Here is a 48159-nt window from a genome sequence, read left to right as displayed (position 1 = left end):
GCTGGACGGACGGCTATGCTCTCCTGCCCCTGGACCAGCATGTTCTGCAAAAGGGCCGGAAGATCCTTACCGTAAAGGTCATCGCCGCTGGACCGTATATCTCACAAAACCAGTTGGATCATAAAAATCAGTTGAGAAACTGAACAGCATACTTCAGATTATTACAGGATCAGGTTATCTAATACGTTTCAATACTGTATTTCATAACCTGATCTTACTATAAAATTTACCAGACATCTTTCTAGAATAATTCTTATCCTCGATTTCATCGAAAAATTCTCATTATCTGCATTTATCAACATTTCAATTAAAATTTTATATACAAATGGTTATTGTTCCAATGATATTGATTGATAAATACCTCATATACCGAACATCAATTTGATATTCTGGATGGCCGCCCCTGATGCTCCTTTACCAAGATTATCCAAACTTGCAGTCAATATTACCTGATCATTTCTATTATTCGAATGAACCCTTAGCTCCATACGATCGGTAAAGGCCAGCTGGTTTGCGGGAAGACGCGTTAAACCATCCTCAACAAAAACAATATTTTTTCGTTGAAAGTAATGTTCCTTCAAACATGTTTTAAGCTGTTTGACCGTACCATTTAACAACTTAACATGCAAAGGTATTGAAACAATCATTCCCTGTGCAAAATTTCCTACGGATGGGACAAATACAGGTTCCTGCACCAGATCGCAATAATGACAAATTTCCGGTAAATGCTTATGATTCAAATCTAAAGCATATAATTCGAAAGGAGGTGCGTTCTTTTCCTGTTCATAAAATGCAATCAGCTTTTTCCCTCCTCCACTATATCCACTTACAGCATTAATGGTTAATGGATAGTCCACGGGAATTATACCCTCCTTTACCAAAGGATGAAGCAAAGCAATTACTCCACTGGAATAACATCCAGGATTGGCAACCTTATCGGCTTTTGCAATTTTTCGTTCTTGCCCCGGATCCAATTCAGCAAATCCATAAACCCATTCCGGATCTGTTCGAAATGCTGTACTGGCATCCAAAATACGCGGTCTTTTACTTTCCATCATCTCAACAAGAGCAACAGCCTCACGTGAAGCCTCATCCGGAAGACATAAAACCACCAAATCAACTGCCGCCATCATTTGAAGACGTTTATCAATATCATGACGATGCTCAATAGGGACAGAACATAATTCAACTGGAAAATCCGCCAAACGTTGTCGTATACCCAACCCCGTAGTTCCATATTCCCCATCAATAAAAATTTTAGGCATTTCTGTCATGACTGTCATTCCAAATAAATCGGTTTTTAATAATTAAACATATGCTTAAATAAAAAAGGCGAAGAAAAGCATAATGCCTTTCCTCGCCTCTGATTTCATAAAGCTGTAAGGCTTAACGTTTACTGAACTGGAAGGAACGGCGGGCTTTTGCCTTACCATACTTCTTACGTTCAACAACACGCGCATCACGTGTCAAGAAGCCTGCCGCTTTTAATGCGGCACGTAATTCAGGTTCATAGTTGCATAAAGCACGACTTAATCCATGACGAACCGCGCCAGCCTGTCCTGACAAACCTCCCCCTGTTACAGTGCAGTAAACATCAAATTCACCTTCACGATTGGTTACCTGAAAAGGTTGATTCAACAACATCTGCAAAACTGGACGAGCGAAATAACTTGTTACCGGACGTCCGTTAACAATAATCTCGCCCTTACCGGGTTTTACCCATACACGTGCAATGGCATCCTTACGACGACCGGTTGCGTAGGCACGACCAAACTGGTCACGCTTTGGTTCACGAACGATAACTTCCTGTTGTGCCAAAACAGTATCAACAACTGCCTCTTTCAGATCAGCCAAGCTGCCTGTGCGTTCTTGAGTCTCTGACATATTCCTCAGGCTCCAACTTTTGTAGTTTTATTAACACTATTTTTTCGGTTCAACGCAGCTATATCGAGCTTAACCGGTTGTTGCGCTTCATGTGGATGAGCATCACTGGCGTAAACATATAAATGTTTCATCTGTTTACGCTGCAATGGACCACGGCTAATCATCCGTTCAACTGCCTTAATGACAAGATGTTCCGGATTTTTACCCGTCAAACGTTGTCTGATCGTACGTTCTTTGATCCCACCGGGATAACCTGTATGATAATAGAACATCTTCTGTTCTACTTTTTTACCTGTTAAGGCGACTTTATCAGCATTGATAACAATAATATTGTCACCACAATCGACATGGGGTGTATATTGTGGTTTATGCTTGCCACGAAGGCGATTAGCAACGATAGCAGCCAAACGTCCCAAAACGATGTCTTTCGCATCGATCAGAACCCAATTCTTGGTTACTTCCGCTGGTTTAAGCGAAATGGTTGTTTTCATTAACTCTAGATTCCGTTAATTGAGCAAAACTGTAATTTGACTTTTGTTTATTAACTCAAGTATGATTTTCGTCAAGTTTTTTTTTAATATTTACTAATTTTTATTTGTTTTTCAACGGCTTTAAATATGTGGTATTATAATACCACATTATTTTCTCTTCTCTTTAGACAAAAAACCAAATAAATTCTTATTGCTTACTACAATACTACAATGATCCAGCATTAATTAGACAAGCAATACAATAATGGAAAATTATTTCCGCTAAATTTTTCTGTATCTTAATCTTCTTGTTATAATGAATATTAATCAAAGTATTATAATAATTGGTACAACCAGTCCTAATTGATTTAATTGCCTGCAAATAAAAGGGATTAAATGCCAAATTTAAACCATGTTTTACGGAAAAATTTTATTGTCACAATAAATTGTCGGATGGGGCGAATGACGGGGATCGAACCCGCGACAACCGGTACCACAAACCGGCGCTCTACCAACTGAGCTACATCCGCCATTGTGTGATGAAATGTCTTTACTATAATTCCGTGTAATTCGTCAATTCATTTTCAAAAATTTTATTTAATTTTCTTTTATGCATAATAAATCAGGCTCTTACAAAAATATAAAGACCTGAATACTATGCAGAAATTCAAAATTTTAAAAGAATCAAATCAGAAATCTATACGTGCAGTCACCTTGAAATAACGTCCCGGTTGAGAGAAATATGCCTTCTGTAGACTGCGGGAGGATTGTCCAACCGGCAAAGAAGATGCATTATAATATTTTTTGTCAAACATATTATACATACCAAATTGAAACCGCAAGGGACGATAAAAAGAAGGTCTGTACCATCCGGTCAAATCAAAAACAACATAACCTGGCGTATTCCACTGTTTGGAAAGAACACCCGTGTTATTCAAAAATTTGGCATTGTCCCTGGCTATTGCAAAAGTACTTGATAAATCCGTTCCCCAATTATCTGTTTTATATCCAAACCCAATGATTCCCCGGAAAGGCGCTATTGAACTTAAAGCATAATTTATATCTGTATTACGTCCATGGGCATATGCAAAAGAGGCCCACGTATGCCAGTTGGGATCGAATTCCCAGTTCATACTGGCCTCTGTTCCATAAATACGAACACGAGACAGGTTATCATAGCCAAAACACATTTGTGTTCCGGTGCAAGGATTGATACCGATCATATCAATATAATTGCGATAGTAATTATCATAAAAGGCCATATTGAAGCCCCGTCTTGAATTGCCATATTTAAGTCCAACTTCCCAACCACGACCTGTTTCAGCCTTTAAATCGGGATTACCAGTGACCTGATACATGGGAGGCGTTCCATAACTTAAATACTCTTCATTTGCACTGGGTGCACGATAGGATTGTGAATATTGTGCATAAGCAACCAATTGATGAATAATCCGGGCTTCGACCAAAATCTTTGGAGAGTAACGAGAGCCACTGGCCCCTTTGGGTAATCCATTGTAAATTGGATTGTTTTGATATTTCGAAGTGTTATGCGGATCCCGTTTAAAATAATCAAACCTTACACCTGATGTGATATGCAGCCACTCATTTTTTCCAATGCCAATACGATCTTGTAAAATGGCCCCCAAATCAGTCCCGTGCACATTTGGCATATCCGAAAAATTATTATGCAGGAATGGATTCTTGGTGGCATTCCATCCTGATTGATACTGACTTGTATCTGTTAGATAAGCTTCACCCCCATATGTAATTGCATGATGTATCGAGCCTGTAAACACGTTCATTGTTGCATGTCCAACCACTCCATAAGATTGAACATCCATGTCCAGTTTCTGCCACGAATCACGCTTCGGCATTAAATCATAACGATCTGAGATATTCGTTATAACATTATTATCCTGCCAATAGGCAATAAACTGCCCTTCGCCAAATAAATCCTTGGCTGGGTTCTTTGCCTTGTAATCATAATGGACAGAAAAACGGGAGCGTTGATTTTCACTTTGTGTACGATAAAATTCCTCTTTTACCCGTTGGGAAGTCAATGTATGTTCATCAACATTGCGATCGACCCATTCTCCTGTAATTCCTAGCCGATGACCGCCTGAAAAATAATGGATGACCTTTCCAACAAAACTTCCCTGATCGTAAGAGGCAGGATTATGTTTTGTACGTGTATTTCCATACCCACCAGTATGTCCCATATTTCCAGTTTCACTACCATTGGAATAGCCTCCTTCCAGTAAAAATAGTGTATTTTTGTAACGTGCGGCAAAAATCTGGTTTAACAAAGCGCTTGCACTGACGCCATCATAGGTAGTTTTTGTAATCCCGCCAAATTTTTGTCCTGATTTTAGAATATCCTCTGGATTAAAAGTTCGTAAGGCAACCACTCCACCCAAAGAACCTGTTCCAAAAAAGCTGGAATCTGCACTTTTAATAACATCCATTCCACCCAAAGAATTAAAATCAAAGGTTGATAAACCACCCTGTTGAGTCGTAAATGCACTTGCAAATGCACCATCATTTGCCCACATCATACGAATACCATCAATCGTTGTTAATAAACGACTTTGATCAAGACCCCGCATATTAATACTATAATTATTTGAATTATAGTTAATTGCCGCATCCACACGACGCGAATAATCCTCCAAACTATCGATCTGTTTATCCCTGAAAGTTTTAAAGATTGTTGTTGTCGTCAAAACTCTTGATTTTCCTTGGGAGCTATAATCTTTATCGGGATCAATTTTTGTATAAGACAATATCGGGTCTGATTTTCCCTTGATTTGGATCGGAGAAAGCTTTAGCGAAGTTCCTTTAATATTGTTTTTCTGGTTAAATTTATCCGATCTTTTTTGTTCATCTCTCTGTTGCGTTTTGAGGTCCGGCAATAAATCCTGATTAATGGGATTAGAAGATTGCCCCCAGGCTGATATATTAGTCAAACCTAAAAAACCGGACATTACAAACCATGGAAATTTATATGAAAATGGAAAAAAAAAATGTTTTTTTTGAATAGTCTGCATGGAATTCATCAATCGTTATTGTGAATGGTTATTAATAACTTTTTGATGACACAACTGAATTTTAATGTCAATGAATTAATAATGATTCTTAATATCAATTGATATTGATAATTACTATTAATTGGTATATGTCTAAAAATTATGGTGCTAATAAATTTAGCCAACTTAACTGATTAATTTTCATGCAATAATGGAAACACAACCATGACAGACTCAGGAACCCTTACTTTAACAGAAGCTTTACGTCAACAAACACGGGAAACTCACGAAAAATTGGATCATTATCTTACCAATCTTGGATTATTCAACAACATTGAACTCTACAAGAAATTTCTCTCACTTCAATATTATATTCATCGTGATGCCAACAGTTATTATCATGACCAAACGTTAACAGCCATTATCCCCGATCTCATCAATCGCAACCGCTTTGAAAAAGTGAAAGAGGATTTGAAAGATTTAAAAATTGATATCCCTTCCACTACCTTTACTTCACCAAACACAACGAATGCTTCTGAGGCGGTAGGTTTTCTTTATGTTGTCGAAGGATCTAAACTTGGGGCAAATACGCTTTTGAAACGCGTGGAAAAAATTGGTTTATCTGAAAATTATGGGGCACGACATATGGCACCAGATCAAGATGGAAGAGGCGCATCCTGGAAAATATTTCAAAATTCAATTAACCAGGCAAAATTGGATATTCATACCACCATTAAAAGTGCCACCACCGCATTTAGCCAAATCCTTGCCTATGCTAAATTTGTAACGACATAACTTTAATTACATAAAACCGGTTATTTATTAAATAACCAGTTTTAAATACAAATATCCTTATTGCCATCTTTACATAAAAATTTTCTATTTTTTACGATACAGAAAAATATTTAATCTTAGGCTTTCCCATCCAGTTTAATACCAGTCCCATAATTTGATAATGATAATTAATATCACTTAATATTGATAATTAATATCACTTAATATAAGATAAAATTTATTAAGTTGAATTGCCTGTTAAAAATTTATTAAATATACAAGATCTTATTGGATTAACGCATGTCAGATACATTTATAGGATCATATCTTATCTCTCGTCGTCTATATGGAGATAACTAATGACCACTTTATCTTTTTCACCCTGGCAACTATTTGAAAATGCAAATCCTGTTGTGCAGTTTGTCATGATCATGCTTTTACTTGCCTGCTTAATCAGCTGGACAATTTTTATAGCGAAATATATAGAGATTTTCCGCCTCAACCATAACCTTTTGATTGATAAGTTCCGTTTACAAAATGCCAAAGAATTGATGCCTGACATTGATCTTTCCAAAAAAGGGATTGGTAGGACAATGTTAATGGCTATCACGGATGAATATCAGTGTTCCAATGTTTTGACACATGATTCGGAAGGGCTAAAGGAAAGGATTGTATTGTTATTAGAAAGAATTGAAAGCAATGAAGGTCATTATTTAAATAAAGGGACCGGTTTTTTGGCAACCATTGGTGCGATTTCACCGTTTATAGGCCTATTTGGAACAGTATGGGGGATCATGACATCGTTCACAGGGATCGTTTCCACCCAAACAACAAGTCTAACGGCTGTTGCCCCGGGAATTGCAGAAGCCTTACTTGCCACGGCTGTTGGTCTGGTTACCGCTATTCCTGCCGTAATATTCTATAATATGATTCTTCGTTCAAACGCGAATTGCAGATCAAAAATTGCAGACTTAAGTACCATTTTCATGCGTCTGGTTTCTCGTGACATAAGCAAGTTGCAAATAAAAGACAAGAATACACAGATCATACCCTTTCAACCAAAAATGATGGGGGAAAAAATATCATGATCCGTATGCGTCATGCTGATAACGATTCAAAAGAAATATGCGATATCAATGTCACACCATTTATTGACGTGGTTTTGGTTCTCTTAATCATCTTTATGATTACCGCACCTTTGACAACAGTAAAAATTCCGGTCACTTTGCCTTACTCTTCCTCAAAAAACATGAAACAACCCAACCACCCTGTTTATCTAACACTAAAAACAGACCATACCCTAACCTTAAATGATAAAACTATTTCATTAAAGGATATCAATTCCACTATTAACATTGCAACAAACAGCAATAAGGAAGAACATATCTTTCTTTATGCGGATACCAAAATTGATTACGGCTCTTTCATTATGGTAATGGATCAACTCCGTGCCGCGGGTTATCATAAAATTTCTTTGGTAAATTTACAAAACAAACAATAATGGCATGAAAACCTCCACGATTACTGACAAAATTTCCTTTACAGAATGGCAAGCCAACCGAAATGATCTCAGATCTAAAGAAAACCATTATATAATAATTGTTTCCTTTATCGTCTCTTTATTAATTCTTATTTTTCCTTTTTTTCTTTTTTACAATAATTCTTCAGTGCCCAACAAACCCGTTGTTACTGAAAGCAGTGCTCTTGTACTTGACTTATCCCCCAATCGAACAGAAACTCCGACTTCACCATTATTGAATAAACCTACAACACTTGCCAAAACAGAACCTTTGACACCCATTCAAAAATTATTGCCAAAATTTCCTGTATCAAATATTCTACCTGATATACCAAGAATAGAAAAATTCTCTAAACTCAAAATAAAGCAACCTTCCCAACATATTATTCCACAACATACTTCTCAATCTGGATCAAATTCAACATCCACATCAAAAAATAATAATACCGATCATCCATCAGAAAAGGATCAAAACGCACAAGTCATACACACTTCTTCAACATCCGCTAATTGGCAGGGAATGGTTTTAAATAAATTCGAACGTTTCAAACATTACCCGCCTGAAGCCCAAGCTGATGACCTAGAGGGAACCGCCATTTTGCACATTACCATAAATCGCCAGGGAATCATCCTAACAAGCAGTCTTGCAAAAAGTTCCGGATATTTGATCCTAGATCGAGAAGTCCTTACTTTATCCCACCGAGTTAAAAAACTTCCTCCTCCACCCGATGATATCCAAGGTTTACTAATTAATTTGGATATTCCTATAGAATTTCATATAAAACAATAAAAAGAAATTTGTTAAACAATATCTAAATGTTGATCTGTTCAACAAATTCTTGTCTTACTACACATCAATCATTATGCAGCATTTCCCTGATAAACTGTCACAGATGAACTGTTTCCAGATGGATTTTGATATGCACTTAATGAAAACTCCTCAATCACCGCATAGGCATGTTCAAAAATTTCCGATTGAATGGCTTCATAATCCTTCCAGACAACTGTATTGCTAAATCCATAAATCTCCAACGGTAACAATCCTGTTGCATCGGGGGCCATCTGTCGCACCATATAGGTCATCTGATTAAGAATACGAGGATGATTTTTCAAATATAAATCCAAATAGATACGGTAAAGACCCAGATTTGTGATTGACTGGCCTTTGGATAAATATTTGCCTAAATCCATAATAAATTCTTTATGATCAACCCTGTCCTTATTTTTTTCTGAATTTACAAAGGGTTGAAGCAACTTGCTTTCTAATATTTTTTCCTTTTCCTCAGGTGTTATATAATGAACGGTTGTAACATCAATATACACAGAACGTTTGATCCGTCTACCGCCAGATTCCTGCATTCCACGCCAATTGGTAAAAGAATCGGAAACAAGCGCATAGGTAGGAATCATCGTAATTGTATTATCAAAATTGCGAACCTTAACAGTTGTCAAACCAATATCCATTACAATTCCATCCGCACCATATTTGGGCATTTGTATCCAGTCATTTACACGCATCATATTATTTGCAGATAACTGAACTCCCGCTGATAAGCCCAGAATGGAATCCTTAAAAACCAACATGATGACAGCTGCCATGGCTCCCAGTCCACTGATCAGGATAAGTGGCGATTTGTCAATTAGTACGGAAAGAATAAAAATACCAAAAAGCAGTGCGGCCAATAATTTAAATCCTTGAAATATACCTCCAAGCGGAAGCCGCGCCGCTATATCCAGCTTACTTGCAAATTTTAAAACAATATCCAGAAATGAAAATATTGACAGAAGTGCACAGACCAATACCCAAACTTTTGCGGCAATCATAAGAAAAACTAGCGTTTTCACACCCTGATGCACCCAAAAAGTGGTCTGTAGTATGACAATCAACCCCTGCACAGTAAAAGCCATACGGCTAAATAACTGATTCTCTGTAACGACCTTGCTCCATAGTCGCGTGCTTTTTTGTGCAAATTGAACCAATCGGACCAACACAATCCGATGTAAAATCACATGAACAATGGCCGCCGTAAGGATGATAATAGATACAGCTGTTAAAAACAAAGTAAACTGATTAAATTTAAAACCATGTTGCTGTAAAAAATCTATAATATGTTGTTGCATATTAACCTCTTGATTAATTGTGCGATAAAATAATTTTTCATAAAAAATCTCATAAAAAAATCTGGTTATTTTAACCCAAATATATCTTCGATATCTTAATATCTTATCTGTAGTACTCTAACTGTTTAACGAATTTTTCCAGATCACTTTACGCCATTTACGAACACTGTTTATAAAAGCGATCTGACTTCCTACCTGTATATCCTGTTTATAAATCACCTGTTCTGTCGCCATGCCCTGATCCAACAGATATTGACACATCGTTCCTCTCAAGAGGCCAGAAGAGACAGGTGGCGTAACCCATTTCCCCCCTTTACACAAAAGAATATTTCCATTGACAAATTCTGTAACTTCATCTTTCTCATTAAAAAGTAATTGTTCACAATCCAATGTAACAGGAGGATAAAAATCCCTTCTTGTCGTTTTGTGGTATAGAAACATATTATCTGACAAAACAGGTTCTTTCGCCCATCTTGCGATCAAATCGTGATGTAAAGACTGAATAGCATTAATTTCTATCTGGATTAACCCTTTTTGATCTAACAATATTCTTACCTTCCAGCATCCTCGTTCATATTGACAGGAGAGATGTTGCAGGCTTTTTAACAATTCTGCCTGGTTAAAGGAAAAATCAAAATATTCAGCCGATTTTTTCAGCCGGTCCAGATGTAAAGATAAAAGAAAATAACATCCATTCTCTAGCAAGACTGATTCAAGTAAATGATCGGGTATCGGGCGATCATACAAAACCTGTATTTTATGAATAACTTCACGATATTCATCCTTGGAAGTGGAATCCCAAGTTATTCCTCCTCCAACACCATATACAGCTTTTTTATTTTGGACAACCAACGTTCGAATAGGAACGGAAAATATCGCTTCTTGATCAGGGGTTACTATCCCAATAGCACCACAATAAACTTCACGCGGCTGTTTTTCAAGCTTTCGAATAATTTTCATTGTATTTGCTTTCGGTGCACCAGTTATAGAACCACATGGAAATAACGCCCTAAAAATATCCGATAATGTTGTTTTTTCCTTTAATCGTGCAGTTATTTCTGAAGTGAGTTGCCAAACTGTAGGATATTTTTCTTTATCGAACAAAGATGAAACCTTCACACTTCCCTGCTCTGCAATTTGTCCCAAATCGTTACGCAGCAAGTCAACAATCATCAAATTTTCAGCACGATTTTTTTCATTATTCAATATTTTCCTGTTTTCAAGGTCTTCCGTTAAGATTAATCCCCTTGGGGCTGTTCCTTTCATCGGTTTAGCAGTAATTTTCCTTTCTTTTACCTGAAAAAACAATTCCGGAGATGCCGAAAGAATTTGAAACAATCCAATATCCAGATATGCACTATAACTTGATTGTTGAGCCTGCAACATATGCAGATAGAACTCATACGGGTCTTCCTGGAAATCCGTTCCCATTCTCAATGTATAATTCACCTGATAGGTATCACCGTCAGCGATATGATTTTTAACAGCTGCAATAGCTTGTTGATATTCATGCCATGAACAATCAGGTTGCCAATTCATTAATCCAAAATCAATTTTTTTAGATTGTGGTTTGAATTTTCTTTTTATCGGTTTTTCAAAAATACCAAACCATAACAATGGCATTTTTTCAGGAGGATGCGTTATCAAATAAGAACGAAAGGCAGACGCGGCTTCATACGTTATAAATCCTGCTGCATAATATCCTTTTCCTACCCATTCCTCTATTTCCTGTATACAGGATAAAACCCTATCCAACTGACGTGTTTGTATAATCCTCAAAACATTTTCGAAATTGTAAGGATAGTTTAAAAAATCAAACTGTAATTTCATAAAAACCGTAAACGAAAAAAGATAATCACTGTAAAATTATCAATTTTTTAATCTAATTCTATAATAATACAGCGATATATATTTATTTTATAATCATTGATAGAAAATGATTCATTTAATTGTATAAAAACCAAATCATGAAAATAAATCTTTTAAAACCGATATTTGGTTTTAAAAGGTTAAGACAAAAAACGATTGTTTTAAACGGTAATATTAAAAATAGCATCCTTATACTATCGACAACGTATCAATATATGATTTTTACGACCTGATGACAGCTTAATAACCCCATCACATAACGCATCATCAGTAATAATTTGTCCCTCATCACTAATTTTTTCATCATTAATTCTTGCCCCACCCCCTCGAATTAATCTTCTGGCTTCCGCATTACTATTCACTAACTTTCCAAGAACAAATAAACGAAAAACAGGAACACCCTGTTGTAGCATTTCGGTGGGCAAGACTATTTCGGGTAATCCGTCTTGAGCCAGTTTACCCTGCTCAAATATGTCTCTAGCCGCCTTCTGTGCAGCTTCTGCTTCACTACGACCATGACAAATTGCGGTCACTTCTGTTGCCAGCATTTTTTTCGCCTCGTTTATTTCCGCTCCTTGCAAAGCGGCTAAACGTTCACATTCCTGAATGGAAAGATCTGTGAAAAGTTTAAGAAAACGACCAACATCCTGATCTTCCGTATTACGCCAAAATTGCCAGAAATCAAAAACCGAACATTTCTCCTTGTTAAGCCAAATGGCTCCTTTGGCTGTTTTTCCCATCTTGGCCCCTGAACTTGTTGTCAATAAGGGGGCTGTTAATCCAAATACCTGTTTTCCCTCCATTCGACGTACAAGTTCTACACCAGATACAATATTTCCCCATTGATCTGAACCACCCATCTGTAAAACAGTTCCATAACGACGATTTAATTCGCGAAAATCATATGATTGCAAAATGGAATAATTAAATTCAAGAAATGATAACCCTTGTTCTCTTTCCAAACGTGTTTTAACACTGTCAAAGGATAACATACGGTTAACTGAAAAATGAATGCCAACATCCCTTAGCAAGTCAATGTAGGAAAGCTTTTTCAGCCATTCTGCATTATCAACCGTAATTGTTTTGTTTTCGCCTGATCCAAATTGTAAAATTTGATGAATATTCTGGACAATCCCATCTAAATTCCGATCAATTGTACCCTGATTCATCAAGCTGCGTGCTTCTTCCCGGAAAGAGGGGTCTCCGATTTGGGCTGTTCCACCACCAACTAAAGCAACGGGCTGATGTCCATGTTTTTGCAATAAACGCAACAGCATCAGCTGTACCAAAGACCCGACATGCAAACTGTCAGCTGTTGGATCAAATCCGATATATCCAGAAATAGAACCTTTTGCCATACGCTCATCCAGACTTTCCAGATCAGTCGCCTGAAAAATAAATCCTCGTGCCTGTGCTTCCTGTATAAACGAACTTTTTGGGGTCATAATATTATCTCAGAATCAGATTTGGTCAAAAATTTAATCAACGTTGACTTGAACTCGGCAAATCAGATTTTTCTATGTATCATGAATTAGTTTAAAATCAAAGAACACGCTTTAAATGTTCCTCAAAACTAAAGAGACTCTTTTTATGAAGGGGGTAATGAAATGGGCGGTGCATACCCATTTGACGGGTCAGTGATCCTGACCTTTTGCTGAGACTGGCGTGAATGTTTTAACCCTAACAAAATAGACGGGGGTGAAACATAATGATTAGGTGTTCCACTTGTATATTCACGCATAGTCGATTGATCATCTGTCAAGGCAGGATGTTCAGAATTGGTATAGACACCCCCCTCCTCGATATAGGGATCTGGATGAGTATGCCAACCTTTTTTACGTAGCGGATTATGCATCTGATGTTTGGAAGGGTATAAACCTCTTTTTTTATGATAGGATGGAAAAATGCCAGTATCAGTATTATACTTATTCTCCGATTGATGGATATTCCATTCTTCATTCGGGGTTTCCTTAGTTGTCACAGAAGGCTTGGCATAAATTGAATGACTTGATGAATCATATAGACTTATCCCAATCATGAATAAGAAAAGTTGGTATTTTTTCATAATTCGTTCATATCCCTTAATAATCGCCTAGATTATAATATTTTTTTAGACAAATGGTGAATGTTTTTTGATTATCTTTTTATGGTTTGCATCCGAGTGATCGGACAAAAAACTTTTCTTGAACAATTATATTCAAATAACAATTAATAACATTTAATATTTTATTTAAGCCTAAAAAATTTTGGAAATCCAACATTCATTTATAAATTAGCTAAATTTTTATTTCAGTAATTTTTTTAAACCATTTGTCTTTTTCCTATGCCAATGCAGATGACAGCTAGGTTTACGATAATGATTATAACACGATAGGTGGCTTTAATCCTGATTTCGATAAGGTATATGATAAGTATTGTCAATTTATTGGGTAAGGTTGATCATAATTCCGGTAAGATATATAATTAAGAATGATCATTTTATTAGGTAAGATTGACCCAAAACATCACAACCGGGATTAATATTATTAAAAGATAAACTTATATCAAAATGGGTATGGTAATTATGAGGATTATAAAAAAAAGACTTTTACTGTCCTATAGCGCTTTTCTGGGATTACTTTTATCCTGTCCATCCTTGGCTGAAACTACCCAAGTCACAGACGAATCAAAAACGACCATTAATCATTCCCCAACGGGAGATAATATGATGCATCAAAAATTTGATTTTCTAAAATCCTACGCTCATGAAAAAAACCAAGATTTCGATAAAGATCTAGATACGCTGGAAAAGCAAATCCAAGACAAAAACAGCAATCTACACAAAAATCTGGAACAACTTAAAACATATACACATGATAAAAAGAAAGATTTAAATGAAGAAATTGAATATCTTAAAACACAAGTTAATGATAAGAACAGTGACCTTTATAAAAAACTCAATGAATTAGAAACAAAGGCCAAAGACAAAAATAGCGATATATATCGGGAACTGAAACATATAAAAGATATAATCGAAAGTCAGCCTGATCAACCCAATAAACCGGCATCTTTAAGCAAATAAAGATAACAATTAATAACTGGAGAAACTCTCTTTTCTTCAGTTATCTTTTTTCATTAAAATTCATAGAATAACTATATCTCGTAGCATTTCATTATTTTCTATATAATTAAGTAATAAATTAAAATATATTGAATTTAAAATATTTAAAATATAGAATAGAAATTGTAATGAGTTACATAATATAAAATAATTTTGCCAATAATAATTAATAAACTTATCCAAGTAATAAAATTTAATTATTAATTTATTATTTTATATTTCTCAAATTTCTTTAGGTGATAAATATGTCTGAAAAAGAAAAGTCTGAGAATAATGCGAATCCTTCCGTATTTCATACCAACTCTCGTCGCCAAGTCCTTACCGGTGTTGCTGTTGGAGCTGCCGCTTTAGCGACAAACAGGAGTATTCATGCCATGCCTGAACATGTTGAAAATAAATCTATCCCTCCTCTAAAAAACCCAATGTCCCTATACCCAACGCCTCCCTTTTCTAAACAGCCACAACCTTGGCCTGGTTTACAGTCCAAGATGCAACCTGTTCCTGATTGCGGAGAAAAAACATATCAGGGAAGCGGACGTTTAAAAGGACGACACGCACTAGTTACAGGAGGTGATTCCGGTATTGGACGCGCTGCCGCTATAGCCTTTGCACGTGAAGGAGCGGATGTTGCCATCAATTATCTACCACAAGAAGAACCTGATGCAAAAGAGGTCATTGATCTTATTCAAAAAGCCGGACGTAAGGCTGTTGCATTACCCGGTGATATCCGGAATGAGGAATTCTGTAAAAAACTTGTTGCAGATGCTGTAGCCAAATTGGGTCAAATAGATATTCTTGCCCATGTGGCTGGAAGACAAAAATATTCTGAACAACTGACTGATATAACAACAGAAGAATTTGATTGGACAATGAAAACCAATCTTTATGCACTTTTCTGGATCACCAAAGCTGCCATTCCACATTTGCCACCTGGCAGTTCCATCATCACCACCTCTTCACTCGTATCATATATGCCTCCAGAAATTCTGGTGGATTATGGCATGTCCAAAGCAGGTATCAGCAACTTTACCAAATCAATGGCCAAACAGCTTCTTCCCAAAGGAATACGTGTCAACTGTGTTGATCCAGGACCTTTCTGGACCCCCCTACAAATTTGCGGGGCTCAGCCCCAATCAGCTATTCCAAACTTTGGTGGTGAAAGTCCGTTTAAACGACCTGGGCAACCTGCAGAAATCGCTCCCTTGTATGTTACACTTGCCTCTACTGAATCATCTTATGTAACAGGGCAAAGCTGGGGAATTGTGGGAGGAACAGGACAACCTGGATAATCTTATTATTTTCTGCTTTATAATCTCTAATATCCATTATTTTCAAGGTTCATTAATTTTATAATGAACCTTTTTTATAAAAAATCATCTTTCTAAGTCTCGTTTATTTTCAATTTAACCCAATAATTTGCCTTTATAACGGACAACTTGTCTCCAATTCCACGTTTCCGGGACAAATGATCCCATTGTTCAAACCTGTGTAGATCCCGTTTGGCCAAAATAACAGGTAAAATAACGGATCTGTATTGACGCTCTAACAAACAAGCCTTCTCGCTTCTTCGCATATAAAAATATGCCTTTTCTATTAAAATATCACGGATTGCATTAAGTTCTGATGATGTTACGCTAATTCCGTTTTCTGACCGCTGTAACGAGAAATCATGAATTATCTCTGCTGGCAAAGGACAACGCCCTTTTCTAAATATATTCGGTAAATTTTTTGAAATATGAACGGTTTCACTGGCAATACCCGCTGCAATCACCGCTTCAACCAACGGTAATTCTCTTATTTTAAAAAGATTTGCAAGAATCCGCTGAATTTGTCCAACAGACCGCACCATTATCGAACCCCAATGATTCCAATTTTTTATACCCTCCAATTCTTCTTCGCGAGCGGAAATGATTTTTAAAAGATCTTCAGCAGAAAACAAATTTCGATCCAGAGAATCCTTGATATAAGGCGCAATTTCATGATCCCGGTCGGATTTGTTTGCCAACAAGTCCCGCCACCATTGCAAACGGATATAACCCGCCATTGGCCCTGCCACATCCCATGAAGAGGATAGGGTCACGGCCCGAGTAATCTCGGTATAAAATGCCAATAAACGAAAATATTGTTCTCGTAAATCAGAAGGCATAAAAAGCGCGCAAAAGAAGTGATCTGGATCAGACTTCCTTATATATTGGCCGCAAAAAGAAAGGGGTTTAGATTTTTCTTTAATCATTTCCAAAAGATATATATAATTTATGAAGGAGATGTGCCTAAAAAATTTATCAATTAATCTCTGTAAAATTCCGCATAATCTCTATATAAGAGAATTAAGAACCAAAAAGGTCTTATATAATTTTTTAAAATTATTGCAATATATCGAGGAACCAAATGTCTTTTGAATTACCACAACTTCCCTTTCCCTATAATGCTCTGGCTCGTTCAGGAATGAGCGAAGAAACCATGCAATTTCACCATGACAAGCATCATCAAGCATATGTTAATACCCTGAATGATCTTATCAAAGCAAACCCTGCACTTGAAGGGAAATCATTAGAAGAATTAATTGTAACGGCAGCAAAGGATGAATCCTTAACACCTGTTTTGAATAATGCAGGTCAACATTACAACCATTCTTTATTCTGGAATTCCCTAAGTCCTGATGGTGGTTCAATGTCTCCTGCATTTGAAGAGTTAATCCGTAAAAATTTTGGTTCAGTTGAAAATTTCAAAGCTGAATTCAAAAAGGCCGCTACCACGCAATTTGGCTCGGGATGGGCTTGGCTGGTTTTGACTTCTGACAATAAATTAATCGTTACCAAAACACCAAATGGTAAAAACCCGATTTCCGAGGGCCAGGGAAAGCCTCTATTAACCATTGATGTATGGGAACATGCATATTATATTGATTTCCGTAATCGCCGCCCTGATTTTGTGGATAATTTCCTTAATAATCTCGCAAATTATGATTTTGCAGAAGCCCAAATAAACGCAAAATAAACTGTATCAAGGAAACCGGCATTCCGCCGGTTTTTTATTCCGCTTTTACCGTTTCATCAGCTTTATCCAATGTAACAGCCTTATTTTCTTTGGCTTCTTTTTTACCTTGGTTTTTTATCTTGGATTGGGTATTTTCTGTTTGGGCCTTACTTTCCAAAATAGTCGTAACAGTACTACGAACAACCATTACTCGAACATTTGACGCAATTTCCACTTCCATTTGATCTGAATCTTCCTGGTTACGTACAATTTTACCAACAATACCACCCGCGGTTACAATTTTATCACCCCGTCGCAATGCTTTCATTTTTTCACGAACTTGCTTGGCTTTTTTTTGCTGCGGCATAATAACAATAAAATAAAATACCAGAAATATTCCAATAAAAGGCAGTAAACTCATGATTGTGGCAGTACCACCTCCACCACCACCTGCACTTTGTGCATAGGCAGGAGTAATAAATAAATCCATAAAATTGATCATCAAACTGCTTTCCTATCTTATTCACATTACGTATATTGATCATCTATCATTATAGGCACCTTCATACACTATATAAAGTATCTCGCATACTACAAGATCATGAAAACCGGAAAAAAGATGACTCAATCCCTTATCCCCTTACTGGAACGTATCGCGATTTCCCTAGAGAGACTTGCCCCTCCTCAGCCAAAAATTGAAAATATTGATAAACATAACTGTTTTATCTGGTCCGCCCAGAATAATGAATTGACACCCATTCAGAACATGTCTTTTATCGACTTTCATCTGTTACAAGGTATCGAAAACCAAAAAGAAACACTTTTTCTGAATACATATCATTTTGCCAAAAATCTTCCCGCCAATAACGTTCTTTTATGGGGGGCAAGGGGAACGGGAAAATCTTCATTGATCAAATCGGTTTATCATGAAGTAAACAGCAAACTATCAACCATTTGCCCTCTTTTGAAAATTATTGAAATTCCCAGGGATGATATCTACTCCCTGCCCATTCTTTTACGGTTATTGAAACCTCTGTCTTACAAATTCATCATTTTTTCAGATGACCTTTCCTTTGAATCAGAAGACCGTGATTATAAAGCGCTCAAATCCGTATTAGATGGTGGAATTGCCGGACGCCCAGAAAATGTGTTATTTTACGCCACAAGCAATCGTAGACATCTAATGCCAAGAAATATGATTGAAAACGAATCCTCTTCCGCCATTAATCCTTCTGAAGCCATTGAGGAAAAAGTATCTCTTTCTGATCGTTTTGGATTATGGATCGGATTTCATAATTGTTCCAAAGATTTATTTGATCAGATTGTAACAGAATATGCAAAAGCAAGAAAATTACCCATTTCAAAAGAGGATCTCATAGCACAGGCCAACGAATGGTCAGTTACTCGTGGTGCCAGAAATGGCCGTGTTGCCTGGCAATTTATAGAGGATTTAACGGCCAAATTATCCAGTGGATAACACTTTTTTCTTTTTACAATTTGACAGTCCAAAAACAAAAGGGGGTGAATTTTATCCCCTTTTGTTATATTTCATTATCCGATTTTTTCAATACCACCCATATAAGATCGAAGCACTTCAGGAATAGATATTGAACCATCCTCATTTTGATAGTTTTCCATAACAGCAACCAAAGCCCGTCCAACTGCAACACCAGATCCATTTAAAGTATGCAGAAATACCGGAGGCGTTTTTCTACCCTCTTCAGGTTGTGGGCGATAGCGAGCATTCATGCGACGCGCCTGAAAATCACGTGTATTGGAACAAGATGAAATTTCGCGCCAGGCTTGTTGGCCTGGCAGCCAAACTTCCAGATCCCAGGTTTTTGCTGCCCCAAATCCAGTATCACCAGAACATAACAAGACACGACGATAGGGTAATTCCAATTTTTCAAGAACCATTTCGGCACAACGGGTCATCCGCTCATGCTCTTTTTCACTTTCTTCAGGTGCGGTCACACTGACCATTTCAACCTTATAAAATTGGTGCTGTCGAATTAATCCCCTTGTATCACGACCAGCAGCTCCTGCTTCACTTCGGAAGCAGGCAGTTAAAGCAGTTCTGCGAACAGGTAATTGATCATAATTGATTATTTCACCTGCCTGTATTCCTGTCAGAGGGACCTCTGCTGTTGGAATTAGCCAACGCTCATCTTTTGTACAAAAAGACTGATCCCCGAATTTAGGCAATTTATCCGTGTTAAACATGGTCTGTTCATTAACTAGTAATGGAACGACATATTCCTCGTAATCATGTTCAGTTGTATGAAAATCCAGCATAAATTGTCCCAGGGCACGATCAAGTCTTGCCAACGCTCCACGTAAAATGCTGAACCGTGCGCCCGCTAACTTGGTAGCTGCATTAAAATCCATCAACCCTGATTTTTCGCCCAACTCGAAATGCTGCAATGGAGTAAAACCAAATTCACGTATTTTTCCCCAATAATGTACAACAACATTTTCAGTTTCATCTTTTCCCGTCGGAACCTCCACAGCCAAACGATTAGGCAAACTTGCCAGAACCTCAAAAATTTGTTGATCCAGTTTATCCGCACGCGTCTGCAATGAATCTATTTCCTGACGCAACCTTATGGCTTGCGCTTCCAAAACGGAACTGTTTTCTTTATTCCGTTTTAACTGACCAATTTGTTTTGAAATATTATTTCGATCAGCTTGTTTTTGATGCAGCTCATTCAAATATGAGCGCCGTTCCTCATCATACGATAATAATGTCTGACTAACTGCGGATAATCCACGACGGGCCAAATCGTTATCAAAAGCCACAGGATCAGAACGCAGAGCACGAAAATCATGCATTATAATAATTCCTTTTCTGGTTTGGGTTCCACCATTCGGGCAGATAAAATTGAAATCTCATATAAAATAATTAAAGGGATAGCCAAGGAAGTTTGTGTAATTACATCGGGAGGTGTAAGAACTGCAGCAATTACAAAAGCAATAACATATGCATATCTTCTGAATTTCTTTAACTTTAATGAAGTCACAAAACCTATTTTTGCCATCAATGTCAACATGACAGGAAGCTCAAATGCAATACCAAAAGCCATGATTAACCGCATAACTAACGAAAGATATTCGGAAACCTTGGCTTGCAATTCAATATGCATATTATGATCCCCCCCAACCTGAAATGATAAAAAGAATTTCCATGCAAAAGGAAAGACAAAGAAATAAGCGAGCGCTGCACCCAGTAAAAACAAAATCGGTGTTGCAACCAAAAAAGGCGCAAAAATCCTTTTTTCATTTCGATATAATCCCGGGGCGATATATATCCATGCTTGAATGGCAAACATAGGAAATGAACAAAAAATTGCACCGAAAAATGCCAACTTGATATAAGTGAAAAATGCCTCATATAAGGCCGTATAAATAAGATGGGGTTGTTCTCCCTGTTGTCGCATGGCTTGCGCCAAGGGGTGGGCCAAGAACATATAGATTTGTTCCGAATAGTAATAACAAAACCCAAAAGCAATCAAAAAAGTTGCCAGACAGACAATCATTCGACGACGTAACTCAATAAAATGTTCCATCAGAGACATTGATTTATCATTGATCAACTCTTCTTCGGGAATATTCATGGCCATCTCTGTTCCCTGTAATTGACAATTTGTGGTGGAATCATCGCTGGAACAGGTGGAGCCGATCTTTTAACCTGTAAACGCTGCGCAATTGCAGGAGGAAAAAAAATTGGAGCTGGATCTTTTTTTGCCAAAGCTTCCAGATCAGGTTCCTTATGATCGGTTGACGCTGAATATTCGGGAATAATCTCAGGCTCTTTATTTGAAAAAGGAATTTCATAAGGTTTCGGAGATTGAATAGATGTTTGATTTAGGGGGGAATTCAAATTCTCCTGAAGTGTTCTATCTCGATCGATTACATCCAATATTGCACTTTTAATATTCATACGACGTAATTTCATCAACTGATCTTTGGCTTCCTTAAGGTCTGGATCCTTAACCATCTCATCCACCTGACTATGGAATTCACGTGCCATGCCCCTGCATTTTTTCACTACGTCACTAAACCAATGGACAATTTTTGGAAAATCTTTTGGTCCTATAAATATCATGCTGACAATCCCAATCAATATCAGTTCTGCCCAAGAAAAATCAAACATGCTTTATATTGCCCCCTCTATTTCCATAATATGCATCATGATTTGGTTTTATATGATTTGTTTAGCAAAGATATTACCACTTATTTATTCATCATTTAAAGAATGGTACGGAATATCTCCAAATAACTCCTCTTTTTTTGGCAAATCATTTAAATCATTTAACCCCAAATAAGTTAAAAATTCTTTGGATGTTTTCCATAAAGTTGGTCGTCCTGGTACAGATTTATGTCCACAAGGTTTGATAAGACCATATTCCAATAAAGTTTCCAAAACAGTTTGGCTTAAACCGACCCCTCGAATTTTTTCGATATCTGTCCGAGTGCAAGGCTGATGATAAGCAACGACGGCCAAAGTTTCCATTGTTGCACGAGATAAACGCTTTGGCCTGGCAATGATTTTTACCAGATATGCCGTCCATTCCTGAGCTGTCCGAAATTGCCATCCACCGGCAACTTTACATAAACGAATGCCACGATACGCATAATCCTCTTGAAGTGAATGAATAATGTCAAGGATGCTAACAGTTGCCTTTCCTTCAGGATTTAAATTTATTGAATTTTTTTCCAGCAAAGATTCAATTGATTGTTCTGAAACAGGTTCCGTTTGCGAAAATATATATGCTTCGATCAACCCTTTTAAATCTTCCAAGTCCGTTTTCATTCCGCTTCCAAATTTTTATGATAGGATTGGCCGTCATTTCGTGATTGCAATCGAATTTGACCAAACTGCTCTTGCTGATCAAGCTTTATTTCACCAAGCTTTGCCAGTTCCAATCCGGCCAGCAACATTCCGCACCAGGCAGCTTTCCATTGTTGCTGTTGTTGGACAGGTGATTGATCCTTTTTATTAACCGCCTCCCAACAGGGTAGAAAAGCATCCAACGCATGCCATCCAGGTACATGATGAGATTTGAGTAAACGTTTCAAACGATTTAGAGCATCTTTGACCGTCCAAAAATGAAACGATCGAATTCGCCACTCCCTTTTTTTATTTTTACGATGGAATATCCGAATATATGCGTCAATAAAACGTGCACTATCCAATATCAATCCAGAGGAATCCACTGAAGTAAGATCTTCATAATATCCCCTGGCAAAAACCTCGCTCCCCAATAAAGGTCGCTCCTGCATCCACAATGCCGCTTTATTGATTTGTTCCAGCCCTTGCAAACGTTCTTGAAGTAAATCAACCGCCTGTTCAGTATCGCCAAAATGATCAGTTTTTTGCGGCAATAACAGACATGATTTCAACCATGCCAACCAACTCGCCATAACCAACCAGTCGGCTGCCAACTCCAATCTTATTTTTTTTGCAGATTCAATAATTTGTAGATATTGCTCAACCAGTGGCAAAATTGATATCTGAGTTAAATCAACTTTTTGGGTTTTAGCCAATTGCAACAACATATCCAACGGCCCTTCAAATCCATCAAGCCGAACAATGAAAGTCTCATCATTCCATGAAGAAGAATGATTTTCCATTTCCGTCTCATGAACAAGATCCGATTGCCGCATTATTATACCAGATTTATGAAAACCAGATTAAAAATTGGCCAACGTGCAAGAAAGACTTTTCGTTTTCAATTGGCTACAAAAACTATTTGCCTGAGTCTTGGAGGTAAAACCCTTAATTCTTATTCGATAAATCGTATTACCCTTAACATTAGCCTTTTGAATGGTGGGAGAATATTGCCCCAATAACTCTGGAGCTTTTTTGCGCATGACCTGCCATTGTTTTTGTGCTGCAGCATTTGACCCTAATGCAGCCAACTGCACAATAAAATGACCATTTCCTACGCGTTTTTCTTCCAATTTTACAGAAGGGACTTTTTTACCGTTATCTTGACGATGATGCCGAATAGGTTTTTTTGAAGGAACAGGCGCAACAGATTTTTCTGCCTCATCCGATTGTTCATCAGAGACATTACCCTCATCTTCCTTTGATTGTGCCTGCTTTTTGTTTTTATTCTCTGGCAAGTCATTACCCATTGATGACGTTGCCGTCGATGGAGCTGCAACCAAAGGTACATTATTGGGAGACGATACTCCATTATCCATAACATTGCCATTCATATTGGTCATTGCGGGAGTCTGATTATTAGAGGCTGTTGAATTGCCTGTTCCATATTGTGCAGCTAATGCCGATGGGTCAGCCTGTTCAGGTCCAGGCGCAAGAACAGGTTTTCCATTCGCTTTCATTTGACCTTCAGCCTTATCCATACCAATAGTTTCTGTGTTGTTTTCCGGTAAAGGTTTTTCCTTGGCAGCAATTTGAGGCGGTTCAAAAACGGGAATACCCTGATGTCCCGTATGAGACATCATCCACCCTCCAATGAAAAGCAATAAAATACCGCCAATTCCCGCTGCGGCATAGGCTAATCGACGTGTCGAGGAATCTCCATGAAATAAATTCTGCATAAATGCGAAACGTGGCTGTCCGCGACGATCATAATCCTCATCATATTCGTCTTCTTCATCGTCTTCTTCATGATAACGTGATGCCATTCTTTCCCTGCCATTTGGATCAGGACGATTTTGACGTGGAGACAATCGTCCATCATCTTCACGGGCAGGATTCATACGCGGGTCTTGTCCACGTATCATATTCTCTCTGCCCTGACCTGAACGAGAGGCTTCCATGGAATCATCATCAAAAAATGATCTTTTTCTAGGGGGTTCAGGTGAATTTTGATCCATCATCTCATTTCCTCAACTGGTTCTATTCCCAAGACCTGCATAGCAGAACGAATTACACTTGCAATAGCTTCAATCAACGCCATTCTGGCCAACGTGCCATGAACATCACCTTTTTGGATAAAGCGTAAAGTCGCATCATCCCGTCCGGCATTCCACAATGCATGAAAATCTGATGCAAGCTCCATCAAATAATAGGCAATACGATGTGGTTCACGCATCAAGGCGGCACTTTCAACTGTACGGGGCCATTGTGCAAGTCGCCGCATAACCGCTAATTCCTCTTCATTTCTGATATTCGACAGATCCGCTTTTGCCAGATCGGAGGCCGTTAATCGCTCTTGACCAAAAATCTCTTCAGCAGAACGCAAAACGGAACGGCATCTTGCATGCGCATATTGAACATAAAAAACAGGATTGTCACGGGTTTGAGCAACAACCTGTTCAAGATCGAAATTCATTTGCGCATCAGATTTACGTGTTAACATGGTAAACCGCACCGCGTCTTTTCCAACTTCATCGATCAGATCGCGTAATGTTACAAAAGTGCCTGCCCGTTTGGACATCCTTACAACCTCACCATTACGAACAACTCGAACGATCTGACATAAAATAACTTCAAAATCAGTTGACACATCCACTGGACTTAGAGCTTTTACTGCCGCATTCATACGGGAAACATATCCACCGTGATCTGCACCCCATACATCCAATAGAATCTGATAACCTCTTTTTATTTTATCATAATGATAACCTATATCATTAGCAAAATATGTTGCACTGCCATCAGATTTCCGTAAGGGACGATCCACGTCGTCACCATAAGCCGTTGATTTAAAAAGTGTTTGTGGACGAGCCTCCCAATCATCTGGCAATTTCCCTTTGGGAGGCTCCAGTATACCTGTATACACCAGTCCCTTTTTTTCCAATATCCGAATTGCCTGATCGGCTATACCAGATTCAAGAATTGCACGTTCTGAGATGAATTCTTCCTGCAAAACACCTAAAGCTTTCAGATCTTGACGGATATCATGCATCATGTGAGTCAAAACGCACTGTTTAACTTTTTCAAACCATGCTGGAAACGGTTTTTGTTCTATGCCCTTCAATAATGTCTTACCATATTGCTGAGCAAGATCCTGTCCAACTGGAATAAGATAATCTCCTTGGTATTGTAAACCAGTTGGCATGTACGCCTTGTAACGCTCTTCAAAATCAGTCGGGGAACAATCTCCTTCAAGAACCTGAACATAACGCCAATAGGCTGCCCATGTTAATGCAACAACCTGATTACCTGCATCATTGATATAATATTCCTTGGTAACGTCAAAACCAGCCTTAGCCATCAAATTGGCCAACACATCCCCAACGACCGCGCCACGACAGTGACCTACATGCATTGGTCCTGTCGGATTGGCAGATACATATTCAATGTTGGTTTTGATATTATTTCCAATCTGACTGTTTCCATACGCTTCCTGTATCTGCAAAATCGTTGAAACAAGATTTTGAAAAACAGAAGGGGCCAATTTCAAATTCACAAATCCCGGCCCAGCAGGTTCAGCCTTTTCAATACCAGAAACAAATTGAAGGCGTTCAGCCAATTCCTTGGCAATTTCCTGTGGCCGACGCTTGGCAATTTTTGCCGTAATCAAGGCTGCATTCGTCGCCATATCCCCATGTGAAACATCACGTGTAGGTGTCAATTCAATTCTTTTTATCAAATCTTCTGACAAATCAGGTAAAATTTGTCGCAAGGCCTTTATAACACAATGATAAAAGGAAACATATAAATTCTGCTCAGCCATACAAAAATTATCTTTCTTTATAAACACCTTATCCATACCCAATTATTCAGCAATACTGAAAATAAAATTGACCATACCCTAAACAAGACTTTGAACCATCCAACAAATTATTTAGATTTTTACGACAAAATAGATAAATCGGTCAGTCTTTGATACTCTTCTATTGCATAACGATCTGTCATACCAGCAATATAATCCGTAATAACCCGTAAAATACCTGATTTCTGTTTTCTTTTTCCTGCCTCCAAGGCACGTATTTGCCATTTTTTGGGTAACAAATCAACATTTTCAGATAAAATCTCGAATAAATGCTGAACCAACAATTCCCCCTTTCGACTCATACGATTGACACGCCAATGCGAATATAAATTCTGATACAAGAATTTACGAATTTTTTGATTGCCTTCCATAATTTTAGGACTAAATTGCACGATCCCATATGTACAATTTCTGATATCCTCTGGCGTCTTCGGGTTCAAACCGCTTAAGTTATCAGCAGTCTGTTTTTTCAAATCACGAACCAGACAATCGATAACCCGTCTTATTACTTCATATCTCAAACGCTTTTGAAGACTATCCTTAAATTTACATTGCTCCATTTGTTTTCTTGCTTCATATAAAGCCTCTCCAACAACGGGAAGATCTTCCAAATCTTTAAATTCTATCAATCCCGCACGTAAACCATCATCCAAATCATGGCTATGATAGGCAATATCATCGGAAATTGATGCTATTTGGGCTTCCGCTGATGCATAATTGAACAAATCCAAGGGATATGACCGATTAATCCGTTCTAAATAAGGGTCGGGATTGTCAACCGGCCCATTATGTTTGGCTAATCCCTCTAAACTTTCCCAAGTCAAATTGAGTCCATTAAAGGCAATATATTGTTGCTCCAATAACGTTACCTGTCTTAATGACTGGTCATTATGACTGAAACCGTTATAATCCCGCATCATCTTTGCCAGAGCCCTTTCTCCAGCATGTCCAAAGGGTGAATGTCCCAAATCATGTGCCAGCGCCAAACATTCTGTCAAATCCACATTTAATTTCAAAGCGCGAGCAACAGAACAGGCAATTTGCGCAACCTCTAACGAATGCGTTAAACGAGTTCGAAAAAAATCACCCTCGTGATTGATAAAAACCTGTGTCTTATATTGCAATACACGGAAAGCTGTAGAATGGATTACACGATCCCGATCTCTTTGCCAGGGGTTACGACCTTGTGCCTCCGATTCAGGATAAAATCGTCCCCGAGCTGTTTTTTCCTGAACGGCATAAGGTGCTAGATTCATGATTGCCACGCCTAAATTTATCCAACATAATCAATTTAAATTATCCTGATCATTTATTATTCTAATTATATCATTATAAAATTGTAATAGTATATAGCTCTCAATTTATTTTAAAATACGGCCAAAATTCAATGACTACAATCATATATGTGTTAGATTAAAATACAGCACTTTCGATTTTACATAATTCAATCATCCGGAATTTTACTTTTTTCCAATCACAAAAAATCAAAGCTTAAAGACGAAAAGGATAATCTGTCCACCCTTGCCATCAAGATATAATGAGATTAATTTGACTGGAATTCAATTTGTATCTTTTCATACCAAGGATTATCCTGATGAAGCTTGCTAGCTGGAATGTTAACTCTATTCGCCAAAGACTTTCCCATGTTCAAAAATGGCTTCAAAAAGAACAACCTGACTGGCTCTTTTTACAGGAAATCAAATGCCAGAACGCACAGTTTCCATCGGAAAGTTTTAAAGCCTTAGGCTATCATGTTATCGTACATGGACAAAAAGCCTATAACGGGGTTGCCACCTTAAGCCGCCATCCCTATAAATTGCTTCATACGGATTTACCTGATCTACAGAATACAAAAGACCATGCTCGATATCTCGAGATTGAGAGTCGAGGAATTCATCTCTGCAATCTATATTTGCCAAATGGTAATTCCGGCGGCGAAGAGGGATTTCAATTCAAAATGGATTTTATCAATGCATTAATCAAACATGCCCAATCCTTATTGAACGACAAACAAAACTGTATTTTTGCAGGTGATTTCAACATTTGCCCCACCGACAGTGATTTAACCACCAATATACTTTCTTCCGATGACGCATTGATCCGTCCGGAAAGCCGAAAGGGTTTTTATACGCTTTTATGGTTGGGTCTGTCGGATGCATTTCGCATTCTCCATCCTGATACAATCGAATATAGTTTTTGGGATTACACCAAAGCTGCATGGCAACGAAATGCAGGTCTTCGAATTGACCACGTTCTATTGTCAGCAAAAATAACTGAACAATTAAAAAATTGCTGGATTGATAAAGAGGAACGAGCCAAAACCCAACCTTCTGACCACGCCCCCATTGTCATTGAATTTTGATAAACAATCAACTGTTCTTCAAACAGCCATCCAGCTTGTAGTTGTTCCTTTATAAGGTGTATCAAACTCCCTTATAACCTCGGCAAATTTTTGATGATCCAATAATATACAGGATGGATATTTTGCCTCTCCACGCAAAGCACGATAAAAATGACGGTTCAGTGCACGCGCGAACACTCCTGGGCCTGTCTTGTAGGCAATGAATAAACCCTGATGCAAATAACTATTCCGGTAAAGACTCAACATACATTCTTCTAGAATAGGACTTTTTGCAACAGAACCAAAAAAGTCATTATGAACAACATTATTATGCGTTAAAAAGAATACATGATCATAAATAGCAGGAGTTATTGAGTAAAATTTTTCAACAGATTGAATCTGAATATCAGCATCCAGCCACCAGCCACCATAATAGTTAATAACGTGAACTCTTAAAAAATCCGCCGCTTCAGCTGGATGACGAGCAGAAAGAAAGATTTGCCGTGCTTCAACACCATAATTTTGATATAACCACTCTGTTGCTTCCGCCTTATCAAAAATTTTTAGGTTAAAATGACCAAGTTCTTTTAGAAATTGAAAATTATTACTTATTTCCTCCGGAGGATTCTGATCCCAATATAAAAATAAATTATTGGGAATAACACTAAAATCGGCCCTACCCACTTCTCTATTTTTAATCCCTATCGATGATGCAGGATTAAAGATATTCATCATAATTGTAAGATAGATTGTATCGGCTTCCTCACCGGTATGAAATTCCTCATAACAATTTTGCATAATTTGAATGGCATTAAAAGCATCATTGTTTTCTCTATATTGTTTCCATCCAACCACAAAATTATATAAAGGAATACATAGATTTTTTAACTGTTCAAGTTCTTCCTGCTTTAACGGCAGACTTGCTTTCAGTAAAGCAACCTGACGGGCCATAAGTAAAACATGAGCCAATGGATATTGGGTTGGACTTTTGGAATGGGTATCAAACGCTATTTTATAGAAAAAAGCTGCCTCGGAATAAAAATGATTTGTCGAGAGAATGTTTGCAATATCAAACAAGGGATTTAAATCTTTTGCCCCATGATGTTTGAAAACATCCAAAGCTTGGGGACAAACAGATAAAATCTCCTCATAACCAACATCCAAATTCATATCATCAGTCATAATTTTAACTTTACCTTAATTATATATTCAATTCTAAAATTGCTTAATATTTCAAATATGAGACCACTATTGACTATCAAACTGAACTCCAAGTCCCTTTTTGTTTGTATGCAACTGGATATTGTTCAGTTAATTTGGAAAAAAATGAAGAATCCATAATTTTCAAAGAAGGATATTTCCATTTTCTTTCTTTTATACAACGCGAATAAATTCTATTTAATGCTCTCATAAAAACACCCGGACCTGTTTTATAAGAAATAAATAAACCATCATATTTATAACAATTGTGATAGATAGACAACAAACAATCTTCTAAAAAAACGTTATGCGGTTGGGCTCCAAAAAGATCATTATGAACAAAATTTCCCTCAGTCAGAAAAAAAACCGCATCATAATTTGCCGGAATCATTTCAATAAACTGATTTTCAGAAACAATTTTCAAATCCGCATCTACCCAAAACCCACCCAATAGATTAATGACATGAACGCGCAAAATATCCGCAGCCTCTGCAGGATGTCTGGATTTTAGAAAAAGTTCCCTGGCATCACGCCCGTAATAGCCATATAACCATTCACAAGCCCTATCCCTGTCAAAAACCTCTACTTTAAAATGCTGGAACTTCTGATGATGCTCAATGTTTTCCTTAACATCCTCCGGTAAATTCTGATCCCAGTAAAAAAAAATAGATTGAGGAATCTTATTCTTAACCATTCTCTCAGGGAAAATATCAGATTTCAATGCATCATGAATTAAACCAACATTAATAGCATCAATTTCTTCACCTGTATGAAATTGTTCAAAAGTATGATCAATTTTCTTTATCGCCTGTAAAGCATCAATTTTTCCGCATCTATATTCTTCAACACCCCTAATATAATTCATCAAGGATGGGGAAAGCTCATGCAACCTTTGGCAATCTTTTTCATCCAGAGCTATACCGGCCTTTACCAAACACAACAGTTTAACCTGCAATAATATAGCTTCACGTGGATGTGCTTCGGCTTCTAATTTACGATAATTAATCGCCTCTTGATAAAAAGCTGCTGCCTCTTCTAAAAAACCGTATAAATGTAAGTGATTAGCGATATTAAATGCCGTCATGACATCATTACAGCCATGCTGATTATATAAATTTTCAGTCACTGGGGAACGTGCCGCCAGATCTTTTAAACTTTGTGCTTTCACTTTAACAATACCATCCTTACAGAATACAATTTAGAAAAAATACGAATTATATCTTACTGTTCCTTACTTGTAATAAAATAATGGAAGTTATAAAACATTATTTAATAAAAATATTCTTTGCTTTGCTTTACCACTTTCATATTATAATGCAATTAATTCTTTTTCGAGGCAATCAGGTATTCCAATGCGTAAATTATTTTACCTTTTAACTTTTTTTCCACTCTCAACATTTGCCAATATTTCAACGGCCTCATCCTCCCCCGATCCCAAAACTTATCCTTCCACAATAAAAAATGAGGAAATTCATTCCATCATTAAAGAAAAAGATTTTCATGACTGGAATGTGATTGTCGGTAAAAATCATGCCTCCCTTAACTGGAACAGAAATTCAACTTCCAATTTAAATTTATATATTACACCTTCCGAACACAGAATAACCCTTGATGTAACAGCCAAAAAAAATACTTATCGGGAATTCAAGCTTTCTTATATAACCTGGAACATCAGGGAAGTTTCCGTGACCCTAAACAAGACAAGGGATCATAATGGCTGGGTAACCTATTCTACCGCTATCTACACAGATAACATCACAAAATTCATTAATGCTTTGCAACACAGTTCACCAATGATTTTGAATCTTTCGATTTCAACCTCAATTCCAATTGACATGAATGGTGAACGATCTGCATTGAATTCTTTCATGAATGTAATCAAGGAAAAAAATCTGGAAGCCCCCCCTCCCCTAGTCACAAGAAAAACAAATCCTGAACCTGTTAGCCCTCCTGACGGGATGTCTCCAGATTTAGTGCCTCTTTTTCAACAGGCTGATTATTATGTCAAAAAATGTATTGATCACGCCTCAGAACCATTAAATAGCCCAACCAGAAAATCAGTGTGTACAACACGTAACGATTATTTAAAAAAGATGAAAGATAAAGGCTGGTGCTGGGGAAGCGGTGACCCTGACCAACATGATAAAAATAAAAATTGGCGACTATGCATCATGAGTCCTAAAGGAAGCGTTCCCAAGTTGAAAGAAAAGGTTCAGGAGGATTTGCAAAAGGCTCAATCCATGATGAAGGATCAAATTTAATTTACATAAACCAGAACAAATCATAGTTTTTGCTTTAAACTTCGATTTTAAACCTTTACTCTAGAATTAATTTATGAAGGGCAACGTATTCCATGATTTCTTTATCAAAAACATGTCAATTATTTGTTCTGGGTGTGAGTTTATTTACAACATCCTATTCTGTGACAACATATTCTGAAACTCTGAAAACACGAAAAATAACCCGGCAAACCAGCGAAAACATAAAATTTGGGGAATGGTTATATTATCCCCAATCTAATCCACCGACACTTGCCTGGTGGAATGAGAGAATGTCCCGAGCTGCACCAATCTTATATATTTCCTTTTCAGCTGAAAAAATCACACTCAATGCCGTAACGCCACTTTGGCCAAATACGGGAATTATTTTCTACCTGAATGATAAAACAGAAAAACAGGGCATCAATCTCATTCTTCAGAAAAGAGATCAGGAAAACTGCTATTATTCCGCGACAATAGATTTGGAAAACCGACAAAAATTTGTGAATAATCTTGTTACTGTACGTAAGGCTCGTCTGATCACACCCATTTCATCGCAATCTTTATCCCTGAAACAAGTCAATCAAGCTATGCAGCTTATAATAACAACACATCCAGAGATTAACTTAACCTTACCGAGCACAACCGCTTCGCAATAGTCTAAAGAGATTGTTTTTAATCTTTACCCAAAAAATGCCTTAACGAATTTAACAAAAAGTTGAAAAAAATATTAAAAATCCTTAAATTAAATTCAAATTTATGTGAACAAAAATATTGTTAATATTATTTGTTTTAATCCTCTTAAATGGAGATTTTTATTATGTCCAACTCCAAGAATAACTCCACTCCTGTTGATGCTCCCATTGAAATTGTCGTTGCAGATATCGGAGGGACAAATGCACGTTTTGCAATTGCCAAGATACAAAATGGACAGGTCGTTACCATTGACAGCGAAACCATTTTAAAAACAGCGGATTATGCAACTTTGCAACTTGCATGGGATGCCTTTGGACAAAAGGTTGGCCGTCCTTTGCCTAAACAAGCCTCCATGGCAATTGCCTGTCCGATTCGAGGTGATATTCTCAAATTTTCAAACAGTCCATGGATCATTCGGCCCGCCCTTATTCCCCAACAGCTAAATCTGGAAAAGCTTGTTCTGATAAATGATTTTGAAGCAATTGGACATGCGATCGCCAACTGTCAAGAGGACCATCTTAAACATATTTGTGGCCCAAGAAGAAAAGAAAGTCCTCAAGGAATAACCACAGTTGTCGGTCCTGGAACAGGACTGGGAGTTGCTTCTCTTGCATTCGATACAGACAAATATACCGTTATTCCAAGTGAAGGCGGACATTCCTCTTATGCCCCTTGTGACAATATCGAAATCAGTATTTTAAGATACCTGAAACAACATTATCGCAGGGTTTCCGCAGAACGGATCATTTCTGGTCCCGGATTGGGTAATATCTATGATGCGCTTGGCGCAAATGCCGGACTGCCTGTTACCCATCACAGCGATAGCAATTTATGGGAGGCCGCATTAAAGGGTACCGACCATCTTGCCACGGCTGCACTGGAACGGTTTTGTCTGAATTTGGGAACTTTCTGCTCCGACATGGCTCTGGTACAATTGGCCAACCGTGTTGTAATTAGTGGTGGCATCGGTCTTCTTATAGCCGATTATCTTCCCCATTCGGGTTTTGCAGAACGGTTTGTTGATAAGGGTCGCTTTGAAAGAATGCTGGCTGATATCCCTGTTGAAATTCTGACCTATCCACAACCAGGGCTTTTAGGAGCGGCTGCGGCTTTTGCAGTCCAACATTTAAAATAAGCCTTGTTGATTCTTTCAAAAAATTAGGTAAATTGATTCATTATGAATAGTGAGCCAAAAAAAATAATTTTGAAAGATTCTATAACTCAACGTCGCGACAAGGAAGCCGCGGCGTTACGCGAGAATCTAAAACGCAGAAAAAAGCAACAGCGTGAAAGAAAAGAGCGAGAACCACTGACGTAAAATAATTTTTGTAAAGGTTTGTTTACAAAATACTTGTTTATCATTTCAAATTTATTTAATTAAAACGCAAAGATATTAAGGGTAGGGAGTAGCTTTATGCCAATTATGCCTGATCGCTGGATTAAAGAGATGGCTAAAGAAAAAGGAATGATTGAACCTTTCGCTGATAAACAGCATCGTCAGGGAATAATTTCTTATGGTGTATCATCTTACGGATATGACGCCCGCGTTGCAGACGAGTTCAAAATCTTTACAGATGTCGACAATGCCATTGTAGATCCTAAAAATTTTACGCCAAGCAGCTTTGTAACCCGTAAAACAGATGTATGCGTGATTCCGCCCAACAGCTTTGCTCTGGCCAGAACCGTGGAATATTTTCGTATTCCAAAAGATATCTTGGTCATCTGTCTGGGAAAATCAACATATGCACGCTGTGGCATAATTGTAAATGTCACTCCTCTGGAACCTGAATGGGAGGGGCAGGTTACGATTGAAATCAGTAATACCACTCCCCTTCCTGCCAAAATTTACGCGAATGAAGGAATCTGCCAGCTTCTTTTTCTCAAGGGCAGTGAACCTTGTGAAGTCAGTTATGCCGATAAAAATGGCAAATACATGAAACAGATGGGTGTCGCTACCCCTCGCTTATAAATGAAAAAAAAAGAATGGATCGCTTTTTAATCCGTGGGGGCAGACCCTTATATGGTGATATCGTCATTGGGGGGGCAAAAAACGCAGCTTTGCCAATCATGGCATGCGCCTTGCTTACCCCTGAACCTTTATCACTGCAAAATGTTCCAAGTATTGTTGATATACGTACCATGTGCGCACTTCTGCAACAACATGGTCTCACAATCACTTATAATGACAAGGATCCACATCATATCACTTTTCAAGGGGATATTGCAAACACCGAAGCTCCCTACAATATCGTTTCGAAAATGCGGGCTTCTATCCTTGTTCTAGGGCCCATTCTTGCACGTTGTGGTAAGGCCAAGGTCTCCCTGCCGGGAGGATGTGCAATCGGAACCCGTCCTGTTAATCTTCATCTGGATGCACTCAAAGCCTTGGGCGCTGAAATCGAAATTGATCAGGGATATGTTATTGCAACTGCACCCAAGGGATTACGTGGTGGTCGCTTTGTATTTCCATTTGTTTCTGTTGGCGCTACAGAAAATACAATCATGGCTGCCTGCCTTGCCAAAGGCAGAACGGAACTGCTGAATGCAGCCCGTGAACCTGAAATCTGCGATCTTATCGACTGCTTGATCGCGATGGGTGCAAAAATAGAGGGTAAAGGAACAAGTCATCTGATCATTGATGGCGTGGATCATTTACATGGCGCGGAACATTCCATCCTGTTTGATCGAATTGAATGCGGTACCTATGCCTGTGCAGCCGGTATTACAGGTGGAGAACTGCGCCTGATCGGAGCCGACATTCATGCCATGGGATCTGTTATTCATGCGTTGGAAGAGGCTGGGGTAGAAGTGTTTCCGGAAAAAAACGCCATTCTTGTCCGGCGCACGGGTGATTTAAGAGGCATTGATATCATGACAGAACCCTATCCAGGTTTTCCGACGGATATGCAGGCCCAATTCATGGCCCTTCTTTCAATTTCTGAAGGAGCGAGCATGATTACGGAAACAATTTTTGAAAACCGTTTCATGCATGTCCCAGAACTGAACCGTATGGGTGCAAGAATCAATGTTCATGGTTCTTCAGCAATTATTCGTGGTGTTCATTCCCTATCCGGCGCGCCTGTTATGGCAACGGATCTACGGGCTTCGTTTTCGTTAATCCTAGCCGGTCTGGCCGCAGCCGGAGAAACAAGCCTGAACAGGATTTATCATCTAGACCGCGGTTATGAAGCAGTTGATCAAAAACTGTCTGCCTGCGGTGCTCAAATTGAAAGAATCAAGACTAAATAATATTTTCATTCCTCATAGAAGAGAACTTGTTTTATACCGATGATCTGATTATAGTTAAACCTTAAATTATTTAACAATTTTATTATAATCAGATCCACTTTTGCTTACACTTTAAATGTCTGTACCTGGCGTGAAATCAAACCCTCTTATTTTAGCCCTTCCTAAAGGAAGGATACTAAAGGATTGTCTCCCTCTTCTTGAAACAGCCAATATTATACCAGAACCCGCTTTCTTTGATAAAGACAGCCGCCTTCTTCGCTTTAAGACAAATGACCCTGGGCTTGACATTATCCGCGTCCGTTCTTTCGATGTCGCAACATTTGTAGCTTTTGGCACGGCTTCTCTGGGTGTTTGTGGTTCCGATGTCCTGATGGAATTTGATTATTCGGATATTTATGCGCCTCTTGATCTCAATATAGGACGCTGTCGTTTATCTATCGCGCAATTAGCGGATACAAAAAATAAAAATCTGGAAGACCCTGCGCGTTGGTCACAGATAAGTGTTGCAACCAAATATCCGAATATCACCCAACGTTATTTTGCCAGTAAAGGCGTGCAAGCGGATATCATTAATTTGCATGGTGCCATGGAACTTGCGCCTGTCTTGAAATTATCCAGCTTGATTGTGGATCTTGTCGATACAGGATCAACCCTAAGGGCCAATGGTCTACAGGAAATTAAAACGATTACACAAATCTCCAGCCGTCTCATCATCAATCGCACCGCCTTAAAAACACAATCTGCCCACGTTAATGCATTAATTGAACGGTTTCGCCAACTTGTCACCCTTCCAAACAATGAAGATATATCATGAAAATCATATCAACAAATCAACCGGATTTTAAAACATTTTTCTGTAATCTTCTTGCCGCGCGAACAGCAGACACTTCACAAGCAACAAAACCCGTAACAGAGATTCTACAGGCTGTAAAAAATGATGGCGATGATGCACTTTGTGAATATACCAAACGCTTTGACCGTTTGTTACTGTCTCCTACGGAATTACGGATCACAGAACAGGAAATAAAGCAAGCCTGCAAGAAAATTGATCCGGAATTGCTTGATGCACTTGATCTAGCCGCCCAACGAATTCAAAAATTCCATGAAAAACAATTGCCTCCCGATCTTGATTACCGGGATGATTGTGGATTTAATCTTGGGTATCGCTGGAATGCCATGGATTCCGCCGGATTATATGTTCCAGGAGGTACCGCTGCCTATCCTTCATCCGTTTTAATGAATGCTATCCCGGCCAAGGTTGCTGGAGTCAAACGGTTGGCAATGTGTGTCCCGACCCCGGATGGCCATTTAAACCCTCTCGTCTTGGCTGCGGCTTATAGGGCAGGTGTTACCGAAATTTACCGTGTTGGTGGAGCACAAGCCATTGCCGCCCTGACCTTCGGGACACAAACCATTGAATCCGTTGACTATATTGTTGGTCCTGGCAATGCCTATGTCGCCGAAGCAAAAAGACAGGTTTTCGGTTTGGTCGGAATTGATAGCGTCGCAGGCCCCTCCGAGGTTGTGGTTGTTGCTGACCGGCATAATAATCCAACGCATATCGCCCTGGATCTTTTGGCACAAGCGGAACATGATACCATGGCACAATCAATCTTTATTACTGATAATGAGGAATTTGCCCATCAAGTTTCGCTAGCTGTTAATGAACAATTGAAAAGTCTTTCACGAAAAGAAATAGCGGAAACAAGCTGGAAAAATCATGGTGCTATTCTTGTTGTGAAATCCTGGGAAGAAGCCATTCCTCTTATCAACCGGATTGCCCCTGAACATCTGGAGCTCATGCTTGAAAATCCAGATGACCTATTCAGCAAAATCAAACATGCCGGCACGATATTCATTGGAAAATGGTGTCCTGAGGCAATTGGAGATTATGTTGGCGGTCCCAATCATGTTTTGCCAACCAGTCGTACTGCACGTTTTTCATCCGGATTATCGGTTTTTAATTTTCTTAAACGAACGACTTTCCTTAAAAGCGATGAAAAGGGTATTGAAAAAGTGGGACCTGCTGCAGTGGCGATAGCAAAAACTGAGGGTTTAACCGCACATGCTTTAAGTATTTCCTCCCGTTTGGACAGTTTGCATAAATAAAACTGGACATTTTTCAATATTCATCGTTATGGTAAGAACAAAATTAATTGTTTTAACTTGAAGGATATATATACTAAAAATGTCTAAAGAAGATATGATCGAATTCAACGGAACTGTTACTGAACTTTTGCCGAACGCAATGTTTCGTGTAAAATTGGATAATGAACATGTTATTTTGGCCCACACCAGCGGTAAAATGCGCAAGAACCGTATTCGTGTTTTGGCGGGTGATCGCGTAAGCGTTGAAATGACCCCTTATGATTTAACCAAAGGTCGCATCACGTTCCGCTTTAAATAATAATGCATCATTCCTCTTTCTTGATGGAAAATTCTGATTTTCCAATTACACTGGCCTCCGCATCACCAAGACGTTTACAACTGCTTGAACAAATCGGCATTAATCCTGAAAAAATCGTTCATCCTCGAATTAATGAAACGCCCCAAAAAAAAGAATTGCCCAGACAGTATGTTCAGCGCCTTGCACAGGAAAAACTATCGGCTGGCAGGGAACTCTCTCTTGAATCACCCATGATTTTAGCCGCTGATACGGTTGCGGCAGCAGGACGACGTATTTTAAATAAAACGAAAGATGTAAAAATCGCGGAAAAACAATTACGTTTACTGTCTGGTCGAAGACATAGAGTTTATACAGCTGTTATATTGTATAATGCAAAGACACAACGGATCTCCTCACGTCTTGTCTGTACTATCGTGCATTTTTCACGATTGACTGATAAACAACTCTTTTCTTATTTAGAAACCGATGAATGGAAAGACAAGGCTGGATCCTATGCCATTCAGGGTTATGCCGCCAGTTTTATCAAATCCATAAATGGGAGCTACAGTAATGTTGTCGGTCTTCCATTATTTGAGACGGCCCAGCTTATACGCGGTCAAGGATTAATCCCCTGATGCCTCAAATCTGGGTTATTTCAGCGCCTGGTCTAATACATATTGCCGTTACCCATCATGACACTCTCTTAGATTATGCCTTATGGTATCCTGGATTTCCTGATGGTTTCGGGGACATTTACTATGGTCGGGTTACCGCCCATTTACCTGCATTAGGTGGAGCCTTTATTCTTCTGGGTAAAAACATATCCGGTTTTTTGCCTGATAATGCAGGTGCCAAAAATCTGCACAATGGCGATAAAATAATTGTCAAAGTCTCACGAAGTGCCCAGAATGGAAAAAATGTCCGTTTGGATACCAAAAACCTATCCATCAATATCCAGAAAAGCACTGAAATACATCTGATCCAACAAGGACCGTCTCCTTTAGAAGATCTTTCAAGATTTTGGGGGAATTCACCAATCATAATTGATGATCCGCACCTTATTCATATCATACCAAGTTCGTTGCATAATCGTGTTCAAATTGCGCAGACCTCCTGTCCAAGCATTATATCGGAACAGATTGAGGCATTAATGGAATCATCCGTTAAATTACCAAAAGGAATTCAAGCATCAATTACCCCGACCCCGGCTCTCGTCGCTATTGATATGGATAGTGTAAGCCATAGCCAAGAAAATCAAACAAAAATAAAGGCGCAATTTGACGCAAACCGTATCGCTTTGCCACCATTATTGCATCAAATAAAATTGCGTAATCTATCAGGTGCAATTTTTATTGATCTAATAGGTCTGCCAATCAAAAAAAGACGTTTATTACAACAGGACATCAATGACGCATTGGCCAATGATCCGTTATCCCCCCGATTATTGGGATTTACGCACCTGGGATTGGCCGAAATCGTTCGAATGAGAAAACGCCCACCCCTTCATGAACTATTAACCTCGGATCACGGAAAAGCTGTTAAGATCCTTGCGAAGGTCATGCTGGAATTCAATTCTGTCAATCACCATTACCGTTATCATCTTTTAAAATTGAAACTTCATCCCCATTTATATCAGGCATTACTAAAGGATGAATATGCCATTAAAGATTTTGAACGACGATGTTCTATATCGCTACAACTAAAAGCGGATTTAACGTTTAAACCTCAAGAATGGGATTTTTCTTATGAATAAACCTGCGTTACATTGTCCTATCTGTAAAAAACCGGCCCAAGAAAAATTCAAACCATTTTGTTCTAAACGATGCGCCGATATTGATCTAGGTCGTTGGTTTTACGAGGATTATCGCATTGCATCCCTTCCACAAAATGAAGAGGAAGAAAAAGAATTGCTAAATTCCATAAAAGAAAGACTTGATCCTGATCCCAATGTAGGGTAAATGCTTTGTATACATTGATTCGCGTCAAATACCGAAAGCGAATATCAAGATGCCCAAGTAGCTCAGTCGGTAGAGCAAGCGACTGAAAATCGCTGTGTCGGTGGTTCGATTCCGCCCTTGGGCACCATAAAAATTAATTATATATAAATATATTATTTAGTAGTTTGCAGTGATTTGCCACAAAACACTAATCTCTCTTCAATTTTAATTTAATTTCATTAAATTTCATTAAATTTCATTTCGTTTATTATATTTTATTCGAAACGAATTTAACCTTGATTTAAAATCATGAAAGAAATTTAAAACAATGAAAAGTTCTCCAAAACTAACGCGAGAGGCATTTCTTGAATGTAATTGGAAATATGAACCGGAACAAAACCCTGTTTTTTACGATAAACTTCACTCCAGTTTAAAAAAAATTGCAAAAGAAAAACTAGATATTGGACAGCAAGAACAATATGAAATTTTTGAATTGTTAGCGGAAATTTCTTTAATGTATTTAGATGCTGATAATAAAGATAAACTTTTTAGGGCTTTTTTTACAAATATACTAGGACGTACTAAAGAACCTTCAGATCTTACAAAAGAAGAGCTTGAATTCTTAAGCCTTATATTAAATGACATTCCTGAACCATCGTTAAAAGCAAAAATAGCCGATATTTTATGGCTTGTTCAAGAACCAAAAAATTATAAATATGCCCAAATCGCAATTGATTCATACACTTATTACACTTTTGACAACAAAAAAAATATAATTTTTCTGTTCCAAGATTTGAACAAATACTACGAACGTGCGATTTATTTGTGTCAACAGATAAATGATAGTAATCAATTAGATAAAATACTATCTAAATTGACATATGTTTTTAAAAGTGAAAATGACCGTGGACTAATATTAATATTAGCAGAATTAATAGATAAAACAAAAAATAAGGATGTATTACAAAAAATTGCAATGCCTAGATTATATCAAGAGGCAATTCAACTTAAAAATGAAAATAATTTTCATTTATCAATAATTATTTTAACATTTCTAAACAATAAATATAAACAATTTCACGATAGAGAAAATGAAATAAAATCTCTTTTCAACATAGCCGAATATCATGAATATGATGGGGATTTTAGATATAAAAATAATAATTGTAGCGCTTATTCTATTTATGGGGAGGCTTTACAAACATATAATAAAATACCTAAAAAAAATCGAAACGATTACGATGTAGATAATAAAATACACAACCTTCATGCTAAATTAAAAGAATCTAACCAAATAGTGTTAGCAAATATGCGTAAAATATATATAGGCCCCATTAATATTACAAATTCAGTGCAAGGATTTGTACAACACATTTCAAACAAAACAGATCCTATTGAAACTCTCAAATATTTTACCGGTTTAGGTATTGATTATCAAGATCTTGTTCAAAATGCTGTAAAAGAATCAGATCAATTTTTTTTCTCTAATTTATTTACAAAAGATTATAGAAGTGATGATGGACGTATAATCGCAAAAATCTCACCTGACGATGAAGAAAATAAATTAAATGAAAAAAACAAGAAAAATATAGATTAATTATTTATACAAACATATCATTGATTAATGAAGGGCTGAACCAACTTCATAAAGAAGATAAATTTTCAAAAGAAATTTTTGAAAATATCTGTCATAAATCTCCTATTGTTCCTAAAAATCGGGAAAAAATCATAGCAAACGCCCTGTGGTCAGGTTTTCAAAAGGATTTTATAGCTGCTATTTATCTACTTTGCCCGCAAGTTGAAAATATTATAAGAGATCAACTTAAAAAAATTAAAGTTCGTACCAGCAATTTGGATAAAAATAATATTGAAACATATAATAGTCCTGAATACTCTTTTAAAATCACCTGAAATAGAAAAAATTTTAGATGTAAATTTACTTTTTGAATTTAAAAGTTTATTTATTGATCCAATAGGCTTTAATCTTCGTAATAATACCGCTCATGGACTACTAGATGATAATGAAGCATCATCATCAGCATCCATTTACGCTTGGTGGTTCATTTTAAAATTGATTATCCATTCAATAAAGTGAAACAAGATCAATAAAAATCATTACTATCGTCTATAAAACGACCTGCAAAAGTGTTTAACCTGTTCTTAATTTCTTCAGGTATCATAAATCGATCAAAATAGTAATTTTGAATTTTATTCAATTTTTTTTCCACCAATTCATCATGATAATCGCCCATCATACCATTAATTGTCGATAAATATTGAAAAGTCTGATGATGATAACCTGATGGAAACAAAACATCAAAAGTACCATAGGTGGCTGCAATCATACTGATTGTTTTTCTCATGTTATGAAACTCATGAGCTGTTATAGTTACATGTGTTTCAAGCTCTTTCTTAATGATTTCCAGTCTTTTTCGAAAATATTTTACAAAGCTTTTCAGGTTGCAGGGAAAAAAGCAATTTACTTCCCGTTTTAATAAATACAACCCTTTTTCATGCCAAATATAATCCAGAAATACCGCCCTTGGTTTTACAATGAAAGATTTCCTGTTTTTGAAGCCATCCTGTAATTTGCCTAATAAACCCGTCATCTTGCCAAGCCAGTACGGTCTACAATGGCGTTCATCAAAAGCCCTATATGCATAGCACAAATGTTTGAATTTGGCCCTTACCTTCTTATAAACGGCTTTATTTTCCTTGGATAAATGGCAAGAGTATCTTAAGGAATGCAAAATATTCATAAATGCGGGTTCCATAACCCCTTCCACCCATAATTGACGACTAATCATAAAACCGTCAATCAGTTGATCCTGTGTATAATCAAATACAAGTTTGTCAGGTAATGAAACATTGAGGTGAATTTCATCATCCACCAAAATCATTTCATATAGCTGATCACATTGAAAACGAGAAAAATGGAAACCCTCAAATTGTATAATATTCTGTGGCTTGGTAAAAAATTTAAAATTCACGATATTTCCGCTATAAAATTAATACAGTAAAAACCTACCTGATTATAAAATATAATCTAGCAATTTTTGAACAAATACAGTATTTCTAATCCCCATCATAAAAGCAAACCACATGATCGCACATCCCCATCCTGCCAGTATATCACTTATCCAATGTGCCCCCAATGTCAAACGCGACCATCCCACTAAAAAAACCCATATCAATGATATCCAACAAACCAAACTGTAATTTCTTAAACAGTATAATATAATCAACACAAACATCAGTCCATTGACTGCATGTCCACTTGGAAAGCTGGCTGTTGTCGCATGAATATGAGAAAATGGAAAAGCGGGCCTTGCTCTAACAATTATATTTTTCATTAAAAGAAAAACCAGACGCGCTGAAATCAAGATTACAAACAGCCAAACCGCGTCTCGATGCGAACGATAAATCCAGACCCATAATATGAATATTAAGCTTAAGGGAAGAACAACCGCAAATGAACCCGATTTAGATACAAGTCTATTCCAATAAATCAAGCTACTGTCATGATCAGAAAGCAAAACACCATTGAGTTTCTGATCCAGATCTGTGCAAAGGAATAAAAAAACAGCAAATAAAAGAAAAATAAAACCTATTAAAAATAGCATTTTATGATTAAACAATAATTAATTCCTTATTTTCCCTTCGCTATATGCAATTTCTACTTTCCTAATTGCCCGCATAGCTGTTTCATAAACTTCTTTATAAGGCAAAGAAGCATCAATATCAACAATTGGTGCCCCTCTGAATTTTAATTTTTGAGTGGCTTCCACTTTGATTTTTAACAAATTATAATCGTGATCCTGTTTACGTTGATATGCGGTATCAACATCAATGTTCAACCGAATTATCAAGTCCGGTTTTATAGAAGCCATGTAATCATAAAGCCTGTATTCTGTTTTAACAAGAAACTGGATAAAACGATTTTGCGTATGTGCAGCTGACAAACCGGGTCCGTCATAAAATCCTACAACATCTGTCTGAGGATAGCGATCCGCAATAATCAAAACCCCCTGTTTTCTTAATTTCAACATTTTTATAAAATTAAGAAAACGAACACAGGAAAAAAAGAAAATAACCAAGGCCGTTAAAACACCAGGAATTTTTTTTCCCTTGGTACGAGCCGTTCCCGCTTTCTTATCGATTATACGTCCAAGTATTTTTCCCCCAAATCTGAATTGACTGATCTTTCGACCAATATTTCCTGATCCTTGGCCCAAATAGCAGCACTTTGCAGGTCGCCCTTGATTTAATGCTTCAGCAAGATCAAAACTTAATGTTGATTTTCCTGATCCATCACAACCGACTAATGCAATTAATGGGCCCTGATTTTCAGTTGATCTTTTTTTATGCATATATAATCTTCTAAAATATAACAGATTTATGTATATAATTATGGATATCTTTGGAACAAAAGTTTTAACTTAAAGCCTGATTTGCTTTAAGTTACTGATTCTATACTGAAAAATTCCAAGGAATTTCCAACCTAACAGACTAGGAAAGGTTGTCTTATAATACAGTTTTCATTGACTAACAAATCAAATTTGACCGTAATCTATTGAAATATAGAAAGATTACGATATCCCATTTAAATAACCAAGAGATATATAATTTATGACACAATCTTCTACGCCACCGATTATTGCTATTATTGGGTGCGACGGATCTGGCAAAACAACAGTCTGTCTGGAATTGGAACGCTGGTTGAATTCAGTTCATCCTACAAAATTATGCCACTTGGGCAGACAAACGGGAAATATAAGAAGACGTCTGATTAAACTTCCGTTTCTAGGGAAAAAACTTGATAAAAATATTACCAAGACCAATAAACAGGCTAAATCAAAAGAAGGACCGAACGCATTATTGGCATTGGGAATATTCATAATGTCTCTGCGTCGCGTTTATCGCTTTTACAGGATGCTTTCCCTGCGTAAGCAAGGCTTTTACATTCTTACTGACCGATTTCCCCAAGTTGCCGTTATTGGTGGACTGGATGGACCTGATCTGACAACAGAAAACCCAGCGTCGTCCATAACACGCCTGCTCTCAAAGCTTGAACGATCACTTTATAACTGGATGATCAACCATACACCCGATCTGGTTATACGACTAAACGTAACCGTTGAAACAGCCCAACAGAGAAAACCTGATCATCGCCTTGAATCAATGATCAAAAAAATTGGAACATTACAACAGTTAACCTATAATGGTGCCCCCATTATTGATATTGACAATAATACACAACCCATTGAAGAAACCATTAATCAGGCTAAAAAAGCAATTGCCGAAAAATTAAATATTGTTTCATGAACGTTTAATAATTTGGTTCATATATCGGCATTGCTCTACGAAAAACGTTACGTGTTTTATTTTGAGTTGGGTCCGCTGTTTGAGGAAGCGGTGCATTAATACCAATATCATGATGACCACGTTGACGTTTACTGTTCACCCAACCTTGTTCAGCATTCAAATGGCCTTTATCACCCCTTGTATAATGATTGGGAAGTAACAAGGCGGGCTTGTTTTCCTGTTTTAAAGGTTGATAATGTTCAACCCTTTGATTCTCCTGCATTTTTTGCCTGATGGTTGAAGGAATGGAATCCGCGTCTTTAATCGTTTGTTGCGGCGTGTTTTCATCTTCTTTTTTTTCAACCGTCTTTGGAGGGGGAACATGGTGATGATGGTGGTGACGTGCGAAACAAGATAAGAACGGAATCATTGAATTTACCACCAATCCCCCAATTATCCCCAAAATCAATCTATTTCCTTTTTGTTTCATTAAAGAAAAACCACCTTTTTTCAATAAATTTTAAACTGTATTAATTATACATTATATAAAAGGGAAAATAAAAATACGCACTACAAATTATTACCTATTTATTCATTAATTTACAATATAATGAAACGATACAAGGATTTCACATCTTATAAGTATAGATTGAACAAAAACCTCTGAATAAATTTTCTAAAAATTAATATTGGTTTTTAATCCAATAACAAAAGCATCTTTGTAGGCTTTAGTGGCAGCAACATGATGAAAATATTCGACAACTGGCATGACCATAACACCCCGATAAGCAGAAATACCATAATTCAATTCAAACAAAGCAGAATTTGTCTGTGCTGCGGGTGCACCATTCAATAATGACAAAACCTTTGCATTAAAAGGGGAAGACAATTGCGTCATTTGATATTTTTGTGCATGTTTTAAACTCTTAGGCACTGTATAATAGGTAAACATGAAACCTATTTGGTCATAGGGTCTTTTCTTCCAAAAACCCTTATTAATAAAACCTACATTATAAAGATCCTTAAATGTAGAAGTTGTTGTTGAATCATGTCCATAATTCAAAATTAAATATAATCCATGATCTTTCTTGGGGTCATTACGAAAAATCATCTGATCCATCATAACCCAAAATTGACTGCGATTATCTCTTTTATTTCCTTTTACAGCCTGTGCAGACCAGGTTTGAAAACGACTGGTATCAAGACCAGCACCTATATGATAATATCCCGTTAAATTATCTTTACCAAATTCAGAGTTATAACTGTATTCAATTGGTATAAAAACACCTGTTGCAGCATTCGTACTCCAGTCAAAACCTGCGACACCCCCTTTACCGGTTCCCCATGGAGAACTTTCATAAGCACCCAATTGGAAGTAACTTTGCTTTGTCAAATGAAATAAAAATCTAATCCCCCAAACAGTTCCAGGCCAGGGTGTAAAACCTTGTTGGGACTGAATACTCCTAGGTTGACCACAAGTTGCAATTAACATAAACTGACATGCGAATGGACTTGATGCAAATTCATTTCCAACACTTAACCGTCCTGCACGAATATTGACCTGATCTTTCCATAACTGTTGTTCAATATAAATATAATTCATATGAAATAATCGGTCATATCCACCCCCATATATTTCCTGGGCCTGAATCTGCGTATCCCCAACATAATCGGAACTAGCATTGCGCCCAGCTAGATTTAAAATCATCGCATGAGTAGAAAACCCTTTAAAACCTGCAATTTTCTCCCAATCCATATCAACTGAAAAAGCAATCTGATGTGCATAATCGACACCCTTTCTACGTCCTCCCCTTACAATACCTGCTGTTTCACCTGTCCAGCTTAAAGCAAACTGCACACCATGAGGATCCAACTTTTCATTTAATTTATGGAAAAATAATTCACCATCTGAATCGTAAGGTACACTTTTACCATTTTGATCTAATGTATCAATTTCATGATCAGAATAAGTCTGTGAAAAAACGCATTTAGAATAGTAAACACTGTAAAAAAAACTAAAATGAAACAAAAAAAGAATTTTAAACCAAGTCTGATTAATAGAATTGTAAGTTTTTTTTTGTGTCATAATCTCCTTTCATAGAATTGACATTGCAGAAAAATAATATTTCTTTTAATGAACCAGACCTGAAAATTAAAAGCAATTAACAAGCAATATATAAATATCAAATTAAATTTAAACTAATATAACGAGTAAAATTTGTTTAAGTAATGATATAGCAATTTTGAGTGGAAGTTATTGGGAGCGGGGAGAGGATTTGAACCTCTGACCTTCAGGTTATGAGCCTGACGAGCTACCGGGCTGCTCCACCCCGCACTAGTGTAACAAGGATGCCTT

50 protein-coding genes and 3 tRNA genes are annotated in these 48159 nt (G+C 37.4%); 26 read left to right on the top strand and 27 right to left on the bottom strand.

The window, feature by feature from the left end:
* Positions 1-362: 362 nt before the first annotated feature.
* The 5 genes from argC to GM552_RS01480 form a co-directional block, all read right to left on the bottom strand.
* Complete coding sequence (argC, locus tag GM552_RS01500; protein ID WP_155564970.1) at positions 363-1274, bottom strand: N-acetyl-gamma-glutamyl-phosphate reductase; 912 nt, start codon at positions 1272-1274, stop codon at positions 363-365.
* 112 nt (positions 1275-1386) lie between these two features.
* The gene (gene rpsI / locus GM552_RS01495) at positions 1387-1884 is read right to left on the bottom strand and encodes a 30S ribosomal protein S9 (RefSeq protein ID WP_110439378.1); all 498 of its coding nucleotides are present in this window, start codon (positions 1882-1884) and stop codon (positions 1387-1389) included.
* A gap of 5 nt (positions 1885-1889) precedes the next feature.
* A complete protein-coding gene (gene rplM, locus GM552_RS01490) occupies positions 1890-2375 on the bottom strand; it encodes a 50S ribosomal protein L13 (protein ID WP_110439377.1) in 486 nt (161 codons plus the stop codon).
* A gap of 433 nt (positions 2376-2808) precedes the next feature.
* A tRNA-His gene (locus GM552_RS01485) sits at positions 2809-2884 on the bottom strand.
* A 159-nt stretch (positions 2885-3043) separates the two neighbouring features.
* Positions 3044-5338 carry a TonB-dependent hemoglobin/transferrin/lactoferrin family receptor gene (locus GM552_RS01480; protein WP_155564969.1) on the bottom strand — a complete coding sequence of 765 codons (2295 nt, stop codon included), beginning with the start codon at positions 5336-5338 and terminating at the stop codon, positions 3044-3046.
* A gap of 267 nt (positions 5339-5605) precedes the next feature.
* On the opposite strand from GM552_RS01480, the gene GM552_RS01475 reads away from it, so the two are divergent.
* The 4 genes from GM552_RS01475 to GM552_RS01460 all read left to right on the top strand — a co-directional run bounded on the left by GM552_RS01475 (position 5606) and on the right by GM552_RS01460 (position 8463).
* A complete protein-coding gene (locus tag GM552_RS01475; RefSeq protein WP_155564968.1) occupies positions 5606-6175 on the top strand; it encodes a biliverdin-producing heme oxygenase in 570 nt (189 codons plus the stop codon).
* A gap of 338 nt (positions 6176-6513) precedes the next feature.
* Positions 6514-7242: a tonB-system energizer ExbB gene (exbB, locus tag GM552_RS01470; RefSeq protein WP_155564967.1), complete on the top strand. Its 729-nt coding sequence runs from the start codon at positions 6514-6516 to the stop codon at positions 7240-7242.
* Complete coding sequence (locus tag GM552_RS01465) at positions 7239-7655, top strand: biopolymer transporter ExbD (protein ID WP_155564966.1); 417 nt, start codon at positions 7239-7241, stop codon at positions 7653-7655. The genes exbB and GM552_RS01465 overlap by 4 nt, the downstream gene beginning before the upstream one ends.
* A 4-nt stretch (positions 7656-7659) precedes the next feature.
* Positions 7660-8463: an energy transducer TonB gene (locus GM552_RS01460; RefSeq protein ID WP_155564965.1), complete on the top strand. Its 804-nt coding sequence runs from the start codon at positions 7660-7662 to the stop codon at positions 8461-8463.
* A gap of 71 nt (positions 8464-8534) precedes the next feature.
* Here GM552_RS01460 and GM552_RS01455 read toward each other — a convergent pair whose 3' ends face one another.
* The 4 genes from GM552_RS01455 to GM552_RS01440 form a co-directional block, all read right to left on the bottom strand.
* Positions 8535-9794 (bottom strand): mechanosensitive ion channel family protein, encoded by a 1260-nt coding sequence (locus GM552_RS01455; RefSeq protein WP_155564964.1) that lies wholly within the window; start codon positions 9792-9794, stop codon positions 8535-8537.
* A 117-nt stretch (positions 9795-9911) separates the two neighbouring features.
* Positions 9912-11624: an aminodeoxychorismate synthase component I gene (gene pabB, locus GM552_RS01450; protein WP_155564963.1), complete on the bottom strand. Its 1713-nt coding sequence runs from the start codon at positions 11622-11624 to the stop codon at positions 9912-9914.
* Between the two features lie 233 nt (positions 11625-11857).
* Positions 11858-13108 (bottom strand): tyrosine--tRNA ligase, encoded by a 1251-nt coding sequence (gene tyrS, locus GM552_RS01445; protein ID WP_155564962.1) that lies wholly within the window; start codon positions 13106-13108, stop codon positions 11858-11860.
* A 143-nt stretch (positions 13109-13251) separates the two neighbouring features.
* The gene (locus GM552_RS01440; RefSeq protein WP_122122980.1) at positions 13252-13728 is read right to left on the bottom strand and encodes a hypothetical protein; all 477 of its coding nucleotides are present in this window, start codon (positions 13726-13728) and stop codon (positions 13252-13254) included.
* 498 nt (positions 13729-14226) lie between these two features.
* On the opposite strand from GM552_RS01440, the gene GM552_RS01435 reads away from it, so the two are divergent.
* The gene (locus GM552_RS01435; protein WP_155564961.1) at positions 14227-14724 is read left to right on the top strand and encodes a hypothetical protein; all 498 of its coding nucleotides are present in this window, start codon (positions 14227-14229) and stop codon (positions 14722-14724) included.
* A 284-nt stretch (positions 14725-15008) separates the two neighbouring features.
* Complete coding sequence (locus GM552_RS01430; protein WP_155564960.1) at positions 15009-16052, top strand: SDR family oxidoreductase; 1044 nt, start codon at positions 15009-15011, stop codon at positions 16050-16052.
* Between the two features lie 92 nt (positions 16053-16144).
* Here GM552_RS01430 and GM552_RS01425 read toward each other — a convergent pair whose 3' ends face one another.
* Complete coding sequence (locus GM552_RS01425) at positions 16145-16996, bottom strand: squalene/phytoene synthase family protein (RefSeq protein ID WP_155564959.1); 852 nt, start codon at positions 16994-16996, stop codon at positions 16145-16147.
* Between the two features lie 155 nt (positions 16997-17151).
* Between GM552_RS01425 and GM552_RS01420 the strand changes: the two genes are divergently transcribed.
* Positions 17152-17760 carry a superoxide dismutase gene (locus GM552_RS01420; RefSeq protein ID WP_110439365.1) on the top strand — a complete coding sequence of 203 codons (609 nt, stop codon included), beginning with the start codon at positions 17152-17154 and terminating at the stop codon, positions 17758-17760.
* Between the two features lie 34 nt (positions 17761-17794).
* Here the strand turns inward: GM552_RS01420 and yajC are convergent, their stop codons facing one another.
* Complete coding sequence (gene yajC, locus GM552_RS01415; RefSeq protein ID WP_155564958.1) at positions 17795-18241, bottom strand: preprotein translocase subunit YajC; 447 nt, start codon at positions 18239-18241, stop codon at positions 17795-17797.
* A gap of 117 nt (positions 18242-18358) precedes the next feature.
* Between yajC and GM552_RS01410 the strand changes: the two genes are divergently transcribed.
* Positions 18359-19216 carry an ATP-binding protein gene (locus GM552_RS01410; protein WP_155564957.1) on the top strand — a complete coding sequence of 286 codons (858 nt, stop codon included), beginning with the start codon at positions 18359-18361 and terminating at the stop codon, positions 19214-19216.
* Between the two features lie 74 nt (positions 19217-19290).
* On the opposite strand, the gene serS is transcribed toward GM552_RS01410, so the two are convergent.
* The 8 genes from serS to GM552_RS01370 all read right to left on the bottom strand — a co-directional run bounded on the left by serS (position 19291) and on the right by GM552_RS01370 (position 27688).
* Positions 19291-20571 carry a serine--tRNA ligase gene (gene serS, locus GM552_RS01405; protein ID WP_155564956.1) on the bottom strand — a complete coding sequence of 427 codons (1281 nt, stop codon included), beginning with the start codon at positions 20569-20571 and terminating at the stop codon, positions 19291-19293.
* The gene (tatC, locus tag GM552_RS01400; RefSeq protein WP_155564955.1) at positions 20571-21353 is read right to left on the bottom strand and encodes a twin-arginine translocase subunit TatC; all 783 of its coding nucleotides are present in this window, start codon (positions 21351-21353) and stop codon (positions 20571-20573) included. The genes serS and tatC overlap by 1 nt, the downstream gene beginning before the upstream one ends.
* Positions 21350-21892 (bottom strand): Sec-independent protein translocase protein TatB, encoded by a 543-nt coding sequence (tatB, locus tag GM552_RS01395; RefSeq protein ID WP_155564954.1) that lies wholly within the window; start codon positions 21890-21892, stop codon positions 21350-21352. The genes tatC and tatB overlap by 4 nt, the downstream gene beginning before the upstream one ends.
* Before the next feature lie 84 nt (positions 21893-21976).
* Positions 21977-22552, bottom strand: coding sequence for an SMC-Scp complex subunit ScpB (gene scpB / locus GM552_RS01390; protein WP_110439360.1), 576 nt, complete (start codon positions 22550-22552; stop codon positions 21977-21979).
* Positions 22549-23406: a ScpA family protein gene (locus GM552_RS01385; RefSeq protein WP_230882722.1), complete on the bottom strand. Its 858-nt coding sequence runs from the start codon at positions 23404-23406 to the stop codon at positions 22549-22551. Before GM552_RS01385 ends, scpB begins: the two co-directional genes overlap by 4 nt.
* Before the next feature lie 27 nt (positions 23407-23433).
* The gene (locus GM552_RS01380; protein WP_155564953.1) at positions 23434-24591 is read right to left on the bottom strand and encodes an SPOR domain-containing protein; all 1158 of its coding nucleotides are present in this window, start codon (positions 24589-24591) and stop codon (positions 23434-23436) included.
* Positions 24588-26393 (bottom strand): arginine--tRNA ligase, encoded by a 1806-nt coding sequence (gene argS / locus GM552_RS01375; protein ID WP_155564952.1) that lies wholly within the window; start codon positions 26391-26393, stop codon positions 24588-24590. Before argS ends, GM552_RS01380 begins: the two co-directional genes overlap by 4 nt.
* A gap of 119 nt (positions 26394-26512) precedes the next feature.
* On the bottom strand, positions 26513-27688 hold the full coding sequence (locus GM552_RS01370; protein WP_155564951.1) for a deoxyguanosinetriphosphate triphosphohydrolase: 1176 nt from the start codon (positions 27686-27688) through the stop codon (positions 26513-26515).
* A 338-nt stretch (positions 27689-28026) separates the two neighbouring features.
* On the opposite strand from GM552_RS01370, the gene xth reads away from it, so the two are divergent.
* Entirely contained in the window at positions 28027-28794 is a 768-nt protein-coding gene (xth, locus tag GM552_RS01365; protein WP_155564950.1) for an exodeoxyribonuclease III, read from the top strand.
* A gap of 18 nt (positions 28795-28812) precedes the next feature.
* Here the strand turns inward: xth and GM552_RS01360 are convergent, their stop codons facing one another.
* A complete protein-coding gene (locus tag GM552_RS01360; protein ID WP_122122969.1) occupies positions 28813-29955 on the bottom strand; it encodes a hypothetical protein in 1143 nt (380 codons plus the stop codon).
* Positions 29956-30031: 76 nt separating this feature from the next.
* Entirely contained in the window at positions 30032-31141 is a 1110-nt protein-coding gene (locus tag GM552_RS01355; RefSeq protein ID WP_155564949.1) for a hypothetical protein, read from the bottom strand.
* A 184-nt stretch (positions 31142-31325) separates the two neighbouring features.
* Here GM552_RS01355 and GM552_RS01350 point away from each other — a divergent pair, with 184 nt between their 5' ends.
* From GM552_RS01350 to GM552_RS09020, 16 genes are all read left to right on the top strand, one after another.
* A complete protein-coding gene (locus tag GM552_RS01350) occupies positions 31326-32234 on the top strand; it encodes a hypothetical protein (protein ID WP_155564948.1) in 909 nt (302 codons plus the stop codon).
* 92 nt (positions 32235-32326) lie between these two features.
* Entirely contained in the window at positions 32327-32890 is a 564-nt protein-coding gene (locus GM552_RS01345) for a hypothetical protein (protein WP_155564947.1), read from the top strand.
* A gap of 161 nt (positions 32891-33051) precedes the next feature.
* Complete coding sequence (gene glk, locus GM552_RS01340; RefSeq protein ID WP_155564946.1) at positions 33052-34062, top strand: glucokinase; 1011 nt, start codon at positions 33052-33054, stop codon at positions 34060-34062.
* Between the two features lie 42 nt (positions 34063-34104).
* Positions 34105-34245 (top strand): hypothetical protein, encoded by a 141-nt coding sequence (locus tag GM552_RS08850; protein ID WP_196424823.1) that lies wholly within the window; start codon positions 34105-34107, stop codon positions 34243-34245.
* A 96-nt stretch (positions 34246-34341) separates the two neighbouring features.
* The gene (dcd, locus tag GM552_RS01335; RefSeq protein ID WP_110439350.1) at positions 34342-34896 is read left to right on the top strand and encodes a dCTP deaminase; all 555 of its coding nucleotides are present in this window, start codon (positions 34342-34344) and stop codon (positions 34894-34896) included.
* A 14-nt stretch (positions 34897-34910) separates the two neighbouring features.
* On the top strand, positions 34911-36176 hold the full coding sequence (murA, locus tag GM552_RS01330; protein WP_155564945.1) for a UDP-N-acetylglucosamine 1-carboxyvinyltransferase: 1266 nt from the start codon (positions 34911-34913) through the stop codon (positions 36174-36176).
* Positions 36177-36291: 115 nt separating this feature from the next.
* Positions 36292-36990 (top strand): ATP phosphoribosyltransferase, encoded by a 699-nt coding sequence (gene hisG / locus GM552_RS01325; RefSeq protein WP_110439348.1) that lies wholly within the window; start codon positions 36292-36294, stop codon positions 36988-36990.
* Complete coding sequence (hisD, locus tag GM552_RS01320) at positions 36987-38285, top strand: histidinol dehydrogenase (protein ID WP_122122962.1); 1299 nt, start codon at positions 36987-36989, stop codon at positions 38283-38285. Before hisG ends, hisD begins: the two co-directional genes overlap by 4 nt.
* A 79-nt stretch (positions 38286-38364) precedes the next feature.
* On the top strand, positions 38365-38583 hold the full coding sequence (gene infA, locus GM552_RS01315; protein ID WP_110439346.1) for a translation initiation factor IF-1: 219 nt from the start codon (positions 38365-38367) through the stop codon (positions 38581-38583).
* Between the two features lie 2 nt (positions 38584-38585).
* On the top strand, positions 38586-39197 hold the full coding sequence (locus tag GM552_RS01310) for a nucleoside triphosphate pyrophosphatase (RefSeq protein ID WP_122122961.1): 612 nt from the start codon (positions 38586-38588) through the stop codon (positions 39195-39197).
* The gene (locus tag GM552_RS01305) at positions 39197-40315 is read left to right on the top strand and encodes a ribonuclease E/G (protein ID WP_155564944.1); all 1119 of its coding nucleotides are present in this window, start codon (positions 39197-39199) and stop codon (positions 40313-40315) included. Before GM552_RS01310 ends, GM552_RS01305 begins: the two co-directional genes overlap by 1 nt.
* Entirely contained in the window at positions 40308-40520 is a 213-nt protein-coding gene (locus GM552_RS01300) for a DNA gyrase inhibitor YacG (protein WP_122122959.1), read from the top strand. Before GM552_RS01305 ends, GM552_RS01300 begins: the two co-directional genes overlap by 8 nt.
* A gap of 51 nt (positions 40521-40571) precedes the next feature.
* A tRNA-Phe gene (locus GM552_RS01295) sits at positions 40572-40647 on the top strand.
* A gap of 180 nt (positions 40648-40827) precedes the next feature.
* Positions 40828-42096 (top strand): hypothetical protein, encoded by a 1269-nt coding sequence (locus GM552_RS01290; protein WP_155564943.1) that lies wholly within the window; start codon positions 40828-40830, stop codon positions 42094-42096.
* A 20-nt stretch (positions 42097-42116) separates the two neighbouring features.
* On the top strand, positions 42117-42410 hold the full coding sequence (locus GM552_RS01285; protein ID WP_155564942.1) for a hypothetical protein: 294 nt from the start codon (positions 42117-42119) through the stop codon (positions 42408-42410).
* Positions 42367-42594 (top strand): DUF4209 domain-containing protein, encoded by a 228-nt coding sequence (locus GM552_RS09020; protein WP_155564941.1) that lies wholly within the window; start codon positions 42367-42369, stop codon positions 42592-42594. Before GM552_RS01285 ends, GM552_RS09020 begins: the two co-directional genes overlap by 44 nt.
* A 7-nt stretch (positions 42595-42601) precedes the next feature.
* Here GM552_RS09020 and GM552_RS01275 read toward each other — a convergent pair whose 3' ends face one another.
* Genes GM552_RS01275 through GM552_RS01265 form a run of 3 tightly spaced genes read right to left on the bottom strand, consistent with a single transcriptional unit; the run spans position 42602 to position 44869 of the window.
* Positions 42602-43489 (bottom strand): hypothetical protein, encoded by an 888-nt coding sequence (locus GM552_RS01275; RefSeq protein WP_155564940.1) that lies wholly within the window; start codon positions 43487-43489, stop codon positions 42602-42604.
* Between the two features lie 42 nt (positions 43490-43531).
* Positions 43532-44137 (bottom strand): phosphatase PAP2 family protein, encoded by a 606-nt coding sequence (locus GM552_RS01270; protein ID WP_155564939.1) that lies wholly within the window; start codon positions 44135-44137, stop codon positions 43532-43534.
* Positions 44138-44140: 3 nt separating this feature from the next.
* Positions 44141-44869 carry a hypothetical protein gene (locus tag GM552_RS01265; protein ID WP_196424200.1) on the bottom strand — a complete coding sequence of 243 codons (729 nt, stop codon included), beginning with the start codon at positions 44867-44869 and terminating at the stop codon, positions 44141-44143.
* A 259-nt stretch (positions 44870-45128) separates the two neighbouring features.
* Between GM552_RS01265 and GM552_RS01260 the strand changes: the two genes are divergently transcribed.
* A complete protein-coding gene (locus GM552_RS01260; RefSeq protein ID WP_155564938.1) occupies positions 45129-45824 on the top strand; it encodes a nucleoside triphosphate hydrolase in 696 nt (231 codons plus the stop codon).
* Positions 45825-45828: 4 nt separating this feature from the next.
* Here the strand turns inward: GM552_RS01260 and GM552_RS01255 are convergent, their stop codons facing one another.
* The 3 genes from GM552_RS01255 to GM552_RS01245 form a co-directional block, all read right to left on the bottom strand.
* Positions 45829-46293: a hypothetical protein gene (locus GM552_RS01255; RefSeq protein WP_155564937.1), complete on the bottom strand. Its 465-nt coding sequence runs from the start codon at positions 46291-46293 to the stop codon at positions 45829-45831.
* 186 nt (positions 46294-46479) lie between these two features.
* A complete protein-coding gene (locus GM552_RS01250) occupies positions 46480-47889 on the bottom strand; it encodes a carbohydrate porin (RefSeq protein WP_155564936.1) in 1410 nt (469 codons plus the stop codon).
* A gap of 172 nt (positions 47890-48061) precedes the next feature.
* Positions 48062-48138 (bottom strand) — tRNA-Met (locus tag GM552_RS01245).
* Positions 48139-48159: the final 21 nt, after the last annotated feature.

This window comes from Commensalibacter sp. ESL0382 (assembly GCF_009725775.1).
Taxonomy (GTDB): Bacteria; Pseudomonadota; Alphaproteobacteria; order Acetobacterales; family Acetobacteraceae; genus Commensalibacter; species Commensalibacter melissae.
Note: the sequence above shows the minus strand (reverse complement) of the source record. Positions and strands in the feature narration are given on the sequence as shown.

Coding starts and splice junctions, on each gene's coding strand:
- argC (WP_155564970.1), bottom strand. CDS start 1,274: ATGACAGAAATGCCTAAAATTTTTATTGATGGGGAATATGGAACTACG.
- rpsI (WP_110439378.1), bottom strand. CDS start 1,884: ATGTCAGAGACTCAAGAACGCACAGGCAGCTTGGCTGATCTGAAAGAG.
- rplM (WP_110439377.1), bottom strand. CDS start 2,375: ATGAAAACAACCATTTCGCTTAAACCAGCGGAAGTAACCAAGAATTGG.
- GM552_RS01480 (WP_155564969.1), bottom strand. CDS start 5,338: ATGTCCGGTTTTTTAGGTTTGACTAATATATCAGCCTGGGGGCAATCT.
- GM552_RS01475 (WP_155564968.1), top strand. CDS start 5,606: ATGACAGACTCAGGAACCCTTACTTTAACAGAAGCTTTACGTCAACAA.
- exbB (WP_155564967.1), top strand. CDS start 6,514: ATGACCACTTTATCTTTTTCACCCTGGCAACTATTTGAAAATGCAAAT.
- GM552_RS01465 (WP_155564966.1), top strand. CDS start 7,239: ATGATCCGTATGCGTCATGCTGATAACGATTCAAAAGAAATATGCGAT.
- GM552_RS01460 (WP_155564965.1), top strand. CDS start 7,660: ATGAAAACCTCCACGATTACTGACAAAATTTCCTTTACAGAATGGCAA.
- GM552_RS01455 (WP_155564964.1), bottom strand. CDS start 9,794: ATGCAACAACATATTATAGATTTTTTACAGCAACATGGTTTTAAATTT.
- pabB (WP_155564963.1), bottom strand. CDS start 11,624: ATGAAATTACAGTTTGATTTTTTAAACTATCCTTACAATTTCGAAAAT.
- tyrS (WP_155564962.1), bottom strand. CDS start 13,108: ATGACCCCAAAAAGTTCGTTTATACAGGAAGCACAGGCACGAGGATTT.
- GM552_RS01440 (WP_122122980.1), bottom strand. CDS start 13,728: ATGAAAAAATACCAACTTTTCTTATTCATGATTGGGATAAGTCTATAT.
- GM552_RS01435 (WP_155564961.1), top strand. CDS start 14,227: ATGAGGATTATAAAAAAAAGACTTTTACTGTCCTATAGCGCTTTTCTG.
- GM552_RS01430 (WP_155564960.1), top strand. CDS start 15,009: ATGTCTGAAAAAGAAAAGTCTGAGAATAATGCGAATCCTTCCGTATTT.
- GM552_RS01425 (WP_155564959.1), bottom strand. CDS start 16,996: ATGATTAAAGAAAAATCTAAACCCCTTTCTTTTTGCGGCCAATATATA.
- GM552_RS01420 (WP_110439365.1), top strand. CDS start 17,152: ATGTCTTTTGAATTACCACAACTTCCCTTTCCCTATAATGCTCTGGCT.
- yajC (WP_155564958.1), bottom strand. CDS start 18,241: ATGATCAATTTTATGGATTTATTTATTACTCCTGCCTATGCACAAAGT.
- GM552_RS01410 (WP_155564957.1), top strand. CDS start 18,359: ATGACTCAATCCCTTATCCCCTTACTGGAACGTATCGCGATTTCCCTA.
- serS (WP_155564956.1), bottom strand. CDS start 20,571: ATGCATGATTTTCGTGCTCTGCGTTCTGATCCTGTGGCTTTTGATAAC.
- tatC (WP_155564955.1), bottom strand. CDS start 21,353: ATGAATATTCCCGAAGAAGAGTTGATCAATGATAAATCAATGTCTCTG.
- tatB (WP_155564954.1), bottom strand. CDS start 21,892: ATGTTTGATTTTTCTTGGGCAGAACTGATATTGATTGGGATTGTCAGC.
- scpB (WP_110439360.1), bottom strand. CDS start 22,552: ATGAAAACGGACTTGGAAGATTTAAAAGGGTTGATCGAAGCATATATA.
- GM552_RS01385 (WP_230882722.1), bottom strand. CDS start 23,406: ATGCGGCAATCGGATCTTGTTCATGAGACGGAAATGGAAAATCATTCT.
- GM552_RS01380 (WP_155564953.1), bottom strand. CDS start 24,591: ATGATGGATCAAAATTCACCTGAACCCCCTAGAAAAAGATCATTTTTT.
- argS (WP_155564952.1), bottom strand. CDS start 26,393: ATGGCTGAGCAGAATTTATATGTTTCCTTTTATCATTGTGTTATAAAG.
- GM552_RS01370 (WP_155564951.1), bottom strand. CDS start 27,688: ATGAATCTAGCACCTTATGCCGTTCAGGAAAAAACAGCTCGGGGACGA.
- xth (WP_155564950.1), top strand. CDS start 28,027: ATGAAGCTTGCTAGCTGGAATGTTAACTCTATTCGCCAAAGACTTTCC.
- GM552_RS01360 (WP_122122969.1), bottom strand. CDS start 29,955: ATGACTGATGATATGAATTTGGATGTTGGTTATGAGGAGATTTTATCT.
- GM552_RS01350 (WP_155564948.1), top strand. CDS start 31,326: ATGCGTAAATTATTTTACCTTTTAACTTTTTTTCCACTCTCAACATTT.
- GM552_RS01345 (WP_155564947.1), top strand. CDS start 32,327: ATGATTTCTTTATCAAAAACATGTCAATTATTTGTTCTGGGTGTGAGT.
- glk (WP_155564946.1), top strand. CDS start 33,052: ATGTCCAACTCCAAGAATAACTCCACTCCTGTTGATGCTCCCATTGAA.
- GM552_RS08850 (WP_196424823.1), top strand. CDS start 34,105: ATGAATAGTGAGCCAAAAAAAATAATTTTGAAAGATTCTATAACTCAA.
- dcd (WP_110439350.1), top strand. CDS start 34,342: ATGCCAATTATGCCTGATCGCTGGATTAAAGAGATGGCTAAAGAAAAA.
- murA (WP_155564945.1), top strand. CDS start 34,911: ATGGATCGCTTTTTAATCCGTGGGGGCAGACCCTTATATGGTGATATC.
- hisG (WP_110439348.1), top strand. CDS start 36,292: ATGTCTGTACCTGGCGTGAAATCAAACCCTCTTATTTTAGCCCTTCCT.
- hisD (WP_122122962.1), top strand. CDS start 36,987: ATGAAAATCATATCAACAAATCAACCGGATTTTAAAACATTTTTCTGT.
- infA (WP_110439346.1), top strand. CDS start 38,365: ATGTCTAAAGAAGATATGATCGAATTCAACGGAACTGTTACTGAACTT.
- GM552_RS01310 (WP_122122961.1), top strand. CDS start 38,586: ATGCATCATTCCTCTTTCTTGATGGAAAATTCTGATTTTCCAATTACA.
- GM552_RS01305 (WP_155564944.1), top strand. CDS start 39,197: ATGCCTCAAATCTGGGTTATTTCAGCGCCTGGTCTAATACATATTGCC.
- GM552_RS01300 (WP_122122959.1), top strand. CDS start 40,308: ATGAATAAACCTGCGTTACATTGTCCTATCTGTAAAAAACCGGCCCAA.
- GM552_RS01290 (WP_155564943.1), top strand. CDS start 40,828: ATGAAAAGTTCTCCAAAACTAACGCGAGAGGCATTTCTTGAATGTAAT.
- GM552_RS01265 (WP_196424200.1), bottom strand. CDS start 44,869: ATGCATAAAAAAAGATCAACTGAAAATCAGGGCCCATTAATTGCATTA.
- GM552_RS01260 (WP_155564938.1), top strand. CDS start 45,129: ATGACACAATCTTCTACGCCACCGATTATTGCTATTATTGGGTGCGAC.
- GM552_RS01255 (WP_155564937.1), bottom strand. CDS start 46,293: ATGAAACAAAAAGGAAATAGATTGATTTTGGGGATAATTGGGGGATTG.
- GM552_RS01250 (WP_155564936.1), bottom strand. CDS start 47,889: ATGACACAAAAAAAAACTTACAATTCTATTAATCAGACTTGGTTTAAA.